Source organism: Bradyrhizobium sp. 157 (genome assembly GCF_023073815.1).
GTDB lineage: Bacteria > Pseudomonadota > Alphaproteobacteria > Rhizobiales > Xanthobacteraceae > Bradyrhizobium.
Map to the genome: position 1 here is coordinate 1 of NZ_JADPKF010000055.1, position 57025 is coordinate 57025.

Here is a 57025-nt window from a genome sequence, read left to right on the forward strand (position 1 = left end):
TGCAGATAGTTGCGTTCAATCGTCCGGTCGTAGCTGTTATCGCGCATTGGATCGTCCTCCAGTGGAGCGATCCAATCAGCGAATTAGTGAACATGCACAGCAATGACGATCGAGGCTAAGCCACTCTCCGTGCCGCGCCCGCCTTCACCAAAATCGCATCAAGACAATCGATCATCAGTGATATCTCCTCACGCGTGACGTTAAGCGCCGGCATGAAGCGCAGCGCATCGGGCTGCGGCGAGTTGATGAGGACACCGTCCGCAAGCGCCTCGGCCACGATCGCCGCACCGATCGGCAGCTTCAGATCGAGCGCCAGCAACAGCCCGCGGCCGCGGACTTCGCCGAGACCGTGCCGCGCCGATAATTTCTGCAATTCGCTTTCCAGGAACAGGCCGATATCCGCAGCTGCTTTCAGGAATTGCGGCTTCGAAACCTCCTCGAGCACCGCAAGCCCCGCAGCGCACATCAACGGATTGCCATTGAACGTGCCGCCCTGGTCGCCATGCTCGAAGCAGGAGGCCTGTTCGGTCGCGAGCAGGGCTGCCAGCGGCACGCCGCCGCCGATACCTTTGCCGAGCGTCATGATGTCCGGCTCGATGTCGGCATGCTCATAGTGGAACAGTTTTCCGGTCCGGCCCATGCCGGTCTGGATCTCATCGACGATCAGGAGCAGGCCGTGGTCTCTCGTCAGCGCGCGCAGTTCCTTCAGGAATTGATCGGTTGCAGGCCAGACGCCGGCTTCGCCCTGGATCGGCTCCAGCATCACGGCGACCGTGTTGTCAGAAATCAGCGCCTTTACTGAACCGAGATCGTTGAGTTTGGCTTTGCGGAAGCCTGATACCTTTGGCTCGAACAGCGGCTCGAACGCCTTCTTGCCCGATGCAGACATGGTCGCAAGCGTGCGGCCGTGAAATCCACCTTCGAACGTGATGATTTCGAACGCGCCGTTCTTGTATTTCGTGCCGTATTTGCGCGCGAGCTTGATGGCACCTTCATTGGCTTCCGCGCCCGAATTGGCGAAGAACACCTGATCGAAGCAGCTCTTCTCGCAAAGTGCTTGGGCGAGCTTTAGGCTGGGGCCGTTGTAGAAGGCGGGACTTGGCGTCAGCAAAAGCTTGGCCTGTGCGGCAAGCGCTTCGGCGACGACCGGTGGCGAATGGCCGAGGCAGTTGACGGCCCAGCCCTGCATGAAATCGAGATAGCGCTTGCCGGCCTCGTCCCACAGATACGCGCCTTCGCCGCGAACGAACACGGCCTGCGGGCGGGCGGTGATGTTCATCAGCGCGTCGAACGGATGGGCAGCATGGGTCATGTCGATCTCCTCAGGGTTTTGGGGAAGGGGCAGGCCGAAACGCAAGAAGGCCGCACTTTTGAGGGTGCGGCCTTCTCGAAAACGTGGCTGAACTAGCTAATCAGCGTTGTCGTCGGACATGGCGCGCCCCATCATCGTCGCGGGAGCGACGACGCAGGCAGGCGCGGCGGTTGGTCCGGTTCAGCTTCATGGCGATGGCCCATACAGCCGGATGGCAGGGGATGTCAAGAGTGCTGGCCTTCAGCACCTGCCCCGCGATACGGGGCGTGACCTTGCTCTCGGTTATCAGTCCGATAACGTCGCCGACGTAAGTAAGCTGTATTAGAGGCTCAGTTGGTTAGATCGATTCAGTTTGAAAAGATTTGCTCGATACCGAGTCTCTCGGGCTTTTCGCTGGTCACGACGGCGGTAGCTGACGATCAATCGCTTCTGTTTCTATTTGTCGAGGTTTCCGGAAGCGGCTCCGTCGTTGAGACATTTCAGCATGGCATTGGCATTTTCCCGCGCTCAAGGATGGAAGTTCCGAAGCGATTTTGCCTGCAGCGCATGAGCGGTGGCTCGTTGCGGTCGATTGATCTTCCCCTGCTCGACGTCACTTTCCCTCGGCTCGATACCTTTCCCGACGGACAAATCCTTCTTGCGAGCTCCAGATGTTCGTGGCGTGCCGAACACGACTACGACCTGAATGGCGTCATCTTCGATCCGGGCACCGGCCGATCGAGACGCGTGCTCCTCGGTGACGGCATCGACAGCATGCAGATCGATCGCCTTGGCCGAATCTGGGTCTCCTACATCGACGAAGGCGTTTTCGGCAATTTCGGCTGGGGAGCTCCAGGACCGCCGCCGGTCGGCTCGAGCGGGCTGGCGTGCTTTTCTGCGTCTGGCGAAAAGCTCTGGGAGTTTCCAGAAGATACGGGCTACAACATTACGGATTGCTACGCACTCAATGTGTCAGGCTCCGAAGCGGCCATCTTCTTCTACACGGGCTTTCCGATCTGCAAGGTCAGTGGAGACTATCGCCTTAGCTTCTGGAAGACAGATCTGCGAGGCTGTCACGCATTTGCGCTTTCCGAAACGGAGGCTCTTTTTCTGGCCAGTACAAGGAGCCGCCCGACCTGGCGCATATCGGCAGGCTGGTCGCGGGCGAGCTTACGGAAACCCGACGAATACGTCTCTTGATGCCAGACGGCTCCAGGCGATCGGGAGGACGATTGGCGGGGAGGGGCAGGCACCTCTACCACTTCGATGCCGAGAACGTTTGTCGTGTGAGCTTGGATTGACGGCGTGTTCTGGCCGTTACCCAAACGCGTCAGAATCCAGCGACGCTGCCGTGCAGGTCATACTGATCCGCGCGCTCGATCTTCGCGGTGACGATCTCGCCGACCTTCAGCGGGCGGCGGCTGGAAAGATAGACCGCGCCGTCTATCTGCGGCGCGTCAGCCTTTGAGCGGCCCTTTGCGACCGTCGGTCCGACCTCGTCGACAATGATCTGTTGCCTGGTGCCGACCTTGCGCTTGAGGCGGCGGGCCGAGATTTTCTGCTGCCGGGCCATCAGCGCGTTCCAACGCTCCTGCTTGATCTCATCTGCGACTGCATTCCCGATCGCATTCGAGGCGGCGCCTGCGACAGGCTCGTATTTGAAGCAGCCGAGCCGATCGATCTCGGCTTCTTCGAGCCAGTCGAGCAGATAGGCGAAATCGGAATCGGTCTCGCCGGGAAAGCCGACGATGAAGGTCGAGCGCAACGTCAGGTCAGGACATTCCTCGCGCCACTTCTTGATCCGCGCCAGCGTCTTTTCCTGCGCGGCGGGACGCTTCATGGCTTTCAGGACGTCCGGGCTCGCATGCTGGAAGGGAATGTCGAGATAGGGCAGAATCTTGCCCTCGGTCATCAGGCCGATGACTTCGTCGACGTGCGGGTAGGGGTAGACGTATTGCAGCCGCACCCACGCGCCGAGATCGCCGAGTTCCTTGGCGAGATCGAAAAATTTTGCGCGGACCTGACGGTCCTTCCACGGACTTTGCGCGTACTTCACGTCGACGCCGTACGCCGACGTGTCTTGCGAGATAACAAGCAATTCCTTGACGCCGGCTGCGACGAGCCGCTCCGCCTCGCGCAGCACGTCGTTGGCCGGACGCGACACCAGGTCGCCGCGCAGTTTCGGGATGATGCAAAAACTGCAGCGGTTGTTGCAGCCTTCGGAAATCTTCAGATAAGCGTAGTGGCGCGGCGTCAGCTTGACACCTTGCGACGGTACCAGATCGAGATGCGGGTTATGCACCGGCGGCAGGGCGCGGTGCACGGCCTCCAGCACGCTCTCATATTGCTGCGGGCCCGATATCGAGAGCACGCCTGGATAGGCCGCTTCGATTTGCTCGGGTTCCGCGCCCATGCAGCCGGTGACGATGACCTTGCCGTTCTCGGCCATCGCTTCGCCGATGGCACCGAGCGATTCCTGCTTGGCGCTGTCGAGGAAGCCGCAGGTGTTGACGATTACGATGTCGGCGCCGTCATGCTTGCGGGCTAGCTCATAGCCTTCGGCGCGCAGCCGGGTGATAATGCGCTCGGAATCCACCAGCGCTTTGGGGCACCCAAGGGAAACAAAGCTGACTTTGGGCGCAGCGGCCTGTTGCATATTTCATCTGCCTGATTGATCGGCACGAGCTAGTCCTAATGGCCCACAATTACAAGGCTTTGCGCCAACTTCTGACGTGCTATGGATGCCCGGCCGGGGTATGAGTTGATCGATGAGCGCTGAGTCGTCGCCGAAAATCGTCATAGTCGACGAAAGTCCGATCCGGGCCGCAATCCTGGAAGAGGGGTTGCGGGAGGCGGGCTTTACCGGCGTTGTCCATATCAGTGAGATGCAGAGCCTGCTGGCGCGGATCTATGCGCTCGACCCTGATGTCATCCTGATCGACCTGGAAAACCCCAGCCGTGACGTTCTGGAACAGATGTTCCAGGTCAGCCGCGCGGTGCGACGGCCGATCGCCATGTTCGTCGACCAGAGCGACGCGGCCTCGATCCAGGCCTCCGTCGATGCCGGCGTTTCCGCCTACATCGTGGACGGTCTGAAGAAGGAGCGGATCAAGCCGATCCTCGATCTCTGCATTTCCCGCTTCAACGCCTTCTCCAAGCTGCAGGACGAACTCGACCGCACCAAGTCGGCGCTCGAGGAGCGCAAGGTGATCGACCGCGCCAAGGGAATCCTGATGAAGGTGAAGGGCCTCACCGAAGAGGAGGCTTATGTGCTGATGCGCTCCACCGCGATGCGCGAGAAGAAAAAAATCGGCGAGATCGCGCAGTCGATCCTGACCGCGTCGGAGCTGCTGAAATGACGACACCGCTGCATATCGGCTTCATTCCGCTGGTCGACGCGGCCGCGCTTATCATCGCCGTCGACAAGGGCTTTACGGCCGCCGAAGGGCTCGATGTCACGCTGGTGCGTGAAGTGTCGTGGTCCAACGTCCGCGACAAGCTCAATATCGGCATGTTCGACGCGGCGCATCTGCTGGCGCCGGTCGCGATCGCCTCGAGCCTGGGCCTAGGTCACGTCAAGGTGCCGATCGTTGCGCCATTCAATCTGGGCCTCAATGGCAATGCGATCACGGTATCGCCGGCGCTGCACGCCGCGATCATGAGCGAGATCGACGGCGACCCGCTCGATCCTATGGCCACTGCACTGGCGCTCGCCCGCGTCGTTGCCGCCAGGCGCAAGAGCGGCGCGGAACCGCTGACGTTCGGAATGACGTTTCCGTTCTCCACCCATAATTACCAGCTCCGGTTCTGGATGGCGGCGGGCGGCGTCGATCCCGACGAGGACGTGCGCCTGGTGGTGCTGCCGCCGCCCTACATGGTGGACAGCCTCGCCAACGGCCATGTCGATGCGTTCTGTGTCGGCGCGCCCTGGAACTCGGTTGCGGTCGATCTCGGTGTCGGCCACATCCTGCATTTCGTCGCTGATATTTTGGTGCGCGCGGCCGAAAAGGTTCTCGCGGTCAGGCAAAGCTGGTCGGAAAAGAATCCGAACGTGCTGGCTGCCCTGATCCGGGCGGCTGCCAAGGCCGCCGAATACATTGAGGAGCCCGGAAACCGCGCCGAAGCCGCTCATGTCCTGGCGCGGCCCGAACGGCTCGGCGTCGGCGCCGAGGTGATCCAGCGCACCCTCGACGGCCGATTGAAGGTTTCACCCGACGGCCAGCGGCGCGAGAGCGGCCGCTATCTTCTGGTCGGGCGCGAGGGGGCGGGCCGGCCCGATCCAGCGCAGGCCGCCTGGCTCTACGCCCAGATGGTGCGCTGGGGGCAGACGGAGATGCGGCCGGATGCGCTTCGGACCGCCATGGCGGTCTTCAGGCCCGAGCTCTACGACGCCGCCATGGGGCGTCCGGGGGCGGTCCCCGACGCGGTTGGCGCCATCGGCGCCTTTGCCGGCCCCGCATTCGACCCCGCGGATATCGCCGGGCATCTGGCGGCTTTTAAGATTGGGCACTGGAAGCCGGTCGGTTGAAGCAATATTAGGCAATTCTCCGCACTGTCTATTTGTTAGGCGGGCTGCTCAGGAATCATCTATGAAGCTCGCTTCATAATTTCGAGCTCCACCTCGGAACAGACTGAAATTTCAAGAGATTCGTCGCGACCCCATCTGGCACGCAACTTGTATGGTGCAGTGCGGTCGGCTCGTCGTTGATGCCTGCCGGCCTACGTCCAAGATGGATTTCCGCAGCAACGAAGCTGGTCGGACCGCATACCCGGAATCTCAGCCCGGCAACCACGCCAGGCCGATCTCCTGGGCGGTCAATCCCCATTCGTTGACGCCACTTGCCGTGGCCGCAGGAGCTTCGTCGCGCATGAAAATCGAACCGCTCACAGTCGACTTTACCGACGAGCAGAAACGCTACCTCGAAGGCTTTACCGCGGGCTTGCAGATCAGCCGGGTCGGGCGCGGCCTCGGCGGCAGCGCGGGCAAGGCGAACGCCGAACCGATCGGGCCGGATGCTGCGCACATCAAGGCGCAGGACAAGGTGATCGCCGCCGGCAAGAAGCTCGCCGATCCCGAGAAGTTCAAGCGCGAGGAGCATCCGTTCGATGCCTATCCGCGGCTGAAGCAGCAGGCGCTCGACAACGCGCCGCCAAACCCCGCGGATAATTTTCGCTGGCGCTATTACGGCCTGTTCTACGTCGCGCCGGCGCAGGATTCCTACATGTGCCGCCTGCGGATTCCGAACGGAATTCTGAAGCACTGGCAGTTTTCGGGATTGGCCGATCTCGCCGAGCGGCTGTGCGGGCCGTTTTGCCACGTCACCACGCGCGCGAATCTGCAGGTGCGCGAAATTCCGCCCAAGCATGCGGTGGCTTTGATCGAGGGCATCCAAGATCTCGGCCTCTGTTCGCGCGGCACCGGTGCGGACAACATCCGCAATGTCACGGGCACGCCGACGGCGGGGATCGATCCGCAGGAACTGATCGACACCCGCGAATATGCTCGCGAGTGGCACTACCACATCCTCAACGACCGCTCGCTGTACGGTTTGCCGCGCAAGTTCAACGTCGCCTTCGACGGCGCCGGCAAGATCGCCGTGCTGGAGGACACCAACGACATCGCATTCACGGCGGTCGAGGTGAGGGACGGTTTTGGCGCCGAGCCCGGCGTCTGGTTTCGGCTGGGGATCGGTGGAATTACCGGTCATAAGGATTTTGCAAAATACACCGACATCATCGTCAAGCCGGCCGACGCCACCAAGGTCGCTGACGCGATCGTGCGCATTTTCATCGAGCTTGGCGACCGTACCAACCGCAACAAGGCGCGGCTGAAATACGTGCTCGACGGGATGGGGCACGAAAAATTCCGCACGTTGGTCGAGGAGCGGCTCGGCAAGCCCTTCACCCGGGTGCCGCCGGAAGCGCTCGCGCCGCGCCCGGCGTTCGACCGCATGGCACATATCGGCGTGCACAGGCAGAAGCAGGAGGGGCTGAACTGGATCGGCGTGTCACTGCCGCTCGGCAAGGTCACCTGCGAGCAGATGCGGGGGCTAGCCAAAATCGCGCAGGATTTTGGCGACGGCGATATCCGCCTGACGGTGTGGCAGAACCTGCTGATCTCCGGCGTGCGCGACGACAACGTCGAGCTAGCGGTCGCCGCGATCCAGGCGATCGGGCTCGCAGTTGAGGCGTCGCAAATCCGCGCCGGGCTGATCGCCTGCACCGGCAATGCTGGTTGCCGATTTGCCGCCTCGAACACCAAACGCCATGCCGCGGAAATCGGCGACTGGTGCGAGCCGCGCGTCAACATCGAGACGCCGATCAACATCCACGTCACTGGCTGCCATCATTCCTGCGCGCAGCACTACATCAGCGATATCGGCCTGATCGCGGCGAAAGTGGATGTTGGCGACGATGTCGATCCCGTCGAGGGCTATCATCTCTTCACTGGCGGCGGCTTTGGACCCGACGCTGATGTCGGGCAGGAGGTCTATCACGATCTCAAGGCCGAGGATGCGCCGAGGACGGTCGAGAAACTGCTGAAGGCGTATCTCACGCATCGCGCATCGCCCGATGAGACGTTCCTGACATTTGCACGCCGCCATGACGGAGAGACGCTGCGCAAGCTGGCCGACGCCGAGGTGTCCCCATGAACCAGATCACGCCTCCATCCAAGATCGAGATCATTCCCTCGAACGCGCCGTTCTCAGAAGCGCAGCGATCGTGGCTGAACGGGTTCTTTGCCGGACTTCTGTCGGATGCGACGCCGTTGTCGGCCGAACAAGGCGCGGCTGTCATGCAGGGCGCAGCCGGCGATGGCGATGACGGCGAAGCGCCGTGGCACGACCAGACCATGCCGATTGCCGATCGCATGAAGCTTGCGGAAGGCCGGCCGTTGCGGCGGCGGATGATGGCGGCGATGGCGCAGCAGGATTGCGGCCAGTGCGGCTATGACTGCCACAACTATTCGGAAGCAATTGCGAACAGGAGCGAAGCGCGGCTCAACCTCTGCGTCCCCGGCGGCAAGGAAACCGCCCGGATGCTGAAGTCGCTTTATGAGGAGATCGACAAGGCACCCGCGCCGTCATCGGCGCCTGCGGCGGCGGCTGTTGCACCGACGGCTCCAGGCGAACCCGGCCGCTCGCGCGACAATCCTGCGAACGCAAAATTCCTGTCGCGGCGGCTGCTTAACGGCAAGGGCTCGGAAAAGGAGACCTGGCATATCGAGTTCGATCTCTCCGGATGTGGCCTCGACTATGTCGTCGGCGATTCGTTCGGCATCTTTGCGCACAACGATATCGGCCTGGTCGACCAGATCATCGCACTTCTGGGCGCATCGCATACCACGGAGGTGAGGGGAAAGACGCTGCGTGAAGTATTGCGCGACGACGTCTCGCTGTCGCCAGCGCCGGATTCGCTGTTCGAGTTGCTCTCGTATCTGACCGGCGGCGCGCTGCGCGAGAAAGCCCGCGCGTTGGCGCAGGGCGAGGATCCCGATGGCGACGCGGCAACGCTCGACGTTATGGCGGTGTTGCAGAAATTCTCGCGCATCCGTCCGCATCCAGAGGCGTTTGTCGAAGCGCTGGAGCCGTTGCAGCCACGGCTCTATTCGATCTCGTCGTCGCACAATGCCACCCCCGGAAAGCTGTCGCTGACGGTCGACTGCGTGCGCTATGTGGTCAACAAGCGACGACGTTTGGGATTGGCCTCGACGTTCCTTGCCGAGCGCATCGATCCCGGCGACGAGGTCAAGGTCTACGTACAGAAGGCCCATGGCTTCGCGCTGCCGCAGGATCCCAAGACGCCGATCATCATGGTTGGTCCCGGCACGGGCATCGCGCCGTTCCGCGCCTTCCTGCTCGATCGCCGCGCCACCGGCGCGCCGGGCAAGAACTGGCTGTTCTTCGGCCACCAACGTAGCGACTGTGATTTCTTCTATGCCGACGAACTCAACGCGATGAAGACCTCGGGCCTCTTGACGCGATTGTCACTGGCGTGGTCGCGCGATGGCGAGAAGAAATTTTACGTGCAGGACCGCATGCGCGAGGTTGGCCGCGAGGTATGGACCTGGCTTGCAGAGGGTGCCCACATCTACATCTGCGGGGACGCCAAGCGGATGGCCAAGGACGTCGAGCGCGCGCTGGTCGACATCGTCGCCCAGTTCGGCGCCCGAACCACCGACGAGGCTGTTAACTTCGTCGGGGAACTCAAGAAGAAAGGCCGGTTCCAACAGGACGTTTACTAATCCGGGTTCCCACTTGCTCAAATCGGCCCGAATAAAATTCTCGCTCTGATCGGGAAGAGGGGAAATTTCCCCTCGAAATGGTGCACGCCGGAGCGCCCGTATCGCTATTTCGGCGAATATCTTGCATCCGGGCGCGATCGATATTCCATATGCAGTCCATGCCGCGTTGGAGATCGATCATGCGCGAACTATCGGCGGAAGCCCGCCTGCACCTTTACGCACGCTCGGTGTCCCGCCGTTCCGGCACCGGCTTTCACACCGCCGCGCTCTACAGCGCATTCGCGCTCATTGCCGCGATCGTGTTCGGCACGCTGTCGGTCCATCCGTTCTAGGATGAATGCGCCGTCTTGAATGGCGCCACCGTAATCCCCGCATCCTTCAGCGCCTGACGCACGCCGCGCGCGATGTCGACGGCACCCGGCGTGTCGCCGTGAATGCACACGGTGTCGGTGCGCATTTTGATCACCTTGCCTGTGACGGAGACCACCGCGCCGTCCTGCACCATCCGCACCACGCGATCGGCGATTTGTTTCGCATCGTGCAGCACTGCGCCGGGCTTCTTGCGCGACACCAGCGAGCCGTTGTCTTCATAAGCGCGGTCGGCAAACACCTCATGGACCATCGGCAAATTGGCGGCTTCTCCCGCCTGCACCAGCTTGGAATTGGCGAGCACCACGAAGATCAGATTGGGATCGACCGCCTTGATGCCGTTGGCGATGGCTGTTGCGGTCATGTCATCCTCGCAGGCGACGTTGGAGAGCGCGCCATGCGCCTTGACGTGGGTGACCTTGTAGCCGGCCGCGGTTGCAATCGCCTGCAGCGCGCCGATTTGGTAGGCGATGAGGTTCTCGATCTCCGAAGACTTTAGGCCTGGGATCGGCCGCCGGCCGAACCCGTGCAGGTCGCGATAGCCGGGATGCGCGCCGACCGAGACGCCGCGTGCTTTCGCCAGTTCGACCGTGCGGCGCATGATGTCGGGATCGCCGGCATGAAAGCCGCAGGCGACATTCACCGACGTCGCAAGCTCGATCATGGCGGCGTCATTGCCCATTTCCCACGCGCCAAATCCTTCGCCGAGATCGCAATTGAGGTCGATGGTTGTCATGTTGTCCTTCCGCTTCTCGTGAGTGGATTGGTGCTCAGTCCGGGCCCGCTATGTCGGCCATCGATACCGCGTGCCAAGTTCCGGCATCGACCGCGCTGACGGCGTGGCCCGCGACATTGGCATCGTGCAGCGCGTCGATGTTGAGATCAACGCTTTCGATTGCCCGCAGCCGCTCGGGCAGCGTGCGCAGCAGTTCCGCAAATTTGCGCGCTTCCGCCTGCGCTTCGGCCATGCTGACGGCCCTGAAACGAAAGGCGCGCCCGGCGGGGATCTGCGCCAACCGCCCGAGATCGGCCGAAATCACGGTCGCGATCTTGGGATAGCCGCCGCTGGTGCCGCGATCCGGCATCAATACGATCGGCTGGCCGTTGCCGGGCACCTGCACGCTACCGTTGACGGTACCGTCTGAGACGATGTTGTGGCCGTAGAGGTGCTTGAGGACGGGACCCTCGAGCCGGTAACCCATTCGGTCGCTGGTCGCCGATATCTTCCATTCGCTGTCGACGAACAGCTTTTTGGTCTCCTCAGCGAATTCGCCGTCCTGCGGACCCCAGACCACGCGGATCGGCGCGTCGCTTGCCGCGGGCAGTTCGATCCGCCGTTCCGCCGCCGCGCCGACTGCGGCCTTCGCCGGTAGCTCGTCGCCGGCCTGCAGTGGGCGAGGATAGGGGCTGCCGAGGCCGGCGCGCGCGTTGACGGCGAGGCTGCCGAACATCGGCTCGCCGGCAATGCCGCCTTCGATCGCGAGATAGCTGAAGGCGCCGCCGCGGGCGAAGCCCAGCGTCAGCATCTCGCCATCGGCGAGAGTTGCGGACGTATCGGGTGTCATGGTGCGGCCGGCGATGTCAGCATTGCGCGGGGCTCCCGTCAGCGCGACGCGCACCGCGCCGCCGCGCGCGGTGAATTTTGCGCCGAACGGACCGACTTCGACGGCCGCCATGAACGCTTCATTGCCAACCAGCGTATTGGCGGCCGCCAGCGCCAGCCGATCCATCGCGCCGCTCGGCACTAGGCCGTAGCGCTGGGCGCCGGGACGTCCGCCGTCCTGTACTGAACTCGCCGGGCCGATCGATGCAATGACGAGCTTGCTCATGAGGCGATCTGCTCGGCAATGATTTCGCCGGCTTCGGCGGCGCGATCCTGTTCCGCAAAGGTCTTGGCATCGACGGGCGTGAAGGTGACGTTGTCGCCGGGCTCCAACAGGAAAATCGGATCGCGGTGAAGCTGGTAGGTGCGGACCGCTGTCCGTCCCAGAAGGTGCCAGCCGCTCGGGCCGGCGAGGCACTGCACGCCTGTCTGGACGCCGCCGATCGAGATGGTGCCGGCCGGTGTCAGCAAACGCGGGTTCTGCCGCCTCGGCATGTGCAGGCTATCCGCAAGTCCGCTAAGATAGGACCATCCGGGCGTGAAGCCGATCATCGCGACCCGGTAGTCGCCGGCGACATGCCGCGCCACGATCTCCTCAGGCGTCGTGTTGAGGGTTCTGGCGACGTCCTCGAGGTCGATGCCGTGCTCGCCGCCATAAACCACCGGGATGCGCCAGCGCCGGGTCTTTGTCGCTGCCGGTACCGGCCGTTGCGCGAGCACAAGGATCTTTTCGCCGAGCTTGTCGAAATCGATTTGCTCGGGATCGTAATGGACCAGCAGCGAGCGATAGGTCGGCACGGTCTCGGTGACACCCGTAACCGGCTCAGCGGTCATTGCACGGTCGAGCGCCAGCACCCGCCGGTTGGCGGCGTCGTCGATGTTGCGGCTGAATTCCACCGTGATGGCGCTGTCGCCACTCGGCAAAAGGCGGGGCGGGGGAAGCGTCGCGGCCATGGCCTCGTTACTGTCTCGCAGCTCTCGTGCTAGGCACAAGCTGTAGCGTGTTTTGGGCGCGAGTGGAATTCGCTTCGCGCGAAATCAGCCTGCAAGTTCAATAAATTAATCTGCATGCCGACGATAAGATGTTATGATCGCGGTTGTTTCCGCGAGCCCTTGACGTGACATCGGCGCTTCGCAAGATGCGCTACCTTTCATCCATCCCTCCGGAGCCCGCATTCCAGATGTCCCTGTCCCTCGAAGCCCTCGCAACCCTTTCCGGCGTGTCCACCGCCACCATCACCACCGTGCTGCTCAAGAAGGGCCTGCGAAACGTCTGGATGCGCGGCACCAAGCCGCTGCGGCCCGGGCAGCCGCGGCTGGTCGGACCGGCTTTTACGCTGCGCTTCGTGCCCGCGCGCGAAGATCTGGCAACACCGGAGTCGTGGTCGTCGCCGATTTCGACCCGCACCGCGATTGAAGCGATGCCGAAAGGCTGCATCGCCGTGGTCGATGCCATGGGCGTTACCGACGCCGGCATCTTCGGCGACATTCTCTGCGCGCGCATGGTCAAGCGCGGCGTTGCGGCGCTGATCACCGATGGCGTGGTGCGCGATGTTGAAGGCGTGCTCGGCACCAATCTCCCGGTCTGGTGCGACGGCTTCGCGGCGCCGCCTTCCGTAGCCGGGCTGACTTTCGTCGGCTGGGGCGAACCGATCGGCTGCGGCGGAGTTGCCGTGTTTCCGAACGATATCGTCGTCGCCGACCAGGATGGCGCGGTGCTGATCCCGCAGGCGTCGCTTGATCACGTGCTGGCCGAAGGCCCGGAGCAGGAGCGGATGGAAGCCTGGATCGTCAACGAGGTGAATAACGGCGCGGCATTGCCCGGCCTCTATCCAATGAACGCCGAGACCAAGGCGCGCTACGCCGCGACGAAGAAGTAACATCAACAGGCAGAGGCAACTCCATGGAAATCCATCTCGCGGGCTCCCGGCCGACGCGCCGGGCGCCGACTGAATATTTCACTGGCACGGTGCTGCAGGATCCGATCATCCAGACCGAGGCACCGGCACGGCTGGCCTCGACGCGCGTCTCCTTTGAGCCCGGCGCGCGCACGGCATGGCATACGCATCCGCTGGGTCAGACGCTCTACGTCATCTCCGGGGTCGGACGGGTGCAGGCCAAGGGCGGTCCGATCAGGGAAATTCGTCCCGGTGATGTCGTCTGGATTCCGCCCGGCGAGAAGCACTGGCATGGCGCTTCGCCGACCAATGCCATGATCCACATCGCCATGCAGGAAGCGCTCGACGGAAGCTACGTCACCTGGATGGAGCACGTGACCGACGCGGAATATTCGGCGAAGGTGGGTTAGGCTGCAGCCTCAAATCCGCTGCGCGGTCCAGGTGCCCGAGCAGAGTGCCGCGCGCCATGTGCCCGATCCCGACGTGCCCGCGAGTCGGCCGTAACCGACTGCGCGCTTCATCCCGCTCGCCAGCGTGACATTGACCGTGCCGGCTTCGGCCACGCGGCCGGAAGCCGTTACCGCGGCGCTGTTCGAGGCCACCTGGCCGTTGCTGATTTCGATCGAAACCGAGGCGCCGCTGCTGCAAGCGGCATTCGACGAGGTGATCTGCACATTCCAGTCGCCATCGAATGTTGCGGCTGCGGATGGTGTTGCCAAGCCCAGTGCAGCAAGCAGCGAAACGGCGACCACGGATTTCCGAGACTTTACCATGACGAGCCCCTTTGATTTGGACCCGATCACGATCTCACAGTGTTTCCGTGACGACTGTGATTGCTATCACGCGTTCAAGACTCCATGAAAAAGCCCCGCGCAGCGGCGGGGCTTCGGTCGAATGCGCATTGCCTGCTGGTCAGTTGACGCGGGTCCAGGTCTGGCCGCCGCAGAACATGCCGCCGAAGGCGCAGCCCTGAACGCGCAGACTGTCGGTACCCTTGAGGGCGATCGTCGAATCGTAGGTGCTGCCGGTGTTCGGATCGAAAATCCGGCCGCTCCACTTGTCCTTGCCGGGCTTCATGTTGATCAGGACCTGCTCGCCGTTCTGGTTCGACTTCTTGTCGACGGAATAGCCGCAGAGATTGGAGCCGCATTGTTCGATCCGCACCTTGCCTTCCTTCTCCTCCGTCAGCCAAATGCCGAGCGGTGAGTTCGCAGACGGCGGCGAAGCTGCCGGAGCCGCGGCCTGTTTCTGTTGCGGCGGCGGTGGCGCTGGCGCGGCAACGGGAGCAGGTGCTGGCGGTGTTGCCGGAGCGGCGTTCTGTTGCACCGGGGGAGCAGGAGGTGCTGCCGCAGGCGCAGCGGCGTCTGCCGGCGTAACGGCTGCCGTCGTGCTCGACGGCGTGGCTGGTACAGCGGCTGGAGCAGGGGCGACAGGTGCCGGCGCAGTCGCAGGGGCAGCCGCTTGCTCCGCTGGAGCCGGCACGGCCGGCGCTGGCGCAGTCTCGGGTGCGGCTTGCGGGGCGGTCTTTGCCTGCTGCGGAGCCTTCCTGGTCGGACGATCGAGATCGCCTTCCTCGCCACGCGCGCGTTTGGTCTTCTTGCCGGTATTGTCGTAGACGCCGGGAATAGAAACGGTGCCGCGATCGGGATCGATCGTAATGGTGCGACCGCCATACTCGAAAGTGTACTGCGCCTGTGCAGCGGTGACGGTGCCAGCCAGCAAGAGCGCGGCGATAGCGAGGCACTTCTTCATTATGACGACCTCCTGAACAGGGAATCCGGATTCCCGCAGCTACTACGCAGCTGCAGCTTCACTCAACGTGATCCAGATCACTTTCAAACTATAAGTCGTGTACTAGCGGCTTTGGTTCAATTCGACCGCGGCAGTCTAAATTGCGCCCAATGGACGGTCAATTTCCTCGGAAAATAGGCTTCTCCAACCGAGAATCAATCGAGGCATAATTTTCCTAAAGCTTCCGTCCTGGAAAGCAATGTGCAGCCATTGATCGACAAGGCCTTCAGCGCGAGATCGCGCTGAAGCCAGTAGCCTTCTCGGCAAAATCGAACGGCTTGTCGGGATGCACCGCGCAGAGCACGCTCGCGTGCTGCTTCTGCTGGTAGCGGGTCTCCGAAGCGTCCGTCATCATCAACCGATCCGCAGCGTGCCGCGCTCAACCACGCAGGTTACGCCTCGCTGCTGTCCTTGCGGGCCAGATTGGCGGCGGCGCTACGCCCGGTCATCTCGCTCTTCAATTGCTCGAAGCGTCGGCGCGCGTGGCTTTCGCGATCGTCGACCATCTGGATCGCGGCTTCCCGCGACATCGGCCCGGTGACGATCGGCGTGGAGTTCTCCCCGATGGTCTCGTCGACATAATAGTCGCCGTTGTCGAGCCGGACCGTCCATTTAAAACGGATCGCGGTCATTGGGCCGGGTCCGAACTTGCAGTAGCCGTGCGCCTCGATGGGCGGAGGAGACGTGGGTATGGGCGGAGGGATTACCGGCATCGGCGCCGCGACCGCCGGCTTTTCGGGTTCACGACGGCTTTCCGGCGGGTCAAGGATACTGGCGATGGTTGCCAGGGCGTTGTCGGTCGGGTCGCTTTGGGTCACGATTCAGCCTCCGGATCGAGCCCGTTTGCGGAATCAGTATCCGTCGCCGCCCAAGGCTCCTTCCTTGCTTCCGAATAAAGCTAGGATTTGTCAATCCGTGGCTTTTTTGGGGCGCGCGCCTACGCGCAAACCGGAGGTATTTTGTTCTTCCAGGCCCGGACCTGTTCGAGCTGGCCGGCCAGCCGGAACAGCGTCGCCTCATCGCCGAATCTGGCCGAGAACATCATGCCGAGCGGCAATCCGGCCTTGTTCCATGCCAGCGGCACCGACATCGCCGGCTGCCCGGACATGTTGAACATGGAGGTGCCGGGCATGTAGCGCCGCAGGATCGGGGCAACGTGCGACAGATCGTTTGACATGGTGTTGAGTTCGCCGATGCGCAGCGGCGGCGCGCACAAGGTCGGGCACAGGAAAACGTCGCAGCTCTCGAAGAAGGTGGCCAGCGAGCGGGAAATCTGGAAGGCAGCGAGCTGGGCGGCGACATAGTCGGTCGCCGAGGTCCTCTTTGCGTTGCGCGAATGCGCCAGCGTCAATACCTCGAGGTCATTGTCCGTCATCTCTCGCCCGAGCCGCTGCTCGATCAAACGAACCGTCAGTGCGGTGTTGCCGCCGACGATAGTGGTCATGACCGCGGCTGGATCGGCGGCAAGCGCTGGCGCCTGTTCCTCGACGTGATGGCCGAGCCCCGCCAGAAGGCTTGCGATTTCACGCACGGCTGCCGCGATTTCCGGATCGATGGCATCGCCATACGGCGATTTATCGGAGAACGAGATACGAAGCTTGCCCGGATCGCGGCCGACTTCCTGCGAAAACGGCCGCTCCGGCAGCGGCGCGACATAGGGGCTCGATGGCTCTGGCCCGTGGATCGCGTCCATCATCACCGCGCTGTCGCGCACGCTGATGCTTACCACGTGACCGCAAGAGAATCCGGCCCAGCCTTCGCCGCGATCGGGGCCGAGCGGATTGCGCGCCCGGGTCGGCTTCAGGCCGAACACGCCGGAGGCGGAGGCGGGGATGCGGATCGAGCCGCCGCCATCGCTGGCGTGCGCGACGGGAAGGATGCGAGCGGCAACCGCCGCCGCGGCGCCGCCGGACGACCCGCCGGAAGAATGCTCTAGATTCCAGGGATTGCGGGTTGGCCCGAACAGGCGCGACTCCGTCGTCGGCATCAGGCCGAATTCGGGACTGGAGCTCTTGCCGAAGATGGATACGCCGGTCTCGAGGAAACGCCGCGCCAGAGTACCGGTATGGTCGGCCACAAAGTCCTTCAGGACCATGGCGCCTGAGGTCGTGCGCGTGCCCTCCAGGAGGTCGAGGTCCTTCAACAGAAATGGCACGCCGGTAAAGGGACCATCGGGCAGGCTGTGTTCGATCTGACGCTCGGCATAGTCGTAATGCTTGACGACCACTGCGTTGATCTGCGGATCGATCTTTGCGGTGCGGGCGATGGCCTCATCGAGCAATTCCTTGGCCGAGACCTCCTTCTTCCGAACTAGTTCGGCAAGGCCGACCGCGTCGTAATCGCCGTATTCCTTGAAGGCCATGCACATACCTCGCTTGCCCGCCGAGCCGATAGATCGGCCGCGCTTGGGGCTATTTACTGCGGACGAGTTAGCCGAGTACGTCCTGATTGATCACGTTCTGGCGCAAGGGATCGCCGTCCAATACGCTCAGAATGTTGCGGGCCGTCTGCTCGCTCATCCGGTCCACGGCTTCCACGGTGACGCCGGCGACATGCGGCGCCATGATGACGTTCGGCAGGGCGAGCAACGCCTGACCGGCCGGCGGTGGCTCCTGCTCAAAAACGTCGAGGCCCGCGCCGGCTAGCTTGCCGGACACCAGAGCGGCGTGCAGCGCGGCCTCGTCGACGATTCCGCCGCGCGCCGTGTTGATCAAATAGGCAGTCGGCTTCATCCGCTTCAGCCTGTCGGCATTGAACATGCCGACAGTCTCCGGATTCTTGGGGCAATGGATGCTGACGAAGTCGGCGCGCGGCAGCGCCGCGTTGAGGTCGGCGATCGGCTCGCAACCGGCGGCCTTGATGTCGGCGGGATGCTTATAGGGGTCGAAAACCAGGACGTTCATTTCCATCGCGAGGCAGCGCTTGGCGGTGCGCGTGCCGATGCGCCCAAAACCTACGATCAGGACGGTCTTGCCGAAGAGGTCATAGGGCAGCATCCCGAGCCTATCAGCCCATTTGTCGTCCCTGACCAGCGAATGCATTTCCGTTGCGCGCTTGGCGAGCGTCAGCATCATGAACAGCGCGTGTTCGGCAACGGAGGGCGAATTGGCGGTGCCGGCCACCATCAGCGGCACCTTGCGGCGGCTGAGCGCGGGGACGTCGACGGCATCGAACCCGACACCGATCCGCGTCACCACCAGCATGTCTTTCGAGGACTCGAGCTCGGGCTCGCCAAAACGGGTGCCACCGAGAGCGACGCCGTGGACCGGCGCATGCTCCCTCAGCTTGATATTGAAATCCTCCTGCGAAATCATGTTGGGAAATTCGACGAGCTCGACGTCGTCTCTCGCGTGAAGCAGCGCTCTTCCCTGCTGTGACATCGATTCAGTGATGAAGATTTTCTTCTTGTTGGTAGCCATTTCCTGCCCTTAGTAACCTCGCAATTGCGCCGTCAAAGGACGACGCCGGTCACCTCGTTTAGCAGGTGCATATTGTTGAGGTCCACAGCCAATCGGAGAGGGGCGCCATCCTGCGCGCCAGCATTGGGATTGACTCGGCCGCAGACCTGCGAGCCTTCTAGCGTAAAATAGATCAGCGTCTCCATTCCCATTGGCTCGGTGACATCGAGCACCGTGTCGAAGGCCTCCACGCCGGGTGCAAGATGCGGCCGAGCCTCGGTGATATGCTCGGGCCGCAGCCCCAGCAGCAATTTGTCCGTGCGCGGAATGCCCTGATAGCGGGCGGCGCGGGCCGGCGGCAACGGGAAGGCGATGCGGTCGGTCAACCGGATGTGCACCTTGCCGGCGAGATCCTCCAGCCGGCACGGGATGAAATTCATCGCCGGCGAGCCGATGAAGCTGGCGACGAATTTCGTCGCCGGCTTGTGATAGAGCTCGTTCGGCGTGCCGATCTGCTCGATGCGGCCATGGTTCATCACCACCACGCGGTCGGCCAGCGTCATCGCCTCCACCTGGTCGTGGGTCACGTAGACCGTCGTGGTGCGGACCTTCTGGTGCACCTTCTTGATCTCGATCCGCATCTGCACGCGCAGCTTGGCGTCAAGGTTGGACAACGGCTCGTCGAACAGAAACACCTTTGGGTTACGCACGATGGCGCGGCCCATGGCGACACGCTGGCGCTGGCCGCCGGACAACTGCTTCGGCTTGCGGTCGACCAGTTCGACGATGTCGAGCATGCGCGCGGCCTCGTCGATACGGCTCTTGATCTCGGCCTTCGGGTAGCGCTTCAGCCGCAATCCGAACGACATGTTTTCCGCAACCGTCATGTGCGGATAAAGCGCGTAGTTCTGAAACACCATCGCGATATCGCGATCCTTCGGCGGCACGTCGTTGACGATGTCGCCGCCGATCATGATGTCGCCGTCGGAGATATCTTCCAGGCCCGCGATCATCCGCAGCGTTGTCGACTTGCCGCAGCCCGATGGTCCGACCAGCACGACAAACTCATGGTCCGCGATGTCGAGGTCGATGCCGCGCACCGCCTCGACCTCGTCATAGCGCTTCACAACCTTACGCAGCGTCACGTCAGCCATGAGATCAACCCTTTGTCGCACCGGCGGTCAGGCCGGCAATGTAATAGTCCATCAGGAATGCGTAGATGATGAGCGGCGGCGCTGCGCCGAGCAGGGCGCCGGTCATGATCTGCCCCCAGTTGAACACGTCGCCCTTGATCAAGGAGGTAATGATGCCGACCGGCATCACCAACTGGTCGGTCGACGTCGTGAACACCAGTGGATAGAGGAATTGCGCCCATGACACCGTGAAGGCGAAGATGGTCGCCGCAATGATGCCGGGAAAGGCAACCGGAATGAATATCCGCGTCAGCGTCTGGATCCAGGACGCGCCGTCGATCACGGCCGCCTCATCCAGCTCCTTCGGGATCGAGGCGAAGTAACCGATCATGATCCATGTGCAGAACGGCACCGTGAGCGTTGGATAGAGAATCAGCAGCACGTACCATCTGTTGATGAGCTGGATGCCGGTCCAGTCGCCGATCACCGCGAACATCTTGAAAAGCGGAATGAAGAGCAGTGTCTCGGGGATGAGATAAGTCAGGAATACGCCGGTCGCGAGAGTCGCCGAGCCCCAGAACCGCATCCGCGCCAGGGCGAAAGCCGCCGGCACCGATATCAGCATGGTGATCGTGACGACGAAGATCGAGACGATTGCCGAATTCCAGAAGAAGCGCAGAAACTGGTTCGACGTCAGCAGACCGACATAGTTCTCGAGCGTTGGGTGGAACACCCACCACGGATTAGTCGCGGCCGAAATCTCGGCGCTGCTCTTCAACGAAGTGATGAGCATGTAGATCGGAGGCGTCAGCGAGAAAATGGCGAAGATCACCAGGAAAAAATAGGACCAGCGCAGCGCCCAGGCCCGATCGCGGCTCATGCTGCCGTACTTGACCTTGCGGGTCGGCGCGGTCTTGTCGATTGTTACTGTTGTCATCAGGCTTCGTTCCCGCGTTTGTTGATGTCGCGCAGGATGAAAATCGCTGCGATCGCCAGGATCGGCACCATGAAGAGGGAGACGCTGGCGCCCAGCGGTATATCGCTGCCCTCGATTCCAATGCGGAACGCCCACGTCGCGAAGATATGGGTGTGATCGAGCGGGCCGCCCGCGGTCAGGATGCGCACGATGTCAAAATTGGCGAACGTCACGATCAGGGAGAACAGCGTCGTGATCGCGATGATGTTTCGCATCATCGGCAGCGTGACGTACCAGATGCGCTGCCACCAATTGGCGCCGTCGATGGCGGCGGCCTCGTAGAGCTGTTCCGGCACGGATTTCAGCGCAGCCAGATACATGATCATGAAGAACGGTGCGCCGACCCAGATGTTGACGAGAATGACCGAGAAGCGCGCCCACATCGCATCGCCGGTCCATGGGATCGGCCCGATGCCGAAGAAGGAGAGGGTGTAGTTGAACGCACTGTAGGAGGGATCGAACAGCCACAGCCAGGCGAGCGTGCTCATCGCCGGCGGAATCACCCACGGCACCAGCAGCATGCCGCGCCATTTGCGCTGGCCCTTGGCCGGGATGTTGTGAACGAAATGCGCAATGATAAAGCCCAGCAGCGCCTTGAAGACGACGGCCGTGATCGCGAAGATGCAGGACTGCTTCACGACGAGCCAGAACGTCTCGCGCCTGAACAGGAACTCGAAATTGCTGAGCCCGACGAAGCGCTGCATCGACTTGTTCAAGGTGGCCAGGTGCAGCGCATAGAAGGCCGGATAGATCACGAGAGTCGCGATCAGGAGGATCAGCGGCAGCGTCATCAGGAACGCCACGCTTGATTTGCGCCTGAGCATTTTGTGTAGGCTCGAGCGCTTGCGCGCGGCTTGTGCGGCGCCCCGGTTCGGCTGCAATGCGACGTCAGCCATGGTGTGCTTTCATCCCTATAACGTTTCTGTCGGCTTTGCCGGGCCTGCGATTGAAGGTGGAATGGGAATGGCGGCCTGCGATCAGGCAGGCCGCCAGAGTATCCCGTCCGTCAGCTCCGCATGAAGCCTTCGCACTCGCCTTCAGCCCAGGCGAGCACCTTTTCCATCGCTTCGCCCTGGTGATAGCGCAGGCACATCTTGGTCAGGGTCGCCTGCGTATAGATCTGCTGTGCGATCTTCGGCGGGGCGGGCGCCGCGGCGATCGAAAGAGTCTGGTGGTTGTGCGGGTTCGGATAGTGGTAGAGCGTGCCCTTCGGCGGCCCTTCCTCCTGCCAGACCTTCAGCGTGGTGAGCTTTTCGTAGCAGGGCAGATCGTAGCCGCCGCTCGCCACACACATCTTCTCGATCGCATCCGGTTGAGAAAGAGCCCTGAGCACGCTCTTGGCCGCTTCCTTGTTCTTGGAGAACGACCAGGTGCCCCAGAAATAGGACAGGTATGGCGCATAACGGCCCTTCGGTCCGGCCGGGAAGCCGTGACTCCAGCACTGCTCGGCGACCTGCGGCGCGTCGCGTTTGGCAACGGCCCAGGCACTCGGCGGGTTCATGATCAGGGCGCCCCTGCCGGAGACAAGCCATTTGTTGTTGGAGGAGTCGTCCCAGGCGCCGGCGTCCGGCGGCAGGAAGGAGATCAGCTTCTTGTAGTATTCGAGCGCCTGACGCACGGCGTCGGTCTTGACGGTGACGTTACCCTTCTCATCAACGAGGGCTGCACCGAACGACTGGAAGATTGCGCCCGCTGTATCGACGTTGTCGCTGGTCTCGCCAAGTCCGATGCCGAACGGAACGCCGCCTTTCTGGCAAGCCTCCGCGGCCTTGAGGAAGGTGTCCAACGTCCAACTGTCGGCCTTCGGCGGGGCACCGGCCGGATACAGTGCCTGCACATCGATGCCGGCATGCTGCTTCATCAGGTCGATGCGGGAGCAGGGACCCTTGATCTGGCTGCCGACGCTCGCGGGCACCGCCAGCCATTTGCCTTTGGACTGGCCGAGATATTTCACGGTACCGTTGGGTTCGCCGTTCTGCTTGATGAGGCCTTCCATGACGTCGTTCATGGGTTCCAGCAGCTCGGCCTGCGCATGCGGCCACCAAGTCGGCATGGCGAGGATGTCGTGGCCGGATTTCGCCTGTGCTTCGGCTGCGATGGTGAGCAGGTTCTTGTTGCCCTGGCTCGGGATGTAGTCGATCTGAACCTCGACCTTCTCCTTTTCCGCCCAAGCATTGACGATATCGGTCGATGCCTTGTTGGCGCCGGGAACCCAGTGATCCCAGAAACCGATCGAGAGCTTGCCGGCGGCATGGGCGCCGCGCACGTAGGGCGCGGTGATGAGCGCTGCGGATGATAGCGCTGTCGCAGCAACGAATTGTCGGCGAGAAAGCTTCCTGCGTGACATAACGTTTCCTCTTTGCTGAGCCAGATTTTGCTTCTTATTATTCTTCTCCGTCTGGAGGGATCCGCATCGAGGCGGCGGCCAGCGGAGATTTTGTAATCGGATCAGACCAGAATTGTTTGCATCTGTCGAGAAAACACAGCGGCCCACCGTTATTGAACTAACGTTGCGTGGAAATTCCGGGCAGCGGGAGCGACGATGTCGTGTCCTCGACATCGTTAATAATTGACAGGGTGATATTGCGCCGCACACTTTGCATTCGAGCAGGGGGCGCAATCGCGCCGCAGCCGACCGAAGGCGCGCGCAACTGTTTGCCTGGAAGATGTTTCCTGCCGGGGAACCATCCGGCGCAACGGTGGACGAGTTTGGGGCGGAAACGATAGTTTAGGCGCCGAAAGATTCTCGCGCGCTTTGGCGATTGCGCGTGGCAAATTTCACGATCGACCATGGAGACCCGACAATGACACGTCCTCAACAGCTTGCGCCGATGCCGTTGCGCTGGTGTTTTGTACTTGGCGCCATCGTCGTGCTGGCTCTTGGCGCGTGTGCGACGGCGAACGCGCAAGGGCTGGTGCAGGGCGTGCAGCAAGGAGCGCGCGAGGGCAACAAGGCTGCCGGCCCGGTCGGTGGCGTGCTGGGCGGCGCGATTGGCGGCGTCGTCGGCGTGGTCACGGGCGTCACCGGCGTTCTGACCGGAGGCAACAACAATACCAAGGGCGGACAGGCTCCGGCAGCGAAGGATTCCAAGCAGGGCGAGCCTTCCAAGCAGGGTGAGGCCTCAAAGCCCTCGAAGGGGTCCAAAGCGACGAAAACCGCAAAGCAGCAACAACCGCAGCAGCCGGCCATCCTTACCCAAGCCGGCGCGCCGCAACTGACGGCCGAACAGATCGTCGCCAACAGCGACGCCAATATCGAGCGGATCAAGAAGGAGCTAAATCTCACGCCCGAGCAGGAGAAGCATTGGGCCGCGTTCAACAGTGCGATGCACTATCTCGGCCATAACGGCGCCGATCGCCTCAATCTGCGCATTGCGCGCGCCAAGCGCGATCCTCCCGACGACATCATCGAGCAGATGCGCAACGAGGCCCAATTTCTCAACGACCGCGCCGTCGATCAGCGCAACGTGGCCGACGCGGCCGAACCGCTATTTGCCAGCCTGGACGACAAGCAAAAGGCGGTCTTTATTCAGGAGATGGTCAATCTGAGCCACGAGCGCGGGCTCGACTAGCCGGCTCTGCCGGACGAATAGCCGGGTACGTGTGCCCTGGGGTAGGTTGAAAGGCACGGCACCCGGCTATTCTGCCGCAGCGGCGCGGCCCCTCCCAATCTCATTGCAATGATGATGAAACCCTGACGGACTCGCGCCTTACTGATGGCTGACTTGCGGCGTTGTCGGGAACTTCATTATTTGAGGGGCGGTGTGGCGTCCCAACATCATTGCGCCATGCCACCACAGCACCAAAAACCAATTCGGCCGGGTCGGACGCCGCCGAAGAATTAAGGTCCGGACCCGTTGATGCAGCGAGGCCTCAGGTTTTCGGAAAGTTCAGCTCCCCGCCGACGCCATCGGGATCGTAGAGGAAGAACTGCGTATCGCCGGTGCGCGGCACTATGCTCTCGCGAAATTTGACGCCTTTCGACTGCAGTCGCCTTCGCATGCCCTCGACATCGGTGGCGGCAAAGGCGATATGGTCAAGCCGGCCGGTATCTTCATACTTCTTCTCGGTGCCGCGCACCACGATGCCCTCACGCGGCTTGCGCGTGCCCATCAGATGCACCGTGGCCGTGCCACCGGAATAGAGCCAGTAGCCGGCGAAATCGAGCGGCGGACGATCGCCGTTTTCCAGCCCGAGCACATCGCAATAGAAATCCTTGGTGCGCTCAAGATCGGCGGGCTCAATGGTGTAGTGCTGCAGTCCGCCAAGTCCCATGGCCGTTCTCCCTAAACGAAGCTGAGGTCGGTATCGACGCCCATCATCCAGGCGCCGACGGTTTCAAAATGCCTGAGCTGGCCTTGCAGCTGCTGGGTCACGGTATGGATGTCGCGGAACCGGCGCTCCAGCGGATGGTTCTCGAAGATCGCAGTGGCGCCTGCGGCATTGTAGGCAAAGTCGACCGCCTCGCGCGCCTTGTGGATGGCATGGGTCGAGGCCATGCGGATGTTCATGCGCTGCGCGATCGTGATGGTGGCGCCCGCGGTGAGATCCTTCCAGGTGTCGGCCATCGATTGCAAGACGTAGCCCCGCGCGGCGCGGAGATTGACTTCCGCCTGGGCGAGGTTGCTCTGGACCACCGCATTGTCGCGCAGCGAGACCTTCGCGCCACGCGGCACCTTGTTACGCATCGTATCGACGAAGTTGTCGAGGGCGGTGCGGGCGATGCCGCAGGCGACACCGGCAAAGCCGACCTGATAGCAGGTGTGATTGCTCATGCGGTAGAGCGGGCCGCGCTCGCGGCATTCCCGGTCGAACTCACGCGTAATCGAATGGTCGGCGCGCACGAAGAAGTCGTTGAGCGCGAACTGGTCGCTGGCGGTGCCGCGCAGGCCCACGGTGTTCCAGATGTCGGTCCACTCGACGTCTTCGGCGCGGACCAGCATGGTGCGCTCGAGCGGGGCTCCATTGGCGTCGTATCTGGGCGAACCGTCGGCCGCACAGATCGGGCAGTGCGCGCCGAGCCAGGTCGCATGCCGGCCGCCGGATGCAAAGGACCACACGCCGGTTACCCGGTAGCCGCCGTCGCATTCGACCGCGCGAACCCTGGGGCCGGGGCCCCACGCCAGTACCGCTCGCGGATCGCCGAAGATCGCCTGCGCCACCGGCAGATCGAGATAGGCCGCCGACATCGCGCAACCGCCGGCCTGGCTGAGGCACCAAGCGGTGGAGGCATCGGCTTTGGCAATGGTTTCGATGACGTGAAAGAAAGTCACGGGATCGGTTTCGATCCCGTTGGTCGAGCGGGGCAGCAACAGCCGGAACAGTTGCGCATCGTGCAGCTTGTCGAGCAGCGCTGGCGGCAGCCGGCGGGTCGTCTCGATGTCATCGGAAGCTGCCGCGACGTCGGAACGTATGGCTTCGGCCCGGGCGATCACTGCCTGGTCGCCCGCAAGATCGGCAGAGTTTGCGATCGGTGTATTCAAGGCCAGCCTGCCGGTTCGTCGCGTTCGCGTGCCAGTGATCAGTGGATGCGCCAGTGATCAGTAGATAAGGCTATCGCGCCATCGCCGCGATCGGCAAGTCAATAGCGATGCGAAGCACGCCTGTGCATGCGCGATTGGGATTTCGTACCGCTTTGCACAATGGGATCCGATATCCGGCGAACGCTGCGGCGCATGTGTCCGACTTGTTTAAGATTTTCTAGCCTTGCGATTGGCCGGAATCGATCCGGGATGGGGCGACGGATGGAAGAGCGGCGAAAATTTCCGCGAACGGAGATGGAGCAGCCTGCCTATGTTTCGTCGGGCGGTTCCGTGATGCGTTGCGTGGTGCGGAACATCTCGCGCGCGGGCGCTGCGATCGATGTCGACAATCCGGCCTTCGTCCCGCAGCGCTTTCGCCTGGTGATGGCAAAGGATCCATCGATCGTGCACGAGTGCCGGGTAGCATGGATCCAGAAGAATCGTATCGGCTTGACCTTCATCAGGATGGTGGACGCGGTTATCGATCGGCCAACGTCGGACGGGACGCGCTGAGCACACTACTCGATCCGCAGCTTCGCATCGCGCACCACCTTGCCCCACTTATCCATCTCCAGCTTGATGCGCGCGCCGAACTGATCCGGCGTATTCGCGACGGCCTTGAAGCCGAGCGTCGTGAGGCGTTCCTTCACATCGGGCTGGGCGACGATTTTGACGATCTCACGATGAAGCATATCGACAATCTCTTTCGGCGTCCCCGCGGGCACGACGATCCCGGTGAGCGTGTCGGCCTCCTGATCCTTCACGCCCTGTTCGGCGAAGGTCGGCACGTCGGGCATTCCGGCGGCGCGTTCGGTTGACGCCACGCCCAGCGCGCGCAGTTGTCCGCTCTGCACCGCCGACAAGGCAGGCGGCAGCGCGGTGAAGGCAATCGGCGTGTGCCCGCCGACCGTTGACTGGATCGCCGGCCCAGCACCTGTGAAAGGTACGTGCACCAGGTCTAGCTTGAAAGCCAGCCGGAACAGCTCGCCACCCAGATGCGGCGTCGATCCAACGCCGGGGCCGGCAAAGCTGTACTTGCCGGGATTGTCCCTGACGAGCTGCATCAGTTCCGGTAACGTTTTGGCCGGCACTTGCGGGTTGACCACGACGACATTTGGCGAGACCGCAACCAGGGTCACCGGCGCAAAGTCCTTGACTGGATCGTACGGCACCTTTGCATACAGGCTGGGATTAACGACGAAGCCGGTGCTGACCACCATGATGGTGTAGCCGTCCGGCGTCACGCGCGCGACCTGGCCGGCTGCGGTGTTGCCGCCGGCGCCGCCGATGTTCTCGACGAAGAACTGCTGGCCGAGATGGTCGCTGAGCTTTTGCGCCACGATGCGGGCGATGGCATCGGTCGGTCCGCCCGCCGGGAAACCGACCACGACGCGCACCGGCTTGCTTGGATAGTTTTGCGCCGACGACGCCAGGACGCCGGACAGCAGCCACGCGGTTGCCAATAAGACCCGCAAAGCCATGGCCATGGCGCTCTCCCCAATATGTTTGTTGGGGCTATCATCGGCGAGGCCGCGACGTCGAACAAGGGGCTATTGCGATGGCCGGCGAGCGTTATTTCTTCAGCAGCGGCTTGAGCCGTTCTTCCAACTCCTCGAACGACATCGAGCCCTGCAGCCGCACGCCGTTGAGGAAGAAAGTCGGCGTCGAGGTAACCTTCAATTCGCGATGGGCGTATTGCTGATCGGCGTTCAGCTTGTCGAACTGCGCCTGATCTTCCTCGCAGGTCTTGACGTCCTGCTCGCTCATACCGTACTGCTTCCCGACATGGATGAGCGTATCCTTGGTCTGCGCCATCAACCGGTCCTGCAGCTTGAACAACATGTCGACTGCGCCGAGGTATTTTTCGGAATCGTCCTTGCCAATGCAGCGCGCCAGTATCGAGGCTGCGGCGGCCTTGATGTCGAGCGGAAACTCGCGGAATACGAAGCGTACCTTGCCGGTCTCGATATACTTCGAACGCAGCATCGGAAGCACATTCTGGCTGAACGCCGCGCAATGCGAACAGCTCATTGAAGAATATTCGGTAATCGTCACCGGCGCCTTCGCAGACCCGATGGCGATGTCGGGGAGGGATACCGGCTTCGCGACATTGGCGGCAATCGCGCTTTGCGCCAACGCGGTGCCCGCGAAGGCGAGCGACGCGAATGCAACGAGCGCGATGACGGCGATGGGACGATAGGCGTTCAACGTGTCTCCGAACCCGAATTTGGTAAGCGATCGCGCGACGGAACTGCCTTTTATTGGTTTAGCCAGCCAAAAGCCACCCGATCAGATTGATTACGCGCCGGGAACTGTCGCCATTTGCGGCCGCGCCGTGCAAAGGAATATTGTCGTCTGTCATGACCGATGGTTTGATGCAAGCGTGACGCCTGCACCGTCGATCCAAGCGGCCAAGATTCGGCTCTACCCAGCGAAATACAACAAGAGAACGTCATGACCCTGGACACGGCGCTGTTGAGCGAAACGCAGACAGCGGATGCCATGTTGCGGGCGCGGGCCCGGCGGGTCGTTCCCGGCGGCATGTGGGGCCACCTGAATGCCGCGCGGCTTCCGGAAGGCTATCCGCAATTCTTCGCCTCTGCGGAAGGCTGCCGCGTGCGCGACGTCGATGGGCGCGAATACATCGACTTCATGTGCAGTTGGGGGCCGATCCTGCTCGGCCACCGGCATCCCGAAGTTCAGGCCGCGGCCGAGGCGCAGGCCGCCAAAGGCGACTGCTTGAACGGCCCGGGCGAGGTCATGGTGGAGCTTGCCGAGGATCTTGTCGCCATGCTGCCGCACGCCGATTGGGCGATGTTTCAGAAGAACGGCGGCGATGCGACCACGTGCTGTGTGACGATCGCCCGTGCCGGCACCGGACGCCGCAAGGTACTGGTCGCGCGTGGCAGCTATCATGGCGCGCTGCCATGGTGCTCGCCGAGCGTTGCCGGCGTGACTGCCGAGGACCGCGCGCATCTGACGCAGTTCGAGTATAACGACGTGCAGAGCTTGCGTGCGGCGGTCGAGGAAGCGGGCAAGGATCTCGCAGCAATCCTGGTGACGGCTTTCCGCCACGACATGGGACGCGATCTCGAACTGCCGACGAAGGAATTCGCGGCGGCCGCGCGGGCCGCATGCGACGCGGCTGACGCCGCTCTGATCATCGACGAAGTGCGGGCCGGCCTGCGTCTCGATACCAGAGGGAGCTGGGAAGCGCTCGGCGTGCATCCGGACCTGTGCGCCTGGAGCAAGGCGATCGCCAACGGCTACGCACTGGCCGCCGTTACCGGCAACGACCGCTTCCGCGAAGCCGCCAGCAGGATATTCGTTACCGGGTCGTTCTGGTGCGGCACGGTGGCGATGGCGGCGGCGCGAACGACGCTGCGGATCGCGCGTGAGAAGGATGTGCCCGGGTATATTCGTGCGATGGGCATGAGGCTGCGCGAGGGATTGGCATCCTTGGCGAGCGAGCACGGCATCGCGATCCGCCAAAGCGGCCCGCCGCAAATGCCGCTGATGCTGTTCGAGGCCGACCCAGACGCAATGAAGGGCCGGACGTTCTGTACAGCCGCGCTACGCCACGGCGCGTTCTTTCATCCCCAGCACAATATGTTTCTGTCCTCGGCGCATCGCCCAGCCGATATCGACGAGGCGCTGCAGGCGGCCTCGCACGGCTTCAAGGCCGTCCGCGAATTGGAGGCGAAGTCCAATCGATAGTCGTCGGCATCGACCTGGGCTAATTGGGGACTTGTGAGCATCAGATAAAAATGCCCCGCAACGCGGTCTTTGCGACCAACGATGGCGGGGCAGTCTTGGGAGAAAACGGCGAGATCGCCGAATGACGCGGACATCGTCCGGCATCATGTAAACCGACATTGCACTCTTTCGGCGGCGTTCGCATTGACCTGGATCAAACAGCAGGTACGCCTGCCCTGACAACGAGCGCGGTGGAATAGCCGGCCGCGCGGGCGCATCATCCGTTGGACTTCGACTTCACGTTGCGGTCAGTTCATCACGCGACGCGGTTCCAGGCGTGCTTGCCGGGGGCGGGCGTGTAGCACGCCGCATGTTCGAACTCGTCATGGCCCGCCAGCTGCAAGACTTCGACGCAATCGGCATTGAGGCGTTCGTTGTCGACCAAGCCTTCCGCAAGCACCAGCGCCTGCGATGGGCCGACCGATTGCACTTCGATCTGGCGTTGCAGGCATTTGAAGCTGTGGCCGTCGGAATTACAGAGATCCTTGTAGAAGGAGACGCGATAATTGTTCATCTGGCACTCCCATCCTTCCGGCATCCTGTCATCTAGCTTACTCTCAAGCGTTCATGTCCACCAGCCGCTGGCGGTTGCGCAGCACGATTTGACGTGCGTTCGAAAACACTAGAATGCACTGGTCGCTAAGCTGCGACAGCGCCCGAGAAACGGTTTCCAGCGTCAGGCCGAGATAGTCGCCGATGTCGCGGCGCCACATCGGCAAAGCCATCATACCAGCTTTGGTGAGCCGGCGGTCCATTTCCAGCAGGAAGGTGGCAACTTTTTCCATCGCGGTCTTGCGACCCAGAAGCAGCATATGTCTTCGGCGTGCCGGGGGTCGTTTGCCGTCACGATCCAGAGGTTACGGGCGACCTGGACGTTTGCCTCGTCCTTGCGGTAGGAAAACTCGCTGGCAATCACACCCGCACAGGTCGCGATCACGCTGAGCTGGTCGACGGCCGGAACACCCTGGGTGCGTGGGGCGGGGAAAACCTTGGCTGCTGAAACCGCCGGGGCGGTGATCGTCTGGGTGCATTTGCCATCTCCTCGATGCGGGATGGCTATCCGGGATTTTTGCAGCGCGAAATTTGGGTCGATATCCCAAGGAGGAGCCCTTACGGGGGTTGTCCGGACGTCGTCATCGGCGACGTAGACCATCGATTTCCGGGGCGGAATGCCGGCTTCGGATTCACTGGTGGCGCTGTTTCGGATGTCGGTCATGCCGACAAAATAGAGGTTGTTCGAGTTCCCGAATTGATTTGGCTCAATCGTCGACGATCCCGGCGCGGATCGCAAAGCGAACCAGTTCGGAAAGGTTACCGGCCTGCATCTTGGTCACCACATTCGCCCGATAGACCTCCACCGTACGCGGGCTAATATCGTATTCTCGGGCGATTGCCTTGCTCGATTGCCCCGTCACCAACCCTGCATCACCTGGCGTTCACGCTGGGTAAGGCTGGCGACGCGGGCAGCCATGTCGGCCGACAACGCCCCGCTCTTCGAACTGCTCTCGCTCTCCGCGAGCGCGGTCTCGACCATGCGATCAGCCGGTCATCCTCGAACGGCTTTTCGAGACAATCGAGCGCGCCAAGCTTCATCGCTTCGACGGCGAGGGGTACGTCGCCGTGGCCTGTCATGACGATAACGGGAAGCTTTCGCGGGCCCGTGTTCAGTTGACGCAGTAGCTCCATGTCATCAGAACGCCGCGGCTGGCGCTGCGCTGCCGACGTAGCCATGTTAGGGAAGGTCAGCGCGGGTTCGATTGACGAGGATCAAGCGTGACCCGTTCGCACCGAATAGACTGCACAGGCTTGCGTGAGGATATCGAAAGAAATGCACGCCATGGTCCTGAAAGCGCCCGGCGCGCCACTGCAGTTTGAGCTGCGCGAGGATCCGGTACCCGGGCCCGGCGAAGTGCGCATTACGGTCGGAGCCTGCGGCGTGTGCCGCACCGATTTGCATGTCGTCGATGGAGAATTGCCGAGTATTTTCTATCCGATCGTACCGGGGCACGAGGTGGTTGGCCGAGTGGATGCGCTCGGTCCCGGTGTGACGTCTCTAAGGATCGGCGAAAGGGTCGGCGTTCCCTGGCTCGGTCATACCTGCGGCGAATGTCCCTATTGCCGGAGCGGCCGCGAAAACCTTTGCGACCGCCCACTCTTCACCGGCTACACCCGCGACGGCGGCTTTGCCACGCATCTCGTCGCGGATGGCGGCTATTGCTTTCCACTCGGCGAGGCCGACGACGACGTCGCTATCGCTCCTTTGCTGTGCGCGGGTTTGATCGGCTGGCGCTCGCTGCTGATGGCGGGTGATGGAAAGCATCTCGGCATTTTCGGCTTTGGTGCAGCAGGCCATATCATCGCGCAGGTAGCGCGCTGCCAAGGGCGATCGGTCTTCGCATTCACCCGGTCGGGCGACGTCGCGGCGCAGCGCCTTGCGATATCACTCGGCGCCGAATGGGCCGGTGGGTCGGAGGATCGGCCTCCGGTGCCGCTCGACGCAGCCATCATCTACGCGCCGGTCGGCTCCCTGGTGCCATTGGCATTGCGCGCTGTACGCAAAGGCGGACGCGTGGTCTGCGCCGGCATTCACATGTCGGACATTCCTTCATTTCCTTACCATATGCTGTGGGAGGAGCGGCAGTTGCTTTCAGTTGCAAATCTGACGCGCGGCGACGGCATCGCGTTTTTCAAGGTTGCGGCGCAAGCCGGCATCAGAACGCACACCAGCGTGTTTCCCTTGCGGCAAGCAAATGAAGTGCTCTCGAAACTGCGCGCCGGGCAGATCACGGGCGCCGCTGTGCTGCAGCCATGACTGAGCGATTGCCCGCCGACACTATCGCAGCCGAGGCCGAGAAACAGCAGCACGTGCTCGATTTCCTCGATGGCTCCAGCTTCGGTGCGGCCGGGGGCGGCAAGCGGATCGATACCCATGCCTCCATGGTTTTTCTCGGAGCTGATCGGGCATTGAAGATCAAGCGTGCCGTGCGCTTGCCGTTCCTCGATTATTCGACGCTGGAGAAGCGCAAGCGTGCCTGCGAGGAGGAGCTGAAAGTCAATGCCGGCAATGCTCCCGAAATCTACCGGCGCGTTATTCCGATCACGCGCAATTCCGAGGGCGTTCTCGAAATCGGCGGCTCGGGCACCGCGGTCGAATGGGCGGTCGAAATGGCGCGGTTCGACGAGAGGCAGTCGCTCGACCGTATCGCTGCATCGAAGACGATCGATCCATCGCTTGCGACGGCCGTGGCTGACGCGGTTCTGCGATCCCACGACAGGGCACCGCGCCACGACGGTGAAAGCTGGCTTGCCTCCATTCTACCCATCATCGACCGCAATACCGCAAAATTCCGAGCCGTGGACGGACTTGAGGCGGTTGCGATTGATCAACTCGATGCCGCCAGTCGCGGCTCCGCAGCGATATTGCAGCCGCTGCTCAGGCAGCGTGTCGAGCAAGGGTTCGTGCGCCGCTGCCATGGTGACCTACATCTTGCCAATATTGCATTGGTGAATGGCCGGCCGCTGCTGTTCGATGCCATCGAGTTCGATCCGGTCATCGCCACGACGGATGTCTTCTATGATTTTGCTTTTGCGCTGATGGATATGATCCATTTCAATCAAGGCGCGGCAGCAAACGCGGCGTTCAATCGCTACCTTGCGCAGGCGGGGGACAAAGATCTCGACGGCCTGCGCCTGCTGCCGCTGTTTCTCTCAATGCGGGCGGCGATCCGCGCGCATGTCCTGTTCGTGAAGAGCGAACATGGCGGAGGGAATGATGCGGTCTGGCAGGAGGCCAGGCGCTATTTTGATCTGGCAGTACGCCTTATCATGCCCAAGCCACCGCTGCTGGTGGCAATCGGCGGGCAGTCGGGGACGGGAAAGTCGGTGCTGGCTCGCGGGCTCGCGGGGCTGATCGAGCCCCCGCCCGGCGCGCTCATTGTCCGCTCGGATGTCGTTCGCAAGCGCGTATTCGGCGCCGATGAAACCACGGCTCTGCCGGAATCCGCCTATAGGCCCGATGTCACTGAGCGTGTCTACGGCATGCTTTCGAGCACCGCGCAGCGTGTCCTCGCCCAAGGCTGCTCGGTCGTGCTCGATGCTGCTTACCTGCAGGAATCGGAACGGAGGGAAATCGCGCATCTCGCAGCCACTTGCGGCGTTCGTTTTGCCGGCCTGTTTCTCACGGCGGACCTCGCGACGCGGCTGGCGCGGATCGAACAGCGCAGGGGCGACGCATCCGATGCGACACGGAGGGTTGCCCTGAAGCAGGAGACTTTCGCGCTCGGCGCTATAGACTGGCATATAATTGATGCCTCGGGGACGCCGGACCGATCGCTCCGCAGCGCCCGTACTTTTTTGTTTGCGGTGCCTAACGAGCGTTGACGATGAGAGCCCACCCAACCGGAACGTCCAGCCGGCGCAAGGCCTCTGAAGCGGCGAGTCTCGACTGTGCAACCGCATTCCAGACGATCGCGCTCGACTGCATTGCTTCTATCAAGGCCCAGCACAGCAGCGCATGCGCCGGCAATGCCGAGGCCGTGCATCAGATCCGGGTCGCGATCACACGGTTGCGCGCCGCTGTGGCGTTCTTCGCGCCGATCGTGGTCGATGCGGAATGGCTACGCCTGAAAAAGGAAATTGCCTGGCTGAATGGTCCACTCGGCGCCGCGCGCGATAACGACGTCCTCGTCGAATATGCGCGCCGCAAGCGTTACCGCGCCTGGGCGGAGCATATCAGCGAGCCGGTCGATCAGCGCCAGACGCAGAATCACCGCCGCCTGGTTCGGTGTCTGCGCTCCGTTCGGACGCAACGCCTGATCTCGGGAATCGCAGGCTGGATCAGACGGGGAGCGTGGCTGGCGCGGTGCAAGCGGAACAAAGAGGCAGAAACTCTGCAAGTCTATTGCGCTCGCGAACTCAACCGTTGGCACGGACGGGTGATCCGCAAGGGACGCCACCTGAAGGCGCTGGGTGGATCGCGCCGTCACCGGCTGCGGATCAGGGTTAAACGCTTCCGCTACATGCTGGAAGCGCTCACGGAAACCGTCGCGGTTTGGAACCGCGGCGAATTGCGTCAGCTGCACCGGCCGGCAAAGCGGCTGCAACGGGCTTTGGGCGACCTCCGTGACCTCAAGCGTTTCGCCGGCCTTGCCAGCGGATCGCCGCAGGCCGAAAACGGTAAACGGAGTAAGGTGCCGCCGGCGGGCTATCGCCATCGAAGGGATAAGCTGCTCGGCGTCGCCATCACGTCTTATCGTGAGCTAAGGCACGCCGGAGGCTGCTGACGTCATCGTTCACAGCGCTTCCGCGCGACATTGGCCGAGTTGATATGCGTCAACTTTTGTCGTCCGTCAGCCAGCTACTTTCCTGGCAGCAATCCAGGACGGGGGCCCTAAGCCCTCGCCAACGCATGGGAGAATGGCGATGTTCAGGAATATTCTGGTTCATATTCCCTCCGAGCGCCCGGTCAGGCCGGTGATTGACATCGCTGTTGCTCTGGCCAGTGCGCGGCGGTCGCATCTCGATGCTGTAGCCATCGGCTATGAATCGATGGGCGCCGCCGGGATGATTGCGGAAGGCGGCGGCGCCGCCGTAGCCGCCGTGATGGGGGCTGAACAGAAGCGTGCCCAGGAGCGGGCGAATGCCGCAATCGGCGTGTTCGAGATCGAGGCGAAGCTCGCCAACATCGCGTACGGCATCAGGACCTTTACGGCGATTCCCGCCGAAGCCGGCCAGACCATCGGGGCGCTTGCCCGCCTTTACGACATGACGATCGTGCTGCAGCCGGATCCGGCGAAGGCCAGCTACGACAACGAGATTCCGCAGCAGGTCCTGTTCAATTCCGGCGGACCGATGCTAATGGTTCCCTACATCCACAAGGGGCCGCTCGATGCCCACCATGTCGGGATCGCTTGGGACGGCAGCCGTCCTGCAGCCCGCGCATGGCGCGATTCTATGCCATTTCTGATGGGCGCGAAGGCCGTGACCGTGATTGCGGTCAATGAGGAGGCGGGTGAAGCCTCCTCGAGCCGGCTCGTTGCGCATCTGGGGCGGCGCGGCATTGCGGCCCGGGTGCAGCGGTTGATCACGGATCGCAGCGATGTTCAGGGCGCCATTCTGTCGGTCGCGGCCGAAAGCAACATTGGCCTCCTGGTGATGGGCGGCTACGGCCATTCGCGGCTGCAGGAGCGAATTCTGGGCGGTGTTACGCGCAGCATGTTCAAGTGCATGACGGTGCCGGTGCTGATGTCGCACTGATTTCAGGCGGGGGATGTGACCTTTGGTCTCCGTGAGTTCCTTGTCTCATCTCCTTGCGGCGGTGCTGCGGTCGCAATAACACCAATTTGATGCACGTCAATGTTCGATCCGAAGCCGGTCAGTATCGTTTTCGGCGGAAATTCGAAATCGGAGATTGTCATGTCAGAGCTGTCTGAGCGGGCCGCTTCCGTTTCCTTTCCAGCAGCCGCAAATGCAGAAGCGGAAGCCACCAAGCTAAACCAAGGCGCGCTGGAATTTATGCTCGGTGCCCAGAGGATAATGTTCGAGGAACTGGTGTTCCTCGGCGACGAGATGTTGGAGCGAACGCAGACCGAGATGCACTTGTACACTGAGTTCGTCGCGAAGATGGCGAGCGCGCATTCGGTGCGGGACATCAGGACGATGTGCCAGGAATGCGGCCAGCATCAGCTCGACTTCTTCCGCCGCGACTCCGAACGGCTGTTCAGGCACGCCGAGCGGATGATCGCGGCCACGTCGAACTTAATCAGTGGCCGCTCCTTGAACTGATGGGCCAGTAGCATGCAGTGCGAATCGCCCCTGCCGACGGCGATAAGTTACGGTCTTGCCGGTTCGCAATAGGCCGCGACCTGCCGGTACTGAAGAACGATGTCCACCTATCGTCTGAACAATCTGCTTTCGCCGCATTCCGTCGCGCTGGTAGGGGCGAGCCCACGTCACGGCTCGGTAGGCCGTGCCATTCTCAACAACATCCGCAAGGCCCAGTTCAAAGGCGAATTCGGCCTCGTCAATCCGCACTATCATGAGATCGACGGGGTCGCGGCCGCTGACAGCATCGCAAAGCTGTCTTTTGCGCCGGAACTCGTTATCCTCACCGCGCCGGCCCGCACCATCGCCGGCCTGATAGACGAGGCGGGCCGTCGCGACGCGGCCGGCGCCGTCATTGTCAGCGCCGGGCTCGGCCATGGTCCGGGTTCGCTGGCGGAAGCGGCGGAGCGCGCCGCGCAAAAATACGGCATGCGGTTGATCGGCCCGAATTGCCTGGGCATCATGATGCCGGGCGTCAGTCTCAATGCCAGCTTTTCCGCGCATATGCCGGCCGCGGGCCATTTAGCGCTAATCTCGCAGTCCGGCGCCATTGCCGCCGGCATGGTGGATTGGGCGGCACAGCGGGCTGTCGGTTTTTCCGGCATCGTTTCGATTGGCGACCAGCTCGATGTCGATATAGCCGATCTGCTCGATTACTTCGCGCTGGATGACAAGACTCACGCCATCCTGCTTTACATAGAGGCGATCAAGGATGCCCGTAAGTTCATGTCGGCAGCGCGGGCCGCCGCCAGAATCAAGCCGGTTGTAGTCGTCAAGTCGGGCCGCATGGCTCAAGGAGCGCAGGCGGCGGCAACCCATACCGGCGCGTTGGCCGGGGCGGATGCCGTCTACGATGCAGCGTTTCAGCGCGCCGGGATCCTGCGCGTATCGGATCTTCGCGAATTGTTCGACTGCGCCGAGACGCTCGGGCGGGTCAAATCGCCGTCGGGAAAAAGGCTTGCGATCCTGACCAATGGCGGCGGCATCGGCGTGCTGGCAGTCGACCGGCTGGTCGAACTCGGCGGTATTCCAGCGGGTCTCTCGTCGGCGACCCGCGAGAAGCTGGACGCTGTTTTGCCGCCGACATGGTCGAAATCGAACCCGGTCGATATCGTCGGCGATGCCGATCCGGCGCGCTATGCCGCAGCGCTCGAAGCGTTGCTGGCCGATTCCGAAAACGATGCCGTGCTTGTCATGAACGTGCAGACGGCAATCGCGCGCGCCGACGAAATCGCCGTGGCCATGACCGGAGTGGTGCAGAAATATCGCGCCGGACAGCGCATGTCGCCGAAGCCCGTTCTCGCGGTGTGGGTCGGCGCGGAACCGTCGATCGGCGATCTCTTTGGCGGGGCCGGCATTCCGAATTATCCGACCGAGGACGATGCCGTGCGCGGCTTCATGCATCTGGTCCGCCATCGCGAGGTGGTGGAGGCGCTGGCGCTGGTTCCGCCCGCCATGCCGAGCGAATTCGCTCCCGATGTCGATGCAGCGCGGCAGATCGTTGCCGCGGCGCTGGCCGACGGCCGTTCATGGCTCGATCCGATCGAGGTCAAGCGGCTCCTTGACGCCTACGACATCGCAGCCGTGCCGACCTTTGCCGTCGCCGATGCCGAAGAGGCGGTTGCGCATGCGAATGCGATCTTTGCGCAGGGGGCGACCGTCGTGCTCAAAATCATGTCGCGCGACATCGTCCACAAATCCGACGTCGGCGGCGTGGTGCTTAATCTCACCAGCGCCGATGCGGTGCGCAAGGCGACGGCCGACATTCTCGCGCGGGCAAGATCACTGCGGCCGGAGGCGCGAATATCGGGCGTGATGGTGCAGGCAATGGTGGTGCGGGCGAAGGCACGCGAGCTCATTCTCGGCCTCGCCGACGATCCGACCTTCGGCACGGTTGTCGTGTTCGGCCGTGGCGGAACGGCAGTCGAGATCATCAACGACAAAGCTTTGGCGCTGCCGCCGCTCGACCTGCAACTGGCGCGTAGCCTGATCGAACGCACCCGCGTCTCGCGGCTGTTGCGCGCCTATCGTGACGTGCCGGCGGTGAAGCAGGACGCCGTCGCGATGGTTCTGGTCAAGCTGGCGCAGATGGCCGCCGACATTCCCGACATTCGTGGGCTCGACATCAATCCGCTGCTGGCGGATGGGGCGGGCGTGCTCGCGGTCGACGCGCGGGTCGTGATCGGGCGCGCGGAGCGGAAGTTTCGGGGCTCGGGCCCTGCGAATTTTGCGGTGCGGCCTTATCCCTCGCAATGGCAGCGTCACATCGAGGCCAAGGACGGCTGGCGCGTATTTGTTCGTCCGATCCGGCCTGAGGACGAGCCGCTGATCCACGAGATGCTGAAACACGTCACGATGCACGACCTGCGGCTGCGTTTTTTCGCTCCGATGAAGGAATTCTCCCATGAATTCATCGCCCGCCTGACCCAGCTCGACTACGCTCGCGCGATGGCCTTTGTCGCGTTCGACGAGGCGACCAACGACTTGGTCGGTGTTGTCAGAATCCATTCGGACTCGATCTATGAGAGCGGCGAATACGCAATTCTGTTGCGATCGGACCTCAAGGGCAGGGGGCTTGGTTGGGCCTTGATGCAGATGATCATCGAATATGCGAGGTCGGAAGGCCTGAAAGCGATCTCCGGCGACGTCCTGACCGAGAACACGGTAATGCTGGCGATGTGCCGCAGCCTCGGCTTCGAGGTGAAGTCGGACCCGCAGGAGCACGATATCTGCAACGTCAGGCTGGCGCTTTAGCTATCCTCAAGCGCGCGTCGCGACCGCCGGATGATCACGCCGCGCGCGCGTTCGTCGGTGGCCGCAGTCAGTGCGAAAACAGGATCGGGAGCGGCGGCTTCGCAAGCAGGCCCTTGGTGGTGCTGCCGAGGATGAATTCGCGCCATCGCGAATGCCCATAGGCGCCCATCACGAGAACGTCGACGATTGCAGGCCCACATGCGCCCGCCACGCCGGTCCTTTCTCGTTCACGGGCGAGATCGGCCACTGGTCACATTTTAACGGGGGGCGTTGCTGTTACGGGGCTGTCCGGCTTTGTCGGCAAGGTTGAAGCATAATTGGAGCAGGACGCTACAGAGAAATTGGATTCCTGACCGTCTCAGGCCCGCTGGTTCACGCTGGCGGGCTCATTGCGGCCAGCGGCCCCGGCGCGGATACGCAACGCTGCGCCAGGGCCGCTAACCCAATGGCTTTAGGCACCCTCGCGGAGCTGGCAGCAAAGGCTACCCGGCAAGCCATCGCTGTCATACTAGCTTCACACCTGCCAGTTTTTCCCGGGCACAGTGTCGCATCATTGTTCCAGTGTCGGCTTCGTAACAGACGTGCCTCATTCCTGATGCTTCAATGTCCCGGTTTCAGCACGTGCAGTTACTTTCCGAGTGAGCCCGGCCACTGGCCGGGCTTTTCGTTAGGCTACAGCGACTCCGGCGTCTGCCGGTCGATAGCCAGCACCAAGATCACCAACATGGCGTAAGCGGTCCTGCGGCCAATGCCGTTGATTCCAGAACCTCATACTCAAACGCCACGCCTTGCGGGACCGGCTCAAGAAGGAGGAGGGCGGTCCAACGAAGGGACGCGTGCTTGGCGGCCGGAGTCGGTGATGCGCGATCAACTGAAATGGTACGACGACAGGGCCGAGAATCGGCGTGGCTCGACGCGCTTGCTGAGTTGCGTCAGCGCGGAGCGCGAGGGGTACTGCTACCAGCACGTCCAGGCGATCACCCGATCGACCAGTACGCAGAGCAACCGCGATTACTTCTCAACAAGCCCTAGGGCGTCGGGTTAGCTTTATAAATCGTTAATCTCGGATTGCTACGAATTGCCCAATCGCGGGAAAAGTCCCCCGAGCCCCCCGCGAGAGTACGGAAACCCGCCGATACTCAACCCCGGCGGATTTCTGCATGACGCGCAATTCTGCCAAGAATCACACACCCAAGCCTGAATAGACCATTCCGGTGGGGGTGACCGGGGTGGTAAGGCGAAATCGTCGTGCGTCGGGCCCTCTACTAGGAACGATGTTGGCTTCCGAGAGTCGATTCAGTTGCTTCCGGTTTGTGTCGCCAAACAGGCTCCCGCCGGAAGTGGACGGCTCTGGCGCATCTCGCTAGGGCCGTCTTATTCATCCTGGCGGGCAGTTCCTGCACCGCGACAGCTTGGCGGCAACGAAAATAGTTGCGGCCACCGTTACGAAAACGATGGCGCCGATGGTGTCCTATCGCGTCGGAAGCCGATTGTACGTTCGGTTGTGCGTACAACGGTCACTGATCAAAAAACTGAGCAAACACCAGGATAGGTAGAATATTGGCGGAAGGGGTGGGATTCGAACCCACGGTGCCCTTGCAGGCACGCCGGTTTTCAAGACCGGTGCCTTAAACCACTCGGCCACCCTTCCTTGCCTTTACGATCAAGCGCTTAGCCGATGCGAAGGTGAAAACACAAGAGAAGAAATTGGATTTGGCGCCCCAGCCGGGAAGGGGCGATGAAACGGTGCCGTCCCGTCGGGCAAGACCGACAATCGCCCGATGGCATTAATCAATGCGCTCCGCAAATCGACCGGCCGGCACAAGCCACGGCCGTTGAATTGCGGCGCAGGACACGCGGCACCTTCGAGACAGCGGTCGAGGGAGCGGCCCGATGCCTCCGCTCCCGCAACTCTCGGTGCCGGGCTGATCCGCGGGGCGCCTTATCGCGTGAACATGAAGAACAGCCGGTCATCTGCCCGCAGGTTACGAATGGGGCGGCATCAGCCGCAAAGCGGGCGCTTGTCAATTCTTGCCGGGATCGCGTCGTCTAGCACCGTCGCGGCAATTGGTTCGTGTACTGCTTAACCGAAAGCAACGGCCAGCAGGCCGGAGCACAGCAGCACGAAGCTGGCCGTTGCCAGGGCAAGAAATCCATTGGAGACAATGTCGTGGTTGCGCATGAGACACCTACCACATCAGATGCTCGTTAAGCTTTCCGAATTTCTGATCGGACCTACCGAGCCATTCTCTCTGAAGCGCGGGCGGCTAGCGCCGCCGGCCCTTCAAATGTCACGCTCGGTAACGATAGCCTTCAAACGCATGGGCAAGGAAAATGCCTGCGCTCACCAGGCCCATCACCGCTGTTACTGTCTCGATCATCGCACAAATCCTTTGCGCCCCTGCAGCGCACAGAACGACTGCACCGTTGCACAGTCAAAAAGATTCACAGGCCAGAATCGCATATCGGTCGTGAGTGATGATTTGATGCAACAGATTGTCTGAAAGCGGCACAGGACGGCTACGACGAAGGGCGCATACACAGCGAATCGAAGCGTTGCCGCCATAGTTCGACGGGTACGCAAAGCAACCATTCATTCACCACGCAAGACCAGACCCCATTTCCGCCGTGTTCCGGTTGCGATATCTTCACCACCTGATGCGGAGGTGGGGCGCATCGTGGGGTAAGGCCGCAACGCTTCGACATAGGCAGTCGGCCGCTGAAAATGGTAGTTGGGGTGATGGGGATTCGACGGCCAACAACAATCGTTCTGGCGGTTCGTGGTACGGTTGCCGTGGCAACATGCCTTGTCCTCGCCAATTGCGCCTCATCAGACAAATTCGCCAGGCGGATCGATCCCAAATATGGCGTCTCCTCCAGCCCCCGCGTGGTGGCGTTCGGAGAGCCTGTGCCGAAGGGCGGGGGAACTTACCGTATCGGCAAGCCCTACACCGTCGCGGGCCGGGTCTACGTGCCGGAAGAGGATCCGAACTATCGCGCTGAGGGGATGGCATCTTGGTATGGCGACGATTTCCACGGCCGGCTCACCGCCAATGGCGAGGTTTTCGATATGACCTCGCTGACGGCGGCCCATCCGACCCTGCCGATCCCGAGCTACGCCCGCGTCACCAATGTCCGTAACGGCAAGTCGCTGATCGTGCGCATCAACGACCGCGGCCCTTACCACGGCAACCGCCTCATCGACGTCTCGAACAAGGCTGCGGAACTGCTTGATTTCAAAGCAAATGGCGTCGCTCGGGTGCGGGTTGAATATGTCGGTCGCGCTCCGCTTGAGGGTTCCGACGACCGCCAGCTCCTGGCGACGCTGCGGACCGGCGAGCCCGCGCCGTCCCCGGCCACGGTCCGGGTCGCTTCGGCCCGCCCGTTTGTTCCCGAGATGCCGTCGTCCGCGGGCCGAATCCGGGGCGAGGTGCCGATGCCGGAGGGACGGCCCTATAGCCTCGGCAATACCTCAGCAGACCACGCCTCGATCAACGCGACCTCGGAAATGTCGGCCTCCAGCCGCTCGCGCGGCCGTGCCGCGGAAAATCCGCGGGCCGTGTCCTACGAGAACGAGGCCAGCTATATGGCGCCACGCCAGACTTACCTGCCGGTCGATCCACGCGGTCCGAGCGAAGTGCTCAGCGGGCGAGGGCTCTATTAGCCCTTCAGGAAGGCGATCAGGGCGGCGTTGACCTCATCAGGCCGCTCCTGCTGAATCCAGTGACCGGCCCCGTCGAGTATGAGCTTTTGCCGCAAGTTCGGCAGTACGCGCTCCATCTCCTTCACCAGCTTGGCGCCGATCAGCCCGGTGATGACACCATCCTTCGATCCCGCGATGAACAACGACGGCTGGTGGATTTGCGCGCCTTGCCAGGGTGCGGTCAGTTCCCAATTGCGGTCGATGTTGCGGTACCAATTCAGTCCGCCGCGAAAGCCGGACTCCTGATAGACAGCCGCGAAATAGGCGAGGTCGGCCTCGGTCAGCCAACCCGGCAACGGCCGATTCGGATCGGCGCCAGCGAGAAATCCCTTGCCTTCCTGAACAAATTGGTGGGCCGCCGGATCAGAGAACCCGCGCCCGGCCAGCACGATTCGCATCGTCTCTGCGACATCGCGCTCGAATTCGGCCTCTGCCACACCCGGCGCCTGAAAATACTGCCAGTAGAAATTGGTGATGCCGTTGTTTCGCAAGGTCGCCAGCGGCAGGCCGCGTCCGCGGGAGGGGGGCGGAACGCTGAGGCCCGCCACCTTGGTGAAGATATCGGGCCGGAACATCGCCGCGTGCCAGGCAACCGGCGCGCCCCAGTCATGACCGACAATGACGGCCTGCTTTTCGCCAAGTGCCGCCACCAGCGCAACCATGTCGCCGACATTGTGGAAGATGGTGTAGGCGCCGACGTCCGCCGGCGCGCTGGTCCGGCCGAACCCGCGCATGTCGGGGGCTACGACATGGAAACCGGTTTCCGCGATGGCTCCGACCTGGTGCCGCCAGGAGTAGGATAGCTCGGGCCAGCCATGGCAGAGCAGCACCAGCGGCCCCTGGCCCTGTTCAACAACAAAGAAGTCGAGCCCGTTGACGGAAAGAGTGCGTGAGGTTGGCATCGCGTTTCCGCCCTGTTTTTCGTATCTTGTCCGGAAATTGCAGCATCGCAACGATACGTTTCTTCGTTCGGCACCGCAATCCGATCGACACCGCCACAAGTCCAAAAACCTGTGTTGTTTGCGATACTTCCAACTGTTAGAACGCACGGATTCAGGACATCGCCGATGGCAGCAGAGACTTCCGTTTCCCGCGAATCCGACACGGCGGCCATCTTCCCGTGGCGCGGCCTGATGGCCGCCGTCTTCGCGCTCTCGATCGGCTGGGGCGGCATCGTGTATGCCGCCAACAACAGCGTGCAGGGCGCACCGAAGAAGGACGATGGCGGCTTCGATGGCGATGCGCCGACCGCGATCCTGGTCGAGGCTTCCAGCGGCAGCGTGCTGTTCGAGAAGAACGCCGACGAATTGCGGGCGCCGTCCAGTATGATGAAGCTGATGACGGTCGAGGTGGTGTTCGATGCCATCAAGCAGGGCAAGGTCAAACCGACAGACGAATATCGGATCAGTGAGAACGCCTGGCGCAAGGGCGGCGCGCCGGCCGGCGGCTCGACCATGTTTGCCATCCTTAACAGCAAGGTGTCAGTGGACGACCTGCTGAAGGGCGCGATCATCCAAAGCGGCAACGATTCCTGCATTGCGCTTGCCGAAGGCATGGCCGGCAACGAGCGGATTTTTGCCGCCGATTTCATGACCAAACGGGCGCGCGAACTCGGCTTGACGAAATCGACCTTCGGAAACTCCAGCGGGCTGCCGGACCCTGCCAACAAGATGACGGTTCGTGAACTGGCCAAACTCGCCCGCCACCTGATCCTGACCTATCCCGACATGTACAAATTGTTCGGCGAGCGAGAATTCACCTGGAACAAGATCCGGCAGCAGAACCGCAATCCGCTGCTGAACACGCTGAATGGCGCCGACGGGCTGAAGACCGGCCACACCAAGGAGGGCGGCTACGGCATGGTCGGCTCGGCCGTGCAGAACGACACGAGGCTGATTGTCGTGATCAACGGACTAGATGATCCCGACGATCGTGCCTCAGAGGCCAAGAAGATGCTGGAATGGGGTTTTCGCAATTTCGAGACGCGCACGCTGTTCGCGGCCAACCAGCAGGTCGGCTACGCCAAGGTATTTGGCGGCGAAAGCCGCTCGGTGAAGCTTGCCAGCCCCGAGCCGATCAAGGTGATGGTGCCGAAGAACGGCAACGAGAAACTGATCGCACGCATTGTCTACAACGGCCCGGTTCGTGCGCCGATCCAATCCGGCCAAAAGGTCGGCGTCGTCAAGGTGTGGCGGGGCCAAAACATCGCCGTAGAGGCGCCGGTCTATGCGGCTGAAGCGGTCGGCACCGGTTCGACCGTGCGTCGCGCCATCGACGGGGTCAGCGAGCTCGTCATCGGCGTGTTCCGCGCGAGCGCAGAGAAGCTCTGAGCATGACCCAGGCAACGCTGCAGCGGCCGTCCGGACGCGGGAAGTTCATTACGTTTGAAGGCGGCGAGGGTTCGGGCAAGTCCTCGCAGATCAAGAAGCTCGCCGAGCACCTTACGGCGGCAAAGCTGCGCGTGATTGTCACCCGCGAGCCCGGCGGTTCGCCGGGCGCCGAAATCATGCGGCATCTCGTGCTGTCGGGAATGGGCAAGCTGCTGGGACCGGAGGCGGAGACGTTGCTGTTTGCGGCAGCCCGCGACGATCACGTTCGCACCGTGATCCAGCCCGCGCTCAGCCAGGGAACATGGGTACTGTGCGACCGCTTCTCGGATTCGACCCGCGCCTACCAAGGCAGCCTGGGGCAGGTCTCTCCGATCGTGCTCAACGCCATGCAGCGCGTCACTATCGGTGATCTGAAGCCGGACCTCACCATCATTCTAGACATCCCGGTTGAAGTTGGTTTGCAGCGCGCGGCCGCTCGCCGCGGCAGCGGCGTGCCCGACCGGTTTGAGTCGGAAGACCTGCAATTCCATCAGGACCTGCGCAACGCCTACAAGCAAATCGCCGCCGAAGACCCGCAGCGCTGTGTGCTGATCGACGCCAATGCCGATGCCGACACGGTTGCTGCCCGCGTCTGGACGGCGTTGCGCGAGCGCGTGTTCGCAATCCCGAGCCCGGCGGGGACAACATGAGCGCGCGCAAGGTCGAGCAGGAGACGGCGGTCAGGCATCCCCGCGAAACGGCCGATTTGTTCGGTCACCGCGAGGCGGAGACGGCGTTGCTGAATGCCTATCGCAGCGGCCGCATTCCGCATGCCTGGCTGATCGGCGGCCCGCAGGGCATCGGCAAGGCGACGCTGGCCTACCGCATGGCCCGTTTCGTGCTCGCCCACCCCAATCCGACGGCGCCTTCGGTTCAGCACGCGGAGACGCTGGCGCTCGACCCTCACGATTCCGTCGCGCGTCAGATCACCGCCGGGGCCCATGGCGGGCTGTTGGTGCTGGAACGAGGCCTCAACGATCGCGGCGTGATGCGGACCGTCATCACCGTCGATGAGACGCGGGAGACGATTTCGTTTTTCGGCTCGACCGCGGCGGTCGACGGCTGGCGCGTATGTATTGTCGATACCGTCGACGAGCTGAATCCAAACGCCGCGAACGCGCTGCTCAAGATTCTCGAGGAGCCGCCGCACCGATCGCTGTTTTTGCTTGTCAGCCATTCGCCGGCGCGCGCCCTGCCAACGATCCTGTCCCGCTGCCGCAAGCTGCCGCTGCGGCCGCTTGCGACCGACGACGTCATTCGCGCCGCAGCGCAGGCCACCGACATCGCACCCGATGATCCCGCACTGTCGGAAGCTGCCGATGCCTCGGAGGGGAGCGTGTCCCGCGCACTGACGCTGCTCGGCGGCGACGCGCTGAAGCTGCAGCAGCGGACCGCGGCGCTGCTGGCGACGCTGCCGCAGGTCGACCCGCGCGAGCTGCATGCGCTGGGCGATGCGTTGGGCACCAGCGACCGGGTGGCGCTGGCTGCCTTCATCGATGGCATCGATCGCTGGATCGGCGAAAAGCTGCGCGTCGACGACGCCAACGCGAATCTACCCCGCCTTGCACGGCTGGCGGAGGTATGGGAAAAGATCGTCTGCGCCGCGCGCGACACCGAAGCATACAATCTGGAGCGAAAACCGCTAGTTTTCTCGGTGTTCGGGATGCTCGCGGACGCGACGCGGTAAAACCCTCCGCCAGATATTAATCCCGACAGTCTATGAGCAATAAAGGAATTCGTGGTGGCGACGGCTGCAAAGAAAGCTTCGAAAAAGAAGGCGAAGAAGGCTCGCAAATCGCCGCCCGCCAGCGCCAGCAAGGGGGCGGCGAAAAAGCGTGCAGCCAGGAAAAGTGCGAGCAAGAGCAAGCGCGTCGTGAAGGAGCGCGGCAAGGCTTCGAAAAAGGTCGCAAAGAAGGGTTCGAAGAAAACGGCGAAGAAGTCGACCAAAATAGTCGCCAAGAAAGCCGCCAAGAAATCGGCGAAGAAATCCGTTACCAAAACTCCGCCGAAAAAACGCGCGGTAACGCCGCAAGAAGCGAGCCCTGCCGTTCAAGCGGCGCCGGTCGCAGAAATTTCGAAGCCCGCCGCGCCACGCGGGAAGCCGGCTCCCGCCGCCAAGCCGGCAGCGGCTGTCGAACGCAACACCTATTTCATCACGACCGCGATCGCCTATCCGAACGGCCTTCCGCATATCGGCCACGCATACGAGGCGATTGCGACCGATGCGCTCGCGCGGTTTCAGCGGCTCAATGGCAAGGACGTCTTTTTCCTCACCGGCACCGACGAGCACGGCCTGAAGATGGTGCAAACCGCTGAAGCCGAAGGAATGGGCGTCGCTGAGCTGGCCGCGCGCAATGCCGGCCGGTTCAAGGAGATGGACGAGCGCCTCAACGTCTCGTTCGACCGCTTCATCCGCACCACGGAGCCTGACCATCATCGTTCGGTTCAGGTGGTCTGGGATCGGATGCAGCAGAATGGCGATATCTATATCGATACCTATGCAGGCTGGTATTCGGTGCGCGACGAAGCCTATTACGCCGAGGAGGAAACCGTCCTCGGCGAGGACAATGTGCGGCGTGGCCCGCAAGGTTCGCCGGTCGAATGGGTCGAGGAGAAGAGCTACTTCTTCAGACTGTCCGCCTATCAAGACCGCTTGCTGCAGCTCTACGAAAGCCAGCCGGATTTCATCGGTCCGGATTCACGTCGCAACGAAGTCATCAGTTTCGTAAAGAGCGGCCTGAAGGATCTGTCGATTTCGCGCACGACGTTCGACTGGGGCGTCAAGGTGCCGAACGATCCCGAACACGTGATGTATGTCTGGGTCGATGCGCTGACCAACTACATCACCGGCGTCGGCTTTCCCGACGAGAGCGATCCGAACTGGCGCTACTGGCCGGCGGATGTGCATATCATCGGCAAGGATATCATCCGCTTCCACGCGGTGTACTGGCCGGCATTCCTGATGTCGGCCGGCATTCCCGTGCAGAAGCGGGTTTACGCGCACGGCTTCCTGTTCAGCAGGGGCGAGAAGATGTCAAAGTCGGTCGGCAATGTCGTCGATCCCTTCAATCTGGCCGATCAGTATGGCGTCGATCAAATGCGCTATTTCTTCCTGCGCGAGGTGCCGTTCGGACAGGACGGCAACTACAGCCATGAAGCCATCGTCGCGCGCATCAACGCCGACCTTGCCAACGATCTCGGCAATCTGGCGCAGCGCTCGCTGTCGATGATCACCAAGCAGCTTGGCGGCGTGCTGCCGGAGCCCGGCGAATTCACCGACAACGACAAGGCAATACTGGCGCAGACCGACAGCATGCTGGAAACCTCGCGCACCGCGATGGCGACGCAACAGATCCATCAATGGCTGAACGCGGTGTGGGCCGTGGTGGCGGAGGCCAACCGCTATTTCGCTGGCGAGGCGCCCTGGGCGCTGGCCAAGACCGATCCTGACAGGCAGAAAACCGTCCTGTACGTGACGGCGGAGGTGGTGCGCCAGGTCGCGATTCTGACCCAGCCGGTGATGCCGGATGCGTCGGCCAAGCTGCTGGATAGCCTCGGCATTCCCAACGAGAAACAAGCGCGCGAATTCGCGGCGCTCGCCACGCGGATTAAGCCGGGAACGACATTGCCACCGCCGGTCGGCGTATTTCCGCGCTACATCGAACCAAAGGCAGATTAGGCCGTTTGCAAGCCATGCTCGTCGACAGCCATTGCCATCTCGACTTCCCGGATTTTGCCGATGATCTCGACGCCATCGTTGCGCGTGCCGAGGCCGCGGGGATCGGCCGCATCATCACGATTTCAACCCGGGTGAAGCGGCTCGGCGGACTGCTCGCCATCACCGAGCGGTTCCCCAACGTCTATTGCTCGGTCGGCACCCATCCGCATCAGGCCGATGAGGAAGATGGCATTCCCACAAGCGAGCTGATCGAGCTAACCAAGCACCCGAAGGTCGTGGCGCTCGGTGAGGCGGGGCTGGATTATTTCTACCAGCACGGTTCGCGAGAGGCGCAGGAGCGCGGCTTTCGCGCGCATATCGCGGCCGCGCGGGCCACGGGCCTGCCGCTAGTGATCCATACCCGCGACGCCGACGAGGACTGCGGCCGCATCCTCGAAGACGAGGTGGCAAAGGGACCGTTCCGGGCGGTGCTCCATTGCTACACCGGTGGCCGCGAACTCGCGATGAAGGCGATTGCGTTGGGTCTGTCGATCTCGTTCACGGGCATTTTGACGTTCAAGAAATCCGAGGCATTGCGCGAGCTTGCGGCCGAACTGCCCGCTGATCGCATCATGGTCGAAACCGACTCGCCTTATCTGGCGCCCGGCAAGTTTCGCGGCAAGCGCAACGAGCCGGCTTACGTGGTCGAAGTCGCCAAAGTGCTGGCGGAAACGCGCGGCGTCTCGCTGCAAGAGATTTCCCGGCAGACGACCGAAAACTTCTTCCGCCTGTTCTCCAAAGTCCCCGCGCCGAAAGTCGCGGCATGACGCTGACGCTGACGATCCTCGGCTGCGGCTCCTCCGCCGGTGTGCCCCGCCCGGCGCTCGGCTGGGGCGCCTGCGATCCCAACAATCCGAAGAATCGACGCCGCCGTTGCTCGCTGCTGGTCGAGCGCACGGGTGCGCACGGCACCACGCGGATACTGATCGACACCTCGCCTGACCTGCGCGAGCAGTTGATCGACGCCGAAGTCGATCACATCGACGCGGTGTTCCTGACGCATGAGCACGCCGACCAGACCCATGGCATCGACGACCTGCGTTCGGTCGTGCTAAACCAGCGCCGCCGCATTCCCGTCTACTTCAACCAGTCGACCGCCAAAGACATCATGGCGCGGTTCTCCTATTGCTTCATCTCGCCGGAAGGCAGCGATTATCCGCCGATCCTGACGCGCCATTCGATCGAAGCGGGCGAGAGCCACACCACCGAGGGGAGGGGCGGTCCGCTGAAACTCTCTGCGTTCCTGGTTCAGCACGGCAAGATTCCCGCGCTTGGGTTCCGCATCGGGGCCGCCGCCTATACGCCCGATCTCCACGACATTCCCGAGGAGAGCTGGCCGGCGCTCGAAAACCTCGACCTCTGGATCGTTGACGGGCTGCGCTACGCCGGGCATCCCAGCCATTTCAGCGTTAACGACGCGCTGTCCTGGATCGAGCGCTTCAAACCGAAGCACGCCGTTATCACCAACATGCATTCCGACCTCGACTACGAGGTATTACGCCAGAGCCTGCCGCCGGGCGTGATCCCGGCCTATGATGGCTTGCGGCTGACGCTGAACAGCGCAGGCTGAGCCTGCGGCGCAAGTCTGATAGCCGGACGCGGAGGAACGTCTATGATTGGCCTGTTCTTTGAAGTCCAGACAAGGCCCGGGCACCGCGATCAATATCTCGATCTTGCGGCCTCGCTGAAGCCTGAGCTTGAGGCGATGGGTGGCTGCCTCTTCATCGATCGCTTCAGGAGTTTGACACGGGAAGACCTGCTGCTGTCGTATCAGATATGGCAGGACGAGGGGACCCTGACGGCGTGGCGAGCCCATGCTCACCACCACGATGTCCAGACCATCGGCCGCGAGAAAGTCTTTTCGGACTATCGCATCCGGGTCGCCCAGGTGATCCACGAAGCAAAGCCCGGGCAGCCGATCTGGCAACCCGAGCGGCGCACGCCCTACAACGATCCCGCAAGGCGCAAGCCGACTTATGTGCTGGCGGCTGAATCGAAAAATGCCACGCTACCGGCAGCGACCGAATGGCGCCGTGACGCTTTCGCAAGCGTCTATCGTGAGGGGCACTTCGCGCACCTGATCGATCTACCAAACGATCAAGCCGGCATCGAATTCGGCGCCAGGCTGTTTGCTGATCCGACAACCGAGTATTTCCGCGTTTTCGAGGTCATGCGCGATTACGGCATGTTCGAACGCACTGAGGCGCCGCAATACTACCCGCCTGCAAAACGAGTATCAGAAGGAGCGTGAATGACACTCAGTCGCTGAGCGAAGTCCTTATGTCGTGGCCGTTGATGGCATAGAGCTCGAGCAGTCGATCGAAGGTGATGCCGCTCTGCTGCTCAACGGCAAGAGGATGGGAAGTGGGCTCCAACAACACGCGCGGTCGCTGTCGTCCACTCACTGGATGAACCTGACATTTGAGGTTCAGCGTATCGGGATAGCCTTCAAGCCGATTGGAGAACCACCCGAACCATGGACCGAGTTCGTCGCATTCGCCGTTATCGAATGCCGTAATGTAGCGCGCAAAGTTCTCGCGTGACAGCGTCGCCCACACACCGAAGCCGAATTGTTGCCCGCCGCTGCCCCGGATCGGCAGTTCGAGCACCGTACGCACAAAGAAATGCTGCCCCTCCAGCACACAGAAATCTTCAGAAAGGAAGTCGCCACTGAGATCAAGAGCGCTGTTGGGCGCCTTGTCCTCAGTACCGGCCCATTGCGCGGGATTAGCGCAAGCCAGGTCAATCAGGCCGTGATGCGTTTCGCCGCAGACAGCACAAGTCCACGGATTATCCCATAGCCGACGCCAGCGCGGGTCATTTGCCAAATCGAGATCGTCGTTCATTGGACTCACGCGCATCACGCCGATATCGCCTTCGCCGACTCCACCTGGTTGCGCAGCATGAATTTTTGAATTTTGCCGGTGGACGTTTTCGGGATGGGGCCGAACACCACTGCCTTGGGCGTCTTGAAGCCGGACATGTGGCTGCGGCAAAAGGCTATGATCTCGGCCTCCGTCGCCTTGGCGCCTTCCTTCAGCTCGACGAAAGCGCAGGGCACTTCGCCCCATTTGGGATCGGGCTTTGCGACCACGGCCGCGAACAGCACGGCCGGGTGCTTGTAGAGGACGTCCTCGACCTCGACCGAAGAGATATTCTCCCCGCCGGAGATGATGATGTCCTTGGAGCGGTCCTTGATGATGACGTAACCGTGCTCGTCGAGCACACCGAGATCGCCGGTGTGAAACCAGCCGCCGGCGAAGGCTTCCTGCGTCGCCTTCTCGTTCTTCAGATAGCCCTTCATCACGATATTGCCGCGGAACATCACCTCGCCGATGGTTTCGCCATCGCGCGGCACCTCCTGCATGGTCTTGGGGTCGAGCACGGTGACGGCTTCTTCCAGCGGGTAGGGCACGCCCTGCCGGCGCTTGAGCTGCGCGCGCTGGTCGGCGGGCAGTTCGTCCCAGCCCGGCTGCTCGGCGCAGACGGAGGCGGGGCCATAGACTTCGGTCAGGCCGTAGACATGCGTCAGCTTGATGCCGATGCTTTCGGCGCCCTCGAGCACGGCGACCGGAGGTGCTGCGCCCGCGATCAAGCCGACCACGCGGCGAGCCTTGTCGCCCTTGGGCGCACCGGGCGCGTTGATCAGCGTGTTGTAGACGATCGGCGCACCGCACATGTGGGTGACGCCGTGTTTGGGGATCAGTTCGAAGATTTTTGCCGGATCGACCTTGCGCAGGCAGACACTGGTGCCGGCCGAGGCCGCGACAGTCCACGGGAAGCACCAGCCGTTGCAGTGGAACATCGGCAGCGTCCAGAGATAAACCGGATGCTGGCCGAGATTGCCGGCAAGAATATTACTGACGGCATTAAGATAGGCGCCACGGTGATGGGTCACGACGCCTTTCGGATTACCCGTGGTGCCCGAGGTATAGCTAAGCGCAATCGCGTCCCATTCATCGCCGGGAAATCTTGCGACGAAGGCCGGATCGCCGGCCGCGACCGCCGCCTCGTATTCGATCTCACCAATCCGTTTGCCGCCTGCAAACGCCGCGTCGTCAACATCGACGACGAAAGGCTTTGGCCCCTTCATCAGCCTCATCGCTTCGGCAATCACGCCGGCGAATTCTGGATCGACCAGGATGATCTTCGCGCCGCCATGGTCGAGCTGGAAGGCGATTGAGGGCGCATCGAGCCGGATGTTCAGCGCGTTCAGGACGGCACCGGCCATCGGCACGGCGAAATGCGCCTCGTTCATCGCAGGTACGTTGGGCAGCATCGCCGCGACCGTGTCGCCGACGCCAATACCCCGCCCAGCGAGCCAGGACGCAAAGCGCCGGCAGCGCTCGTAGGTCTCAGCCCAGGTAAAGCTGCGGCCCTCGTAGACTGTGCTGACGTGATCGGGATAAACGGCGGCGCTGCGGGCAAGGAAGCTCAGCGGCGTCAGCGGTACGTAATTCGCTGGCGTCTTGTCCAATCCGATCGAATACTGGTTCTGGGCTGCGCTCATTGGCTGTGTCCCATCTACAAAGATTTGACCTTACAGGAACCCGATGGAAATCCACGGGAAGATCGCCACGATAATCAGGCCGACCATCAGCGCCAACAGGTAGCCCCAGATCGGCCGAATACCCTCGGCCGGATCGACGCGCCCGATGGCGCAGGCCGCATAATAGCCTACTCCGAAGGGCGGCGCGAATAGCCCGATACCCATCGCGAGAATAACGATCATCGCATAATGGACCTCGTGGACGCCGACCGCACGGGCGATCGGAAACAACAACGGCCCGAATAGCACGATCGCCGGAATGCCCTCGAGCACGCTGCCTAGGATCACGAAGGCCACGATCGAGACCGCGATGAACGTTGCCGAGCCACCAGGCAGGCCGGTCATGGCGGCCGCCAACGTTCGCGAAAAGCCGGACTGTGTGAGGCCCCAGGCCATGCCGGTAGCGCAGCCGATGATCAGCAAGATCGCGCCCGACAGGCACGCGGTCTCAACCAACATTGGCACGATCCGCCGCCAGTCGAAATTGCGGTAGATCAAGAGGCCGTAAATCAGGTAGCCGACGATAAAGGCGTAGACGATGCCGATGGTGGAAACCTCGGTTGCGGTCGCAATGCCCTCAACCACGGCGTAACGGATCACGAACGGCAGCGCGATGGCGGGCAGGGCGATGGCAAACGCGCGGACGATCTCGGTGACACTCGCCCGCGTGACGTGCCGCAGATCCTCGTTCCGGTAACGCCACCACACCAGTGCCGACAGCGTGATCCCCAGCACCAAGCCCGGCAGGAGGCCGCCGGTGAACAGCGCCGCGATCGATACTCCCGTGACCGACCCGATGGTGATCAGCACCAGACTCGGCGGAATGGTCTCGGTCTGCGCGCCGGTCGCGGAGAGGAGGGCGACCAGATCGCCCGGCTTGGCACCCCGCGCCTTCATTTCCGGGAACAGCACCGGCGCCACGGCAGCCATATCGGCGGCCTTGGAGCCCGAGATGCCCGATACCAGGTACATCGCCCCGACCAGCACGTAATGCAGCCCGCCGCGGACATGGCCGAGCAAGCTTGCCAGGAACGCCACCATCGCACGCGCCATGCCTGTCATTTCGATCAGCAGGCCCAGGAACACGAACAGCGGTACCGATAGGAGGATGAGGTGGCTCATGCCTTCGTCCATGCGGCCGACCAGCACCATCAGCGGCGTGCCCGTGGTCAGTGCCAGATAACCATAGGTCGCCAAGCCAAAGCCGAATGCGATTGGTACACCGGCGAAGACGCAGAAGCCGGCCACGCCGACAAAGAAGATGATCAGATTGAGGTTGCCGAGCGGCTTGAGCGAGCCCCTGAGCAGCCAGAATATCCCGATGACGAGTGCGACCGACAGGATCGCGCCCAGCACCATGCGAATGTTGCCGACGCGGGCCAGACGCAGGAAAGCAAACAGCGCCATCAGCGCAATGCCGACCGGTAGCGCCGCGGCACGCCAGCTATTGAGGATCTGCAACGCCGGCGTGGTGATGTAGCTTTCCTCGTAGGCGTATTCATAGGCCGGCCAGGCAATCAGGATCAGGAACGCCAGGGCGGCTGCTGTCGCCACCAGATCGAGATAGGCACGCATCGCGGGCTTCGCGTTAGCGACTACCGCCGTCATCCGCATATGCTCAGCGCGGCGGAATGCTACGGCGGCGCCGAGCATGGCGAGCCACAGGAACAGGATTGAGGCCAGCTCGTCAGACCAGATCAGCGGCCGATGCAGCGCGTAGCGCGCCACCACGCCGGCAAACAGGATGATGATTTCGGCGACGACCAGCAGCGCTGCGGGAAGCTCGACGAGCATTCCCAGGGCTTGTTCGATGGAAGCCAGCAACGAACGGCGGCGAGGGGGCTGAGCCACCTCACCGCCAACCACTTCACTCAGTTCGGCATGAGCCACGACGGCCCCTCACATGCGCTTAGGACAGCTTGCCCACGGATTTCTCGAGCAGCTCCCAGGCGTGGTCGCCGTATTTACCTTTCCATTCCGCGTAGAAGCCGGCCGAGCGCAGCTTGTCGCGGAACGGCGTCACGTTGGGCTGGTTGAAGGCCAGGCCCTTGCCGGCCAATTCCTGCTGCAGCCCGGCATTCAGCTTGGCGACGTCCTCGCGCTCTTTGATGGCCGCCGCATTGATGTTCTTGGCGACGATTGTCCTGATATCCTCGGGCAGCTTTTCCCAGGCGCGGCGGTTCGCCAGGAACCAGAATCCGTCCCACATGTGGTTCGTCAGCGAACAGAACTTCTGCACTTCGAATAGCTTTGCCGTCGAAATGATCGCCAGCGGATTTTCCTGGCCCTCGACGATCTTGGTCTGCAGCGCCGAATAGACTTCGCTGAAATTGATGGAGGCGGGCGCTGCATCGAACGCCTTGAACATCGAGGTCCAGAGGGGGGACACCGGCACGCGGATCTTGAAGCCCTTGAGGTCCTCCGGGCCATTGATCGGCTTGGTCGACGACGTGGTCTGGCGGAAGCCGTTATCCCAGATCTTGTCCATCACCACGAGGTTGGCCTTGGTGATCTCGCCGCGGATATGGGCGCCCAGGCCCCCGTCCATGGCCTTCCAGACCGTGTCGTAATCCGGGAATGCGAAGCCGATGCCGCTGATGGATGCCGCCGGCACCAGCGTCGCCAGAATCAGCCCCGACAGCGTGAAAAATTCGACGCCGCCCGAGCGGATTTGGCTCAGCATATCAGTATCGGAACCGAGCTGGTTGTTCGGAAAAATCTGCAGGTCAAACCGGCCCTTGGTCTCGGCCTTGATCGCGGCCGCCATTTCCTTGGCGCGCGCGTTCATCGGATGGCCGTCCGGAAGATTGTTGGCGTATTTGTAGGTAAATTCGGCGGTCTGGGCCCGCGCCACCAACGGCGCGCCAATGCCGCCCAAAACCGCTGACGCAGCGGATGCCCTAAGAAGCGTGCGTCGTGAAAAGCTCATCTCATTCTCCCTTGAGAGTTATTGTTCTTGAGGTCCGAGACACGGACCTGCGGTCCACGGGATCATCAGCGATCGCCGCATTCGCGCGCTTATTGCAGCGTCAGCAAGTGTCGGCAATAGGAATGGCCGGGAGGCAGCAGATCAGGAATGTCATGGCGCCCAAGGCGGGCCGTTTTGGCCTCAGAGCTAACTGAATGTG

50 protein-coding genes, 1 tRNA gene and 4 pseudogenes are annotated in these 57025 nt (G+C 62.4%); 26 read left to right on the forward strand and 29 right to left on the reverse strand.

Annotated elements, in window-relative coordinates; all coding sequences use genetic code 11:
• Positions 1-115 precede the first annotated feature (115 nt).
• Complete coding sequence (locus IVA95_RS11870; protein ID WP_247510639.1) at positions 116-1312, reverse strand: acetylornithine transaminase; 1197 nt, start codon at positions 1310-1312, stop codon at positions 116-118.
• A gap of 513 nt (positions 1313-1825) precedes the next feature.
• Here IVA95_RS11870 and IVA95_RS11875 point away from each other — a divergent pair.
• Positions 1826-2491 carry a hypothetical protein gene (locus IVA95_RS11875; RefSeq protein WP_247510640.1) on the forward strand — a complete coding sequence of 222 codons (666 nt, stop codon included), beginning with the start codon at positions 1826-1828 and terminating at the stop codon, positions 2489-2491.
• Between the two features lie 130 nt (positions 2492-2621).
• On the opposite strand, the gene rimO is transcribed toward IVA95_RS11875, so the two are convergent.
• Positions 2622-3947 (reverse strand): 30S ribosomal protein S12 methylthiotransferase RimO, encoded by a 1326-nt coding sequence (gene rimO / locus IVA95_RS11880; protein ID WP_247510641.1) that lies wholly within the window; start codon positions 3945-3947, stop codon positions 2622-2624.
• Positions 3948-4059: 112 nt separating this feature from the next.
• Here rimO and IVA95_RS11885 point away from each other — a divergent pair, with 112 nt between their 5' ends.
• The 5 genes from IVA95_RS11885 (at position 4060) to IVA95_RS11905 (ending at position 9868) form a co-directional block, all read left to right on the forward strand.
• Complete coding sequence (locus IVA95_RS11885; protein WP_028346026.1) at positions 4060-4650, forward strand: ANTAR domain-containing protein; 591 nt, start codon at positions 4060-4062, stop codon at positions 4648-4650.
• Entirely contained in the window at positions 4647-5819 is a 1173-nt protein-coding gene (locus tag IVA95_RS11890) for a CmpA/NrtA family ABC transporter substrate-binding protein (protein ID WP_247510642.1), read from the forward strand. The genes IVA95_RS11885 and IVA95_RS11890 overlap by 4 nt, the downstream gene beginning before the upstream one ends.
• A 340-nt stretch (positions 5820-6159) precedes the next feature.
• On the forward strand, positions 6160-7944 hold the full coding sequence (locus tag IVA95_RS11895) for a NirA family protein (RefSeq protein WP_247510643.1): 1785 nt from the start codon (positions 6160-6162) through the stop codon (positions 7942-7944).
• Positions 7941-9536 (forward strand): sulfite reductase subunit alpha, encoded by a 1596-nt coding sequence (locus IVA95_RS11900; protein WP_247510644.1) that lies wholly within the window; start codon positions 7941-7943, stop codon positions 9534-9536. Before IVA95_RS11895 ends, IVA95_RS11900 begins: the two co-directional genes overlap by 4 nt.
• Before the next feature lie 179 nt (positions 9537-9715).
• Positions 9716-9868 (forward strand): hypothetical protein, encoded by a 153-nt coding sequence (locus IVA95_RS11905; protein ID WP_176721835.1) that lies wholly within the window; start codon positions 9716-9718, stop codon positions 9866-9868.
• On the opposite strand, the gene IVA95_RS11910 is transcribed toward IVA95_RS11905, so the two are convergent.
• Genes IVA95_RS11910 through pxpB form a run of 3 tightly spaced genes read right to left on the reverse strand, consistent with a single transcriptional unit; the run spans position 9865 to position 12462 of the window.
• The gene (locus IVA95_RS11910; protein ID WP_213253785.1) at positions 9865-10641 is read right to left on the reverse strand and encodes a 5-oxoprolinase subunit PxpA; all 777 of its coding nucleotides are present in this window, start codon (positions 10639-10641) and stop codon (positions 9865-9867) included. The two genes, IVA95_RS11905 and IVA95_RS11910, sit on opposite strands and share 4 nt — an antisense overlap.
• A gap of 34 nt (positions 10642-10675) precedes the next feature.
• Positions 10676-11734, reverse strand: coding sequence for a biotin-dependent carboxyltransferase family protein (locus IVA95_RS11915; RefSeq protein ID WP_247510645.1), 1059 nt, complete (start codon positions 11732-11734; stop codon positions 10676-10678).
• Positions 11731-12462: a 5-oxoprolinase subunit PxpB gene (pxpB, locus tag IVA95_RS11920; protein WP_247510646.1), complete on the reverse strand. Its 732-nt coding sequence runs from the start codon at positions 12460-12462 to the stop codon at positions 11731-11733. Before pxpB ends, IVA95_RS11915 begins: the two co-directional genes overlap by 4 nt.
• Before the next feature lie 227 nt (positions 12463-12689).
• Here pxpB and IVA95_RS11925 point away from each other — a divergent pair, with 227 nt between their 5' ends.
• Complete coding sequence (locus IVA95_RS11925) at positions 12690-13388, forward strand: ribonuclease activity regulator RraA (protein WP_247510647.1); 699 nt, start codon at positions 12690-12692, stop codon at positions 13386-13388.
• 23 nt (positions 13389-13411) lie between these two features.
• Complete coding sequence (locus IVA95_RS11930; RefSeq protein ID WP_247510649.1) at positions 13412-13816, forward strand: cupin domain-containing protein; 405 nt, start codon at positions 13412-13414, stop codon at positions 13814-13816.
• Positions 13817-13825: 9 nt separating this feature from the next.
• Here the strand turns inward: IVA95_RS11930 and IVA95_RS11935 are convergent, their stop codons facing one another.
• The 10 genes and pseudogenes from IVA95_RS11935 to IVA95_RS11980 all read right to left on the reverse strand — a co-directional run bounded on the left by IVA95_RS11935 (position 13826) and on the right by IVA95_RS11980 (position 23051).
• Positions 13826-14179, reverse strand: coding sequence for a hypothetical protein (locus IVA95_RS11935; RefSeq protein ID WP_247510650.1), 354 nt, complete (start codon positions 14177-14179; stop codon positions 13826-13828).
• Between the two features lie 139 nt (positions 14180-14318).
• On the reverse strand, positions 14319-15158 hold the full coding sequence (locus IVA95_RS11940; RefSeq protein WP_247510651.1) for a DUF2147 domain-containing protein: 840 nt from the start codon (positions 15156-15158) through the stop codon (positions 14319-14321).
• Between the two features lie 135 nt (positions 15159-15293).
• Positions 15294-15564, reverse strand: a pseudogene (locus IVA95_RS11945) (hypothetical protein); the annotation flags it as partial.
• Positions 15565-15589: 25 nt separating this feature from the next.
• Entirely contained in the window at positions 15590-16015 is a 426-nt protein-coding gene (locus IVA95_RS11950; protein WP_247510652.1) for a hypothetical protein, read from the reverse strand.
• A 119-nt stretch (positions 16016-16134) separates the two neighbouring features.
• The gene (locus tag IVA95_RS11955; protein WP_247510653.1) at positions 16135-17559 is read right to left on the reverse strand and encodes an amidase; all 1425 of its coding nucleotides are present in this window, start codon (positions 17557-17559) and stop codon (positions 16135-16137) included.
• A gap of 67 nt (positions 17560-17626) precedes the next feature.
• Entirely contained in the window at positions 17627-18616 is a 990-nt protein-coding gene (locus tag IVA95_RS11960) for a hydroxyacid dehydrogenase (protein ID WP_247510654.1), read from the reverse strand.
• Between the two features lie 32 nt (positions 18617-18648).
• Positions 18649-19749 carry a sn-glycerol-3-phosphate ABC transporter ATP-binding protein UgpC gene (ugpC, locus tag IVA95_RS11965; protein ID WP_213253775.1) on the reverse strand — a complete coding sequence of 367 codons (1101 nt, stop codon included), beginning with the start codon at positions 19747-19749 and terminating at the stop codon, positions 18649-18651.
• 4 nt (positions 19750-19753) lie between these two features.
• Positions 19754-20665, reverse strand: coding sequence for a carbohydrate ABC transporter permease (locus tag IVA95_RS11970; RefSeq protein WP_213253774.1), 912 nt, complete (start codon positions 20663-20665; stop codon positions 19754-19756).
• Complete coding sequence (locus tag IVA95_RS11975) at positions 20665-21600, reverse strand: sugar ABC transporter permease (RefSeq protein ID WP_213253773.1); 936 nt, start codon at positions 21598-21600, stop codon at positions 20665-20667. The genes IVA95_RS11970 and IVA95_RS11975 overlap by 1 nt, the downstream gene beginning before the upstream one ends.
• Before the next feature lie 110 nt (positions 21601-21710).
• Complete coding sequence (locus tag IVA95_RS11980) at positions 21711-23051, reverse strand: extracellular solute-binding protein (RefSeq protein ID WP_247510655.1); 1341 nt, start codon at positions 23049-23051, stop codon at positions 21711-21713.
• 457 nt (positions 23052-23508) lie between these two features.
• Between IVA95_RS11980 and IVA95_RS11985 the strand changes: the two genes are divergently transcribed.
• Entirely contained in the window at positions 23509-24276 is a 768-nt protein-coding gene (locus tag IVA95_RS11985) for a Spy/CpxP family protein refolding chaperone (RefSeq protein ID WP_247510656.1), read from the forward strand.
• 301 nt (positions 24277-24577) lie between these two features.
• Here IVA95_RS11985 and IVA95_RS11990 read toward each other — a convergent pair whose 3' ends face one another.
• On the reverse strand, positions 24578-24979 hold the full coding sequence (locus IVA95_RS11990; protein ID WP_247510657.1) for a VOC family protein: 402 nt from the start codon (positions 24977-24979) through the stop codon (positions 24578-24580).
• Positions 24980-24990: 11 nt separating this feature from the next.
• Positions 24991-26187: an acyl-CoA dehydrogenase family protein gene (locus IVA95_RS11995; protein ID WP_247510658.1), complete on the reverse strand. Its 1197-nt coding sequence runs from the start codon at positions 26185-26187 to the stop codon at positions 24991-24993.
• 261 nt (positions 26188-26448) lie between these two features.
• Between IVA95_RS11995 and IVA95_RS12000 the strand changes: the two genes are divergently transcribed.
• Positions 26449-26739: a PilZ domain-containing protein gene (locus IVA95_RS12000; protein ID WP_256470195.1), complete on the forward strand. Its 291-nt coding sequence runs from the start codon at positions 26449-26451 to the stop codon at positions 26737-26739.
• A gap of 5 nt (positions 26740-26744) precedes the next feature.
• On the opposite strand, the gene IVA95_RS12005 is transcribed toward IVA95_RS12000, so the two are convergent.
• Positions 26745-27713: a tripartite tricarboxylate transporter substrate binding protein gene (locus tag IVA95_RS12005; RefSeq protein ID WP_247510660.1), complete on the reverse strand. Its 969-nt coding sequence runs from the start codon at positions 27711-27713 to the stop codon at positions 26745-26747.
• 85 nt (positions 27714-27798) lie between these two features.
• The gene (locus tag IVA95_RS12010; protein WP_247510661.1) at positions 27799-28434 is read right to left on the reverse strand and encodes a thioredoxin domain-containing protein; all 636 of its coding nucleotides are present in this window, start codon (positions 28432-28434) and stop codon (positions 27799-27801) included.
• A 1-nt stretch (position 28435) separates the two neighbouring features.
• Here IVA95_RS12010 and IVA95_RS12015 point away from each other — a divergent pair, with 1 nt between their 5' ends.
• Positions 28436-28684: a hypothetical protein gene (locus IVA95_RS12015; protein ID WP_247510662.1), complete on the forward strand. Its 249-nt coding sequence runs from the start codon at positions 28436-28438 to the stop codon at positions 28682-28684.
• Entirely contained in the window at positions 28681-29943 is a 1263-nt protein-coding gene (locus IVA95_RS12020; RefSeq protein ID WP_247510663.1) for an aminotransferase class III-fold pyridoxal phosphate-dependent enzyme, read from the forward strand. Before IVA95_RS12015 ends, IVA95_RS12020 begins: the two co-directional genes overlap by 4 nt.
• A 295-nt stretch (positions 29944-30238) precedes the next feature.
• Here IVA95_RS12020 and IVA95_RS12025 read toward each other — a convergent pair whose 3' ends face one another.
• From IVA95_RS12025 to IVA95_RS38930, 3 genes and pseudogenes are all read right to left on the reverse strand, one after another.
• A complete protein-coding gene (locus tag IVA95_RS12025) occupies positions 30239-30496 on the reverse strand; it encodes a hypothetical protein (RefSeq protein WP_247510664.1) in 258 nt (85 codons plus the stop codon).
• Between the two features lie 43 nt (positions 30497-30539).
• Positions 30540-30859 (reverse strand): annotated as a pseudogene (locus IVA95_RS12030) (helix-turn-helix domain-containing protein); the annotation flags it as partial.
• Between the two features lie 382 nt (positions 30860-31241).
• Positions 31242-31629 (reverse strand): annotated as a pseudogene (locus tag IVA95_RS38930) (LuxR C-terminal-related transcriptional regulator); the annotation flags it as partial.
• 181 nt (positions 31630-31810) lie between these two features.
• Here IVA95_RS38930 and IVA95_RS12045 point away from each other — a divergent pair.
• From IVA95_RS12045 to IVA95_RS12070, 6 genes are all read left to right on the forward strand, one after another.
• Complete coding sequence (locus IVA95_RS12045; protein WP_247510666.1) at positions 31811-32794, forward strand: zinc-dependent alcohol dehydrogenase family protein; 984 nt, start codon at positions 31811-31813, stop codon at positions 32792-32794.
• Positions 32791-34362 carry a bifunctional aminoglycoside phosphotransferase/ATP-binding protein gene (locus IVA95_RS12050; RefSeq protein WP_247510667.1) on the forward strand — a complete coding sequence of 524 codons (1572 nt, stop codon included), beginning with the start codon at positions 32791-32793 and terminating at the stop codon, positions 34360-34362. Before IVA95_RS12045 ends, IVA95_RS12050 begins: the two co-directional genes overlap by 4 nt.
• Before the next feature lie 2 nt (positions 34363-34364).
• Positions 34365-35264 carry a CHAD domain-containing protein gene (locus IVA95_RS12055; protein WP_247510668.1) on the forward strand — a complete coding sequence of 300 codons (900 nt, stop codon included), beginning with the start codon at positions 34365-34367 and terminating at the stop codon, positions 35262-35264.
• A gap of 139 nt (positions 35265-35403) precedes the next feature.
• The gene (locus IVA95_RS12060; protein WP_247510670.1) at positions 35404-36237 is read left to right on the forward strand and encodes a universal stress protein; all 834 of its coding nucleotides are present in this window, start codon (positions 35404-35406) and stop codon (positions 36235-36237) included.
• A 99-nt stretch (positions 36238-36336) separates the two neighbouring features.
• Positions 36337-36765 (forward strand): hypothetical protein, encoded by a 429-nt coding sequence (locus IVA95_RS12065; RefSeq protein WP_247510671.1) that lies wholly within the window; start codon positions 36337-36339, stop codon positions 36763-36765.
• 99 nt (positions 36766-36864) lie between these two features.
• On the forward strand, positions 36865-39558 hold the full coding sequence (locus tag IVA95_RS12070; RefSeq protein ID WP_247510672.1) for a bifunctional acetate--CoA ligase family protein/GNAT family N-acetyltransferase: 2694 nt from the start codon (positions 36865-36867) through the stop codon (positions 39556-39558).
• A 67-nt stretch (positions 39559-39625) separates the two neighbouring features.
• Here IVA95_RS12070 and IVA95_RS12075 read toward each other — a convergent pair.
• Positions 39626-39739: pseudogene (locus tag IVA95_RS12075) on the reverse strand (universal stress protein); the annotation flags it as partial.
• Positions 39740-41119: 1380 nt separating this feature from the next.
• Positions 41120-41209: transfer RNA gene (locus IVA95_RS12080), tRNA-Ser, on the reverse strand.
• A gap of 1089 nt (positions 41210-42298) precedes the next feature.
• Here IVA95_RS12080 and IVA95_RS12085 point away from each other — a divergent pair.
• Entirely contained in the window at positions 42299-43222 is a 924-nt protein-coding gene (locus tag IVA95_RS12085) for a septal ring lytic transglycosylase RlpA family protein (RefSeq protein ID WP_247510673.1), read from the forward strand.
• Here IVA95_RS12085 and IVA95_RS12090 read toward each other — a convergent pair.
• Positions 43219-44163: an alpha/beta hydrolase gene (locus IVA95_RS12090; RefSeq protein WP_247510674.1), complete on the reverse strand. Its 945-nt coding sequence runs from the start codon at positions 44161-44163 to the stop codon at positions 43219-43221. The genes IVA95_RS12085 and IVA95_RS12090 overlap by 4 nt on opposite strands.
• 231 nt (positions 44164-44394) lie before the next feature.
• Here IVA95_RS12090 and IVA95_RS12095 point away from each other — a divergent pair, with 231 nt between their 5' ends.
• From IVA95_RS12095 to IVA95_RS12125, 7 genes are read left to right on the forward strand one after another with little or no spacing between them, the layout of a single operon-like run.
• On the forward strand, positions 44395-45591 hold the full coding sequence (locus IVA95_RS12095) for a D-alanyl-D-alanine carboxypeptidase family protein (protein ID WP_247510713.1): 1197 nt from the start codon (positions 44395-44397) through the stop codon (positions 45589-45591).
• 2 nt (positions 45592-45593) lie between these two features.
• Positions 45594-46280, forward strand: a complete 687-nt coding sequence (tmk, locus tag IVA95_RS12100) for a dTMP kinase (protein WP_247510675.1) — start codon at positions 45594-45596, stop codon at positions 46278-46280.
• A complete protein-coding gene (locus IVA95_RS12105) occupies positions 46277-47317 on the forward strand; it encodes a DNA polymerase III subunit delta' (RefSeq protein ID WP_247510676.1) in 1041 nt (346 codons plus the stop codon). Before tmk ends, IVA95_RS12105 begins: the two co-directional genes overlap by 4 nt.
• Positions 47318-47371: 54 nt before the next feature.
• Positions 47372-49309 (forward strand): methionine--tRNA ligase, encoded by a 1938-nt coding sequence (gene metG / locus IVA95_RS12110; protein WP_247510677.1) that lies wholly within the window; start codon positions 47372-47374, stop codon positions 49307-49309.
• A 14-nt stretch (positions 49310-49323) separates the two neighbouring features.
• Complete coding sequence (locus IVA95_RS12115; protein ID WP_247510678.1) at positions 49324-50115, forward strand: TatD family hydrolase; 792 nt, start codon at positions 49324-49326, stop codon at positions 50113-50115.
• Positions 50112-50918 carry an MBL fold metallo-hydrolase gene (locus IVA95_RS12120; RefSeq protein ID WP_247510679.1) on the forward strand — a complete coding sequence of 269 codons (807 nt, stop codon included), beginning with the start codon at positions 50112-50114 and terminating at the stop codon, positions 50916-50918. Before IVA95_RS12115 ends, IVA95_RS12120 begins: the two co-directional genes overlap by 4 nt.
• A gap of 42 nt (positions 50919-50960) precedes the next feature.
• Positions 50961-51599: an antibiotic biosynthesis monooxygenase family protein gene (locus IVA95_RS12125; RefSeq protein ID WP_247510680.1), complete on the forward strand. Its 639-nt coding sequence runs from the start codon at positions 50961-50963 to the stop codon at positions 51597-51599.
• Positions 51600-51606: 7 nt separating this feature from the next.
• Here IVA95_RS12125 and IVA95_RS12130 read toward each other — a convergent pair whose 3' ends face one another.
• Genes IVA95_RS12130 through IVA95_RS12145 form a run of 4 tightly spaced genes read right to left on the reverse strand, consistent with a single transcriptional unit; the run spans position 51607 to position 56826 of the window.
• Complete coding sequence (locus IVA95_RS12130) at positions 51607-52194, reverse strand: DUF2199 domain-containing protein (RefSeq protein ID WP_247510681.1); 588 nt, start codon at positions 52192-52194, stop codon at positions 51607-51609.
• A 14-nt stretch (positions 52195-52208) separates the two neighbouring features.
• On the reverse strand, positions 52209-53858 hold the full coding sequence (locus IVA95_RS12135) for an acyl-CoA synthetase (RefSeq protein ID WP_247510682.1): 1650 nt from the start codon (positions 53856-53858) through the stop codon (positions 52209-52211).
• Between the two features lie 30 nt (positions 53859-53888).
• Positions 53889-55787, reverse strand: a complete 1899-nt coding sequence (locus IVA95_RS12140; RefSeq protein WP_247510683.1) for a TRAP transporter large permease subunit — start codon at positions 55785-55787, stop codon at positions 53889-53891.
• Between the two features lie 19 nt (positions 55788-55806).
• Entirely contained in the window at positions 55807-56826 is a 1020-nt protein-coding gene (locus tag IVA95_RS12145; RefSeq protein WP_247510684.1) for a TRAP transporter substrate-binding protein, read from the reverse strand.
• Positions 56827-57025 lie beyond the last annotated feature (199 nt).

Coding starts and splice junctions, on each gene's coding strand:
- IVA95_RS11870 (WP_247510639.1), bottom strand. CDS start 1,312: ATGACCCATGCTGCCCATCCGTTCGACGCGCTGATGAACATCACCGCC.
- IVA95_RS11875 (WP_247510640.1), top strand. CDS start 1,826: ATGGAAGTTCCGAAGCGATTTTGCCTGCAGCGCATGAGCGGTGGCTCG.
- rimO (WP_247510641.1), bottom strand. CDS start 3,947: ATGCAACAGGCCGCTGCGCCCAAAGTCAGCTTTGTTTCCCTTGGGTGC.
- IVA95_RS11885 (WP_028346026.1), top strand. CDS start 4,060: ATGAGCGCTGAGTCGTCGCCGAAAATCGTCATAGTCGACGAAAGTCCG.
- IVA95_RS11890 (WP_247510642.1), top strand. CDS start 4,647: ATGACGACACCGCTGCATATCGGCTTCATTCCGCTGGTCGACGCGGCC.
- IVA95_RS11895 (WP_247510643.1), top strand. CDS start 6,160: ATGAAAATCGAACCGCTCACAGTCGACTTTACCGACGAGCAGAAACGC.
- IVA95_RS11900 (WP_247510644.1), top strand. CDS start 7,941: ATGAACCAGATCACGCCTCCATCCAAGATCGAGATCATTCCCTCGAAC.
- IVA95_RS11905 (WP_176721835.1), top strand. CDS start 9,716: ATGCGCGAACTATCGGCGGAAGCCCGCCTGCACCTTTACGCACGCTCG.
- IVA95_RS11910 (WP_213253785.1), bottom strand. CDS start 10,641: ATGACAACCATCGACCTCAATTGCGATCTCGGCGAAGGATTTGGCGCG.
- IVA95_RS11915 (WP_247510645.1), bottom strand. CDS start 11,734: ATGAGCAAGCTCGTCATTGCATCGATCGGCCCGGCGAGTTCAGTACAG.
- pxpB (WP_247510646.1), bottom strand. CDS start 12,462: ATGGCCGCGACGCTTCCCCCGCCCCGCCTTTTGCCGAGTGGCGACAGC.
- IVA95_RS11925 (WP_247510647.1), top strand. CDS start 12,690: ATGTCCCTGTCCCTCGAAGCCCTCGCAACCCTTTCCGGCGTGTCCACC.
- IVA95_RS11930 (WP_247510649.1), top strand. CDS start 13,412: ATGGAAATCCATCTCGCGGGCTCCCGGCCGACGCGCCGGGCGCCGACT.
- IVA95_RS11935 (WP_247510650.1), bottom strand. CDS start 14,179: ATGGTAAAGTCTCGGAAATCCGTGGTCGCCGTTTCGCTGCTTGCTGCA.
- IVA95_RS11940 (WP_247510651.1), bottom strand. CDS start 15,158: ATGAAGAAGTGCCTCGCTATCGCCGCGCTCTTGCTGGCTGGCACCGTC.
- IVA95_RS11955 (WP_247510653.1), bottom strand. CDS start 17,559: ATGGCCTTCAAGGAATACGGCGATTACGACGCGGTCGGCCTTGCCGAA.
- IVA95_RS11960 (WP_247510654.1), bottom strand. CDS start 18,616: ATGGCTACCAACAAGAAGAAAATCTTCATCACTGAATCGATGTCACAG.
- ugpC (WP_213253775.1), bottom strand. CDS start 19,749: ATGGCTGACGTGACGCTGCGTAAGGTTGTGAAGCGCTATGACGAGGTC.
- IVA95_RS11970 (WP_213253774.1), bottom strand. CDS start 20,665: ATGACAACAGTAACAATCGACAAGACCGCGCCGACCCGCAAGGTCAAG.
- IVA95_RS11975 (WP_213253773.1), bottom strand. CDS start 21,600: ATGGCTGACGTCGCATTGCAGCCGAACCGGGGCGCCGCACAAGCCGCG.
- IVA95_RS11980 (WP_247510655.1), bottom strand. CDS start 23,051: ATGTCACGCAGGAAGCTTTCTCGCCGACAATTCGTTGCTGCGACAGCG.
- IVA95_RS11985 (WP_247510656.1), top strand. CDS start 23,509: ATGACACGTCCTCAACAGCTTGCGCCGATGCCGTTGCGCTGGTGTTTT.
- IVA95_RS11990 (WP_247510657.1), bottom strand. CDS start 24,979: ATGGGACTTGGCGGACTGCAGCACTACACCATTGAGCCCGCCGATCTT.
- IVA95_RS12000 (WP_256470195.1), top strand. CDS start 26,449: ATGGAAGAGCGGCGAAAATTTCCGCGAACGGAGATGGAGCAGCCTGCC.
- IVA95_RS12005 (WP_247510660.1), bottom strand. CDS start 27,713: ATGGCCATGGCTTTGCGGGTCTTATTGGCAACCGCGTGGCTGCTGTCC.
- IVA95_RS12020 (WP_247510663.1), top strand. CDS start 28,681: ATGACCCTGGACACGGCGCTGTTGAGCGAAACGCAGACAGCGGATGCC.
- IVA95_RS12025 (WP_247510664.1), bottom strand. CDS start 30,496: ATGAACAATTATCGCGTCTCCTTCTACAAGGATCTCTGTAATTCCGAC.
- IVA95_RS12045 (WP_247510666.1), top strand. CDS start 31,811: ATGCACGCCATGGTCCTGAAAGCGCCCGGCGCGCCACTGCAGTTTGAG.
- IVA95_RS12050 (WP_247510667.1), top strand. CDS start 32,791: ATGACTGAGCGATTGCCCGCCGACACTATCGCAGCCGAGGCCGAGAAA.
- IVA95_RS12055 (WP_247510668.1), top strand. CDS start 34,365: ATGAGAGCCCACCCAACCGGAACGTCCAGCCGGCGCAAGGCCTCTGAA.
- IVA95_RS12060 (WP_247510670.1), top strand. CDS start 35,404: ATGTTCAGGAATATTCTGGTTCATATTCCCTCCGAGCGCCCGGTCAGG.
- IVA95_RS12065 (WP_247510671.1), top strand. CDS start 36,337: ATGTTCGATCCGAAGCCGGTCAGTATCGTTTTCGGCGGAAATTCGAAA.
- IVA95_RS12070 (WP_247510672.1), top strand. CDS start 36,865: ATGTCCACCTATCGTCTGAACAATCTGCTTTCGCCGCATTCCGTCGCG.
- IVA95_RS12085 (WP_247510673.1), top strand. CDS start 42,299: ATGGGGATTCGACGGCCAACAACAATCGTTCTGGCGGTTCGTGGTACG.
- IVA95_RS12090 (WP_247510674.1), bottom strand. CDS start 44,163: ATGCCAACCTCACGCACTCTTTCCGTCAACGGGCTCGACTTCTTTGTT.
- IVA95_RS12095 (WP_247510713.1), top strand. CDS start 44,395: ATGGCCGCCGTCTTCGCGCTCTCGATCGGCTGGGGCGGCATCGTGTAT.
- tmk (WP_247510675.1), top strand. CDS start 45,594: ATGACCCAGGCAACGCTGCAGCGGCCGTCCGGACGCGGGAAGTTCATT.
- IVA95_RS12105 (WP_247510676.1), top strand. CDS start 46,277: ATGAGCGCGCGCAAGGTCGAGCAGGAGACGGCGGTCAGGCATCCCCGC.
- IVA95_RS12115 (WP_247510678.1), top strand. CDS start 49,324: ATGCTCGTCGACAGCCATTGCCATCTCGACTTCCCGGATTTTGCCGAT.
- IVA95_RS12120 (WP_247510679.1), top strand. CDS start 50,112: ATGACGCTGACGCTGACGATCCTCGGCTGCGGCTCCTCCGCCGGTGTG.
- IVA95_RS12125 (WP_247510680.1), top strand. CDS start 50,961: ATGATTGGCCTGTTCTTTGAAGTCCAGACAAGGCCCGGGCACCGCGAT.
- IVA95_RS12130 (WP_247510681.1), bottom strand. CDS start 52,194: ATGAACGACGATCTCGATTTGGCAAATGACCCGCGCTGGCGTCGGCTA.
- IVA95_RS12135 (WP_247510682.1), bottom strand. CDS start 53,858: ATGAGCGCAGCCCAGAACCAGTATTCGATCGGATTGGACAAGACGCCA.
- IVA95_RS12145 (WP_247510684.1), bottom strand. CDS start 56,826: ATGAGCTTTTCACGACGCACGCTTCTTAGGGCATCCGCTGCGTCAGCG.